Origin of the sequence: Gramella jeungdoensis (genome assembly GCF_023805255.1) — a bacterium.
Classification (GTDB): Bacteria; Bacteroidota; Bacteroidia; order Flavobacteriales; family Flavobacteriaceae; genus Christiangramia; species Christiangramia jeungdoensis.
On record NZ_JAMSCK010000005.1, the window covers coordinates 57672 to 115342 of the forward strand.

General features: G+C 36.6%; 43 protein-coding genes (2 of these 43 cut by a window edge). 14 read left to right on the plus strand and 29 right to left on the minus strand.

All coding sequences use genetic code 11. The features are described 5' to 3' along the window. Window positions 1–1261 carry the 5' portion of an ATP-binding protein gene (locus NE848_RS13715; RefSeq protein ID WP_252114576.1) on the minus strand. Its footprint begins 950 nt before the window's first position, so only the first 1261 of its 2211 coding nucleotides appear in the window; its start codon is at window positions 1259–1261; its stop codon lies beyond the left edge, outside the window. A gap of 4 nt (window positions 1262–1265) precedes the next feature. After that, window positions 1266–4928, minus strand: a complete 3663-nt coding sequence (locus NE848_RS13720; RefSeq protein WP_252114578.1) for a CheR family methyltransferase — start codon at window positions 4926–4928, stop codon at window positions 1266–1268. Between the two features lie 620 nt (window positions 4929–5548). Between NE848_RS13720 and proC the strand changes: the two genes are divergently transcribed. From proC to NE848_RS13755, 7 genes are all read left to right on the plus strand, one after another. After that, entirely contained in the window at window positions 5549–6355 is an 807-nt protein-coding gene (proC, locus tag NE848_RS13725; RefSeq protein ID WP_252114580.1) for a pyrroline-5-carboxylate reductase, read from the plus strand. Window positions 6356–6389: 34 nt separating this feature from the next. Further along, complete coding sequence (proB, locus tag NE848_RS13730; RefSeq protein WP_252114582.1) at window positions 6390–7163, plus strand: glutamate 5-kinase; 774 nt, start codon at window positions 6390–6392, stop codon at window positions 7161–7163. A gap of 40 nt (window positions 7164–7203) precedes the next feature. Continuing rightward, on the plus strand, window positions 7204–8403 hold the full coding sequence (locus NE848_RS13735; protein ID WP_252114584.1) for a glutamate-5-semialdehyde dehydrogenase: 1200 nt from the start codon (window positions 7204–7206) through the stop codon (window positions 8401–8403). Window positions 8404–8503: 100 nt separating this feature from the next. Beyond that, window positions 8504–10372 carry a M61 family metallopeptidase gene (locus tag NE848_RS13740; RefSeq protein ID WP_252114586.1) on the plus strand — a complete coding sequence of 623 codons (1869 nt, stop codon included), beginning with the start codon at window positions 8504–8506 and terminating at the stop codon, window positions 10370–10372. Window positions 10373–10485: 113 nt separating this feature from the next. Further along, complete coding sequence (locus tag NE848_RS13745; RefSeq protein ID WP_252114588.1) at window positions 10486–12489, plus strand: monovalent cation:proton antiporter family protein; 2004 nt, start codon at window positions 10486–10488, stop codon at window positions 12487–12489. A 47-nt stretch (window positions 12490–12536) separates the two neighbouring features. Further along, window positions 12537–14207: an ABC1 kinase family protein gene (locus tag NE848_RS13750; RefSeq protein ID WP_252114590.1), complete on the plus strand. Its 1671-nt coding sequence runs from the start codon at window positions 12537–12539 to the stop codon at window positions 14205–14207. A 29-nt stretch (window positions 14208–14236) separates the two neighbouring features. Then, window positions 14237–15727, plus strand: coding sequence for a S10 family peptidase (locus NE848_RS13755; protein ID WP_252114592.1), 1491 nt, complete (start codon window positions 14237–14239; stop codon window positions 15725–15727). Here NE848_RS13755 and thrC read toward each other — a convergent pair. The 5 genes from thrC to NE848_RS13780 form a co-directional block, all read right to left on the minus strand. Continuing rightward, entirely contained in the window at window positions 15724–17019 is a 1296-nt protein-coding gene (gene thrC, locus NE848_RS13760) for a threonine synthase (protein WP_252114594.1), read from the minus strand. The genes NE848_RS13755 and thrC overlap by 4 nt on opposite strands. Then, a complete protein-coding gene (locus NE848_RS13765; RefSeq protein WP_252114596.1) occupies window positions 17016–17936 on the minus strand; it encodes a homoserine kinase in 921 nt (306 codons plus the stop codon). Before NE848_RS13765 ends, thrC begins: the two co-directional genes overlap by 4 nt. 2 nt (window positions 17937–17938) lie before the next feature. Further along, a complete protein-coding gene (gene thrA / locus NE848_RS13770) occupies window positions 17939–20386 on the minus strand; it encodes a bifunctional aspartate kinase/homoserine dehydrogenase I (protein ID WP_252114598.1) in 2448 nt (815 codons plus the stop codon). Window positions 20387–20728: 342 nt separating this feature from the next. After that, complete coding sequence (locus NE848_RS13775; protein WP_252114601.1) at window positions 20729–22192, minus strand: MoxR family ATPase; 1464 nt, start codon at window positions 22190–22192, stop codon at window positions 20729–20731. A gap of 12 nt (window positions 22193–22204) precedes the next feature. Then, the gene (locus NE848_RS13780; RefSeq protein ID WP_252114603.1) at window positions 22205–23335 is read right to left on the minus strand and encodes a vWA domain-containing protein; all 1131 of its coding nucleotides are present in this window, start codon (window positions 23333–23335) and stop codon (window positions 22205–22207) included. 167 nt (window positions 23336–23502) lie between these two features. Here NE848_RS13780 and NE848_RS13785 point away from each other — a divergent pair, with 167 nt between their 5' ends. Then, the gene (locus NE848_RS13785; protein ID WP_252114605.1) at window positions 23503–24324 is read left to right on the plus strand and encodes a phosphatase PAP2 family protein; all 822 of its coding nucleotides are present in this window, start codon (window positions 23503–23505) and stop codon (window positions 24322–24324) included. A gap of 11 nt (window positions 24325–24335) precedes the next feature. After that, window positions 24336–25448: an endonuclease/exonuclease/phosphatase family protein gene (locus NE848_RS13790; RefSeq protein WP_252114607.1), complete on the plus strand. Its 1113-nt coding sequence runs from the start codon at window positions 24336–24338 to the stop codon at window positions 25446–25448. Here NE848_RS13790 and NE848_RS13795 read toward each other — a convergent pair. The 3 genes from NE848_RS13795 to NE848_RS13805 all read right to left on the minus strand — a co-directional run bounded on the left by NE848_RS13795 (window position 25417) and on the right by NE848_RS13805 (window position 30221). Continuing rightward, window positions 25417–25827, minus strand: a complete 411-nt coding sequence (locus NE848_RS13795) for a response regulator (RefSeq protein ID WP_252114609.1) — start codon at window positions 25825–25827, stop codon at window positions 25417–25419. The two genes, NE848_RS13790 and NE848_RS13795, sit on opposite strands and share 32 nt — an antisense overlap. A gap of 21 nt (window positions 25828–25848) precedes the next feature. Beyond that, complete coding sequence (locus tag NE848_RS13800; RefSeq protein ID WP_252114610.1) at window positions 25849–28800, minus strand: PAS domain S-box protein; 2952 nt, start codon at window positions 28798–28800, stop codon at window positions 25849–25851. 65 nt (window positions 28801–28865) lie between these two features. Continuing rightward, window positions 28866–30221, minus strand: coding sequence for a capsule assembly Wzi family protein (locus tag NE848_RS13805; protein ID WP_252114613.1), 1356 nt, complete (start codon window positions 30219–30221; stop codon window positions 28866–28868). A 77-nt stretch (window positions 30222–30298) separates the two neighbouring features. On the opposite strand from NE848_RS13805, the gene NE848_RS13810 reads away from it, so the two are divergent. Continuing rightward, entirely contained in the window at window positions 30299–31048 is a 750-nt protein-coding gene (locus NE848_RS13810; protein ID WP_252114615.1) for a tyrosine-protein phosphatase, read from the plus strand. Here NE848_RS13810 and NE848_RS13815 read toward each other — a convergent pair. The 8 genes from NE848_RS13815 to NE848_RS13850 all read right to left on the minus strand — a co-directional run bounded on the left by NE848_RS13815 (window position 31045) and on the right by NE848_RS13850 (window position 41089). Continuing rightward, on the minus strand, window positions 31045–33447 hold the full coding sequence (locus NE848_RS13815; protein WP_252114617.1) for a GumC family protein: 2403 nt from the start codon (window positions 33445–33447) through the stop codon (window positions 31045–31047). The two genes, NE848_RS13810 and NE848_RS13815, sit on opposite strands and share 4 nt — an antisense overlap. 3 nt (window positions 33448–33450) lie before the next feature. Beyond that, window positions 33451–34248 carry a polysaccharide biosynthesis/export family protein gene (locus NE848_RS13820; RefSeq protein ID WP_252114619.1) on the minus strand — a complete coding sequence of 266 codons (798 nt, stop codon included), beginning with the start codon at window positions 34246–34248 and terminating at the stop codon, window positions 33451–33453. Continuing rightward, on the minus strand, window positions 34238–36202 hold the full coding sequence (locus tag NE848_RS13825) for a polysaccharide biosynthesis protein (protein ID WP_252114621.1): 1965 nt from the start codon (window positions 36200–36202) through the stop codon (window positions 34238–34240). Before NE848_RS13825 ends, NE848_RS13820 begins: the two co-directional genes overlap by 11 nt. Before the next feature lie 9 nt (window positions 36203–36211). Beyond that, window positions 36212–37366: a DegT/DnrJ/EryC1/StrS family aminotransferase gene (locus NE848_RS13830; RefSeq protein ID WP_252114623.1), complete on the minus strand. Its 1155-nt coding sequence runs from the start codon at window positions 37364–37366 to the stop codon at window positions 36212–36214. Continuing rightward, window positions 37359–37973, minus strand: a complete 615-nt coding sequence (locus NE848_RS13835; RefSeq protein WP_252114624.1) for an acetyltransferase — start codon at window positions 37971–37973, stop codon at window positions 37359–37361. The genes NE848_RS13830 and NE848_RS13835 overlap by 8 nt, the downstream gene beginning before the upstream one ends. Further along, on the minus strand, window positions 37973–38578 hold the full coding sequence (locus tag NE848_RS13840; RefSeq protein WP_252114626.1) for a sugar transferase: 606 nt from the start codon (window positions 38576–38578) through the stop codon (window positions 37973–37975). The genes NE848_RS13835 and NE848_RS13840 overlap by 1 nt, the downstream gene beginning before the upstream one ends. Before the next feature lie 45 nt (window positions 38579–38623). Beyond that, entirely contained in the window at window positions 38624–39784 is a 1161-nt protein-coding gene (locus tag NE848_RS13845; protein ID WP_252114628.1) for a glycosyltransferase family 4 protein, read from the minus strand. Window positions 39785–39856: 72 nt separating this feature from the next. Further along, complete coding sequence (locus tag NE848_RS13850) at window positions 39857–41089, minus strand: hypothetical protein (protein WP_252114630.1); 1233 nt, start codon at window positions 41087–41089, stop codon at window positions 39857–39859. Window positions 41090–41377: 288 nt separating this feature from the next. Here NE848_RS13850 and NE848_RS13855 point away from each other — a divergent pair, with 288 nt between their 5' ends. Beyond that, complete coding sequence (locus NE848_RS13855; protein ID WP_252114632.1) at window positions 41378–42043, plus strand: PglD-related sugar-binding protein; 666 nt, start codon at window positions 41378–41380, stop codon at window positions 42041–42043. A gap of 40 nt (window positions 42044–42083) precedes the next feature. Next, window positions 42084–43019, plus strand: coding sequence for a glycosyltransferase family 2 protein (locus NE848_RS13860; RefSeq protein WP_252114634.1), 936 nt, complete (start codon window positions 42084–42086; stop codon window positions 43017–43019). 51 nt (window positions 43020–43070) lie between these two features. Here NE848_RS13860 and NE848_RS13865 read toward each other — a convergent pair whose 3' ends face one another. The 7 genes from NE848_RS13865 to NE848_RS13895 all read right to left on the minus strand — a co-directional run bounded on the left by NE848_RS13865 (window position 43071) and on the right by NE848_RS13895 (window position 51477). Then, on the minus strand, window positions 43071–43853 hold the full coding sequence (locus NE848_RS13865; protein WP_252114636.1) for a hypothetical protein: 783 nt from the start codon (window positions 43851–43853) through the stop codon (window positions 43071–43073). Between the two features lie 292 nt (window positions 43854–44145). Continuing rightward, entirely contained in the window at window positions 44146–46050 is a 1905-nt protein-coding gene (gene asnB, locus NE848_RS13870) for an asparagine synthase (glutamine-hydrolyzing) (RefSeq protein ID WP_252114638.1), read from the minus strand. Window positions 46051–46116: 66 nt separating this feature from the next. Beyond that, window positions 46117–47082 (minus strand): polysaccharide deacetylase family protein, encoded by a 966-nt coding sequence (locus NE848_RS13875; RefSeq protein WP_252114640.1) that lies wholly within the window; start codon window positions 47080–47082, stop codon window positions 46117–46119. Further along, complete coding sequence (locus NE848_RS13880; protein WP_252114643.1) at window positions 47079–48293, minus strand: hypothetical protein; 1215 nt, start codon at window positions 48291–48293, stop codon at window positions 47079–47081. The genes NE848_RS13875 and NE848_RS13880 overlap by 4 nt, the downstream gene beginning before the upstream one ends. Window positions 48294–48295: 2 nt before the next feature. Then, complete coding sequence (locus NE848_RS13885) at window positions 48296–49243, minus strand: GNAT family N-acetyltransferase (protein ID WP_252114645.1); 948 nt, start codon at window positions 49241–49243, stop codon at window positions 48296–48298. Beyond that, on the minus strand, window positions 49240–50352 hold the full coding sequence (locus NE848_RS13890) for a glycosyltransferase (protein ID WP_252114647.1): 1113 nt from the start codon (window positions 50350–50352) through the stop codon (window positions 49240–49242). The genes NE848_RS13885 and NE848_RS13890 overlap by 4 nt, the downstream gene beginning before the upstream one ends. 45 nt (window positions 50353–50397) lie before the next feature. Further along, window positions 50398–51477 carry a glycosyltransferase gene (locus NE848_RS13895; protein WP_252114649.1) on the minus strand — a complete coding sequence of 360 codons (1080 nt, stop codon included), beginning with the start codon at window positions 51475–51477 and terminating at the stop codon, window positions 50398–50400. A 364-nt stretch (window positions 51478–51841) separates the two neighbouring features. Between NE848_RS13895 and NE848_RS13900 the strand changes: the two genes are divergently transcribed. Beyond that, window positions 51842–52678, plus strand: a complete 837-nt coding sequence (locus NE848_RS13900) for a sulfotransferase family protein (protein WP_252114651.1) — start codon at window positions 51842–51844, stop codon at window positions 52676–52678. 48 nt (window positions 52679–52726) lie between these two features. Next, the gene (locus NE848_RS13905) at window positions 52727–53566 is read left to right on the plus strand and encodes a glycosyltransferase (protein WP_252114653.1); all 840 of its coding nucleotides are present in this window, start codon (window positions 52727–52729) and stop codon (window positions 53564–53566) included. 146 nt (window positions 53567–53712) lie between these two features. Here the strand turns inward: NE848_RS13905 and NE848_RS13910 are convergent, their stop codons facing one another. The 4 genes in view from NE848_RS13910 to NE848_RS13925 are tightly spaced (at most 8 nt apart) and all read right to left on the minus strand, a layout consistent with a single transcriptional unit that may run on beyond the window. After that, entirely contained in the window at window positions 53713–54846 is a 1134-nt protein-coding gene (locus NE848_RS13910) for a glycosyltransferase family 4 protein (protein WP_252114655.1), read from the minus strand. A gap of 4 nt (window positions 54847–54850) precedes the next feature. Further along, on the minus strand, window positions 54851–56485 hold the full coding sequence (locus NE848_RS13915; RefSeq protein ID WP_252114657.1) for a glucosamine inositolphosphorylceramide transferase family protein: 1635 nt from the start codon (window positions 56483–56485) through the stop codon (window positions 54851–54853). Between the two features lie 8 nt (window positions 56486–56493). Then, window positions 56494–57333 carry a glycosyltransferase family 2 protein gene (locus tag NE848_RS13920; RefSeq protein WP_252114659.1) on the minus strand — a complete coding sequence of 280 codons (840 nt, stop codon included), beginning with the start codon at window positions 57331–57333 and terminating at the stop codon, window positions 56494–56496. Next, on the minus strand, window positions 57323–57671 hold the 3' end of the coding sequence (locus tag NE848_RS13925) for a glycosyltransferase family 2 protein (protein ID WP_252114661.1). Its footprint extends 602 nt past the window's final position; only the last 349 of its 951 coding nucleotides appear in the window; its start codon lies beyond the right edge, outside the window; it ends in the stop codon at window positions 57323–57325. The genes NE848_RS13920 and NE848_RS13925 overlap by 11 nt, the downstream gene beginning before the upstream one ends.

Here is a 57671-nt window from a genome sequence, read left to right on the forward strand (position 1 = left end):
GTTTCACACTTAATATACCTGAAGCCACATCAAGAAATTCCCTTGCAGGTTCATGAAATTTAGTGAGGTTTTTAGTAAAGTAGACCGAATCGTCCTGTTTGGATAGAAATTCTTCAACCAATCTCTTTACCTGTTTTTTAGAAGGCGTACTTCCAACCAGGCGCATCTTCCCTCCCAGAATAATGGCTCCTCCCTCGCATTCCATTAAATCGGTAAAAAGCACCTTCTGCTCTGAGAGTCCTTTTTTGATCTTCCCTTCAGATTCTATCTGAACCACAAGGTCTCCTCTGATAGATTCCCATTCTTCAAGCTTAGCAATATATCTATTGGTTTCCTTGAGAGTAAGTTCATTGGAAAATATCTGGGTTAGGAATTCACAGGTTTGCCTGTGATAGTAATTGATATATTTTGCTGAATAGTGATGGCATGCCAAAAGGCCCCACAACTTACCGTTACTTATCAATGCCGCGGTAAGGGAAGCGCCAACCTTCATATTCTTGAGATATTCGATATGAATTGGTGACACTCCTCTAAGTTCAGACTTTGAAAGATCCAGAGGTTCTCCATTTATTGGGGAAAGTTCCGGTTCTATAGGTACGGGCTCATAATCAACGTTCGTAATGATACGAACGCGGTGTTTCATAAATAATTCACGGGATTGTTTAGGGATATCACTTGCCGGGTAATGCAAACCCAGCCAACTTTCCAAATCCTGTTCCTTTTCCTCGGCTATGACCTCTCCGTTCCACTCTTCATCAAACTTATAGACCATTACACGATCGTAACCAAATATATCCTTGGTTATCTTTGCCGCGTCTGCACAAAGATCTTCGGGTGTTTCTGAGGAACCCAGAGTATTTAGAATACTGGTAAGTTGCCTCTGATATTCATAAGGATTATAATCACTTCGGGCAGGCTCAAAATCAAGAATAAGACTATCTTCTGAAATATGAGGGATCATCACAAAATCCCTGTCATTTATTTTCACTTCTTTTACCTCAGGCCTTTCCTCTTCATTTTTCAAGGTTTCAAGCTCACTGGCTCTCTTCTCTCCTATCAAAGCCCCCAGAGGTTTAGAAAGTAGTTCGTGATAAGGCGCTCCAAAAAATTCCTCAGAATTCCTTCCTATTTGAGTAATATCAAGGCTTACTTTATCACAGGCTACAATTACACCATGGGACTGGGATTTACCAATAATGTGAATGGGTTCCTTATCACAGTTGGTCATATCTACCTTTTCAGGATAGCTTATTTGGGGCATATAATTAGTTGGCTTTTAATTTGAAATAAAAGGTGCTCCCCACTCCTTCCTGAGAGTCAACCCAGATAGTACCTTCATGTAAAAGGACGATCTTCTCCACATGGGCCAAACCAACACCGGTCCCGTTCATATCTTCATTGCCGGGAACACGATTAAAGATGGTGAATATGTTTCGCTGATCCTCTTTTGAGATACCCATCCCATTATCAACTATTGAAAATACCCAGTATTTATCTTCTTTATAAGCCGAGATACGGATCTCCGGTTTTCTTCCTTTGGGAACATATTTTATGGCATTACTTATAAGATTTTGGAAAAGTAACCTTAGTTCAACCTCATACCCTTTAAGTTTAGGAAGCGCTCCGGTATGTATCTGTGCGCCCGTATCTTTCATACTTTTACCAAGATCATATTTTACTACCTCAACAATCTCCTTGGTATCAACAAGGGTTTTCTTGCCATTCTTACCAATCCTGGAGTGTTCCAGTAAGGCGCGTATCTGTGCCGAAAGCCTGTCTGATGCGTTTTTGATATACTTGATATAATTCTCTCCCTTTTCATCCAGTTTACTGGCATACATTTTACCAAGAACATCACTACCGAATTTAATGGTAGAAAGTGGCTCCTGAAGGTCATGAGAACATATGGAAACAAACTGTTCCAGATCTCGGTTTGCCCTTTCCAGGTCATTCTTCTGCTCTCGCAGCTGTTCCTGGGCTTTCTTGAGAGCTGAAATATCCACGCAAGTATAACGTATAGTCTTAAGATGGTTCTTTTCGTCTTTTTCGGCGGTGGCATTCAGGATAACAGGAAGAACTCTTTTCTTCTTGGTAAGCATATTCTGCTCAAGATTTACAAGCTCCCCAGATTTCTTTATGTTGGACTTAAGCTTTAAAGCTGAAAGCTTGGAGTCTTCATCAAATAGTTCATATATAGGTTTGCCAATAAGCTCCTCTTTCTTCTCATATCCAAGTTTCTGAATCGCTTTCTTGTTGCATTGTACAATCTCTGAACTTTTTGGATCTACACTAATATGCAATACGGGATCGTCTTCATAGAAAGATTTGAAACGCTTCTCACTCGCCATTAATTTCTCCTTGGATTTCTGGATAGTCTCGATATCAATAAAGGAGATCACTACTCCATTTATCTTGTTATCTGAATCCATATAAGGAGATATACGTTGCAGATAGTTCTTACCTTCTCTCGAAACTATTGGTTTTTCAAGCACCTTTCCTGTATCAAGTACTTTTTCACAGCGATCAAGGAAACTCTGCTTTCGGCTTAGGCCAAAACTATTTGTGAAATTATCGATAGGCCTGCCAATATCACCATTGATCAGACTGAAATGCTTCTTAATCGCCGGAGTGAATTTTCGAATCTTCAGATTTGAATCCAGGAATATCACACCAATATCGGTACTTTTCAGAAGGTTATTCATATCAGCATTCAGGGCTGCCAGATCGTCCATCTTCTGAATATTCTCTGCATTTACGGTGTTAATTTCCTCATTTACACTTTGAAGCTCCTCATTGGTACTCTGAAGTTCCTCGTTAGAGGCCAGTAGTTCCTCGTTGGCAGCCTGTAATTCCTCGTTACTGGTTTCAATCTCTTCAAGAGAAGTTTGTAGATCTTCTTTTGTCTTCTTTAACTCCTCTTCAAGACTGGCTACATATTCTTTGGTTTGATTTGAAGGACTTACTTTTGCAATCTCCTCAACTTCTTTAAGGTTAAGTTCCTTTTCAACAAAAGTGATCACATAGTTGGTCTCCCCTTCTATACTATGATCTGTAAAAGGCTTGATGATAATATCAGCCCCGATTTTTTTGTTTTTCTGGTTTATCACCGCATCGCGGTAAACTACTTTTTCCTTGTTCTTATGAGCTCTATTGAAGGAAGACTGCACGATATACTTCAGATCGCTATCCAGCATATCCAGAAGATTGATGGAAAATCCGCTAACTGGCAGATTCGCATATTTCCTGAATTCTCCCACAGCCTGAAGTATATTATAATCTGTGTCCACAAAAAGTGAGGCTCCTCCAAACTGTTCAAGAATGGTTTCGTTCAACTCATTCTGAAGTTTTTGCCGAATTGGATTAGAGTGAGACCTGAAAATCTTTCTTTCCGGGCCTGACCTGTTCTCCAGCAATTTGGTAGTCTTTGCACCCATGGCAGAAGCATGACTAATGCCATTTTTAAGTCTCTTACTAGGTTCTATATTCTTATAGATCTTCCATCTACGGTCAATTTCAGAGAAATTGTCTTTATGACTGTGTACACTTTCACTAGTACCCAAGACCAGTACTCCATTTTTCTTCAATGCATAATGAAGCATATTAAGAGCTTTCTTCTGAATGCTGTTCTGGAAATATATAAGAAGGTTTCGGCAAACCACCATATCCATATTACTGAATGGTGGATTCTTAATAATATTATGCTGGGAGAATATTACCATTCTCCTTATTTTCTCAATGATCTGGTAGCTATTGGATTTGCTTAGAAAATACTTAAGTAGCATTTCCTTTGAAACATCTGCCACAATACTTTCAGGATATATACCTTTACTACCAATATCAAGATGTGGCTGAGATATATCGGTGGCAAATATCTTGATTTCCAGGTCCTTTTCCTGCTTCTCCATTTCTTCATGCAGACACATGGCAAAAGAATAGGCTTCTTCTCCCGTACTACAACCAACATCCCAGACTTTTAAAATATCCCCGTCCTCTTTTTCGGAAATCATTTTTGGGAAAACTTCAGTCTTAAGTACTTCCCATACCTTTTCATCACGAAAGAATTTGGTGACTCCAATAAGGAATTCCCTGTATAGGATCTCAACCTCTTCTTCCTCGCTTGTGAGATAGTTATAATATTCAGAGAGGTTCTTACACTTACAAATATTCACCCTTCTGGCAACTCTTCGTGCCAGGGTCGCATATTTGTACTCCCTGAAATCCAACCCCGCCTTCTCATCAATATAATTAAGGATCTTATTAAGCTCCTGTTCATCATACTGAACATCCCCATCTTTGAAATGAAATATTGGAGGAGTGGAAATAAATTCTTTCAACTCTGGTCCCATTTCTGAAACCGGGAGTATATAATCTACAAGTCCCGTGTTAATGGCACTATTGGGCATTCCATCAAACTTGGCTTCAGTAGGCTCTTGTACCATCACCATCCCGTCATTCTCCTTAATAGCTCGCACACCTCGCGTTCCGTCACTACCGGTGCCGCTTAAAACTATACCTATGGCCCTTTCCTTTCTCTGTTTAGCCATGGATTCAAAGAACATGTCTATAGGAAGGTTGAGGATCTGGCTTTTTGGTTTCTCTTTAAGGTGAAGAATATCATCTTCCAGTATAAGGTTATTGGCCGGGGGTATCAAATAAATATGCCCAGGTTTCACCTTCATTTGGTCAGATATCTGTACGATGGGAAGATTAGTATTCTTTTTAAGGAGTTCTCCCATCATACTTTTATAATCGGGAGATAAATGCTGAATTACCACATAAGCGTTCTTATCATCAGCCGGAATGTTCTTAAAGAATTTTTTAAGGGCCTCCAATCCCCCGGCACTTGCCCCAACGGCAATAATTCTTGCCTGATCGGCTATTTTATCTTTTGTAGTATCAGCCTTTGGCCTCTCTTTAAAATTTTTCATTAACTAGACTGTAGTAGGTTTTTGTTTATAATCAATAAAGATTATCAGGAAGCGGTAATTATAATTAAATTTTCCTTTACTCCTTATTCCATATCACATATTTATTGAGTCAAATGCTTAGTATTTCCTATCATTTCGACACAATTGCCCCATTAAGAGAAAATTCCATGCCAAATAATTTTGGGGGGCTATAAAATCATCTCTTCTCACCATTCACAAGCCTGACAGATTTGCAGGATTTTGCCAAATATGCAAATAATTATCCTTGGAAATCTAATTCAGAAATAAATAACATTTTTTTAAGAAATAAGCCTTAAAAACAATTTTCAGCATTAGCATCCTGAATTACACATTCTTAATTTAGAGAAGTTAATCCCCACTTTTTATTAATATGAATCCACAATTATTATAAAATCATCAATAAAGACGAAGTTGATTTTAAGATATTTTACAAGAATTTATGTTTTTATTAGTGCAAGCTTCAATAAAATCGAACTAAATTATTGGTTCAAAATTCGGTTCATAATCCTGAAAATGCTTTATCGCATGGTCTTTGCGCCAAGTGTGCCGAATTAGATGGCAGAAAGCCTCAAAAAAAATTTAGAACCAAAAAAGAAAAAATGAAAACATTAGTAATTGGAGCAGGTAACATGGGATTAACCTACGCAGAAGGGATGGCAAAATCTGCCATGCTTAATCGTAGAAATTTAATGGTATTCGACAAATCTGCAGATGTTATAGCAAGATTAAGAGAAATGGACCATTTTGATGTTTACGAGAAGCTCGAAGATTGCCTGCCCCAAGCCGATATGGTATTCATTGCGGTTAAGCCTTATCACTGCGATGATCTTTTTGAAGAAATGAGATCTATGGTCAATGAAGAACAGATATATGTTTCCTTGATGGCCGGAGTTACAATCGCAAAGATTCAGGCTGGTTTGGGTGTGAAGAAAGTAGTAAGATCTATGCCTAACCTTCCCGCGCAGGTTGGTAAAGGTGTTACTTCCTATACCGAATCAAAGGAGGTCTCCCGTGTAGAATTATTAATGGTACGCAATCTACTTGATACAACCGGCGAATCTATACATGTTAAAAATGAGAACTATATAGATGCCTCTACAGGAATCTCTGGTAGTGGTCCTGCTTATGTATTTTACTTTATGCAATCAATGCTTGAAGCAGCCCTTAAAATGGGATTCTCTAAAAACGATTCCAGAGTACTGGTAAGTCAAACCTTTGAAGGTGCGGTAGAACTTTTCAATCGTAACGACCTTTCACCTGATACCTGGATGGAAAGAGTAGCCTCTAAGGGAGGTACCACACGGGCAGCACTGGATTCCATGGATGATAATAATGTAAAGGAATTAATAAAAGACGCAGCCTATGCTGCCTTTGACCGTGCTGTAGAACTGGGAGAAGACAAATAACCCGAAATTTAATTTAGCTTATAAATAAACTAAAATGGAAGATAAGAGAAGAATTGTTGTAAAAGTTGGTACAAATGTAATGACCAATAAAGACAACAGAATTTTAGGTCCCGTATTAAAAAGTCTCGTAAGGCAAATAGCTACATTATATGAAGAGGATATTTTGGTAGTTCTTGTTTCTTCAGGTTCGGCTATAGCTGGAAAAGAGATCCTTGGAGAGATCAATATCGAGGACGAGAGTAAAAGAAGACAGGTATACTCTTCAGTAGGACAGCCTCGTATGATGCGCCACTATTACAGTATTTTTCACGATTACGGAATGAGATGTGCGCAGGTACTGGCTACAAAAAGGGACTTTAGCCCGGGAATCCATAGAGAGAACATGATAAACTGCTATGAGTCTTTACTTTCAGAAGGAATTATTCCTATTGCGAATGAAGATGATGCTGTTTCGGTAACCATGTCTATGTTCTCAGATAATGATGAGCTGGCCAGCCTTGTGGCTGAACTGATTGGAGCAGAAAAACTTATCATTCTTAGTGATACTGATGGACTCTATACCGGCCACCCGGAAGATGATGAGTCTGAGAAACTGAACAAAGTTCAGGTTGACGAGAATGTTGAAAAGTATGTTCAGCAATCAGATAAAGGTGAAGGTGAAGGCCGCGGAGGCATGGAATCCAAGATCAAGATAGCTAAAGGTACCGCATCAAAAAACATCACAACCTATATAGCAAATGGTAAACGAGAGGATGTGATTCTTGATATAATGGCAGGAAAACCGGTAGGTACCAAGTTTACCTCATAAAAGAAATAGATTAACGTAACTAAACTAAAGAAACGAAAAAATGAAGTTGATAAAATCTGAAACCAAGAATAAAGTCCTTCAATCCATGATGCAGATCCTGGATAAAAGGCGTAATGAAATTATTGAAGCAAATAAAAAAGATCAGGATGCTTTTAGCAGGGATGATCAGGCTTTGTACGACAGGCTCGTTGTTGACGATAAAAAAGTTGACGATATGATACGTTCAGTTCGTGAAGTGATGGAACAGGATGATCCTGTAGGACAGGTTATCGAGCATCGTAAGCTTGATACCGGACTTGATATCACGAACAAAACAGCTCCTTTCGGAAATATTTTAATCATATATGAATCAAGACCTGATGTAACTATTGAAGCAGCTGTATTGGCCTTTAAAGCTAATAATAAGATCTACCTCAAAGGAGGTAAAGAAGCCATACATAGCAATAAGATTCTTGAAGAATGCTGGCATGAAGCTCTTGAAGAAAATGGTCTGGAAAAAAGCTGGATCGAATTGCTGCACATGGATAGAACAGAAACCCAGGAATTCCTGAAGAATCCACCAGTACAGTTAGACCTTATTGTACCTCGTGGCGGTGAAAGGCTAATCGGTTTTGTGAAGGAACATGCTACAGGTGCCGTGCTGGTTAGTGGTAGAGGAAATAATTTCCTTTATGTTTCTAAAAATGCCGATTTTGAAGTAGCCAAAAAAGTGATGCTGAATGCGAAGATCGACAAAATCTCTGGATGCAATGCCCTGGATAAGGTGCTTGTAGATAAGAATATTGAAGACTATGAAGGCAAGCTAAAAGAACTTCAGGAACTTTTCAGTGACAATAAAGTAAAAGTACTGGTAGATGATGAAGTCTCAAAAGTACTTACTGATGAAGAGAAGGTACCTTCAGAAGATACCTGGTATGAAGAGTTTCTGGCGATGAAAATTGTGATTGGAGCTATAGACGGCCTGGATGAGGCCATCGAAAAGATTAACCATTATTCAGGTGGTCACTCTGCTTCAATTATCACCACTGATAAGGATGAAGCTTTAACCTTTATGGAACAGGTAGACAGCGCTGCCGTATACCACAACGCCTCAACCAGGTTTACAGATGGTGGACAAATGGGTGTTGGTGCAGAACTTGCGATCTCTACCGATAAATTACACCACAGAGGACCTCTGGGACTAAAACAGCTGGTTACCAACAAATATTATGTTTTAGGTGAAGGTCACGTTAGAGTATAAAACTGATTTTTAAATCATTTTAAAGGCGCCGATTGGCGCCTTTATTTTTTTGTAACAATTTCACTTACTTTATGTCTTATAAAATAAAGACAACTTATTTATGAAGAAATTATTAATGGGAATTGCGGCAGCCTCAATGTTATTTGCCTGTAAAACCCCGAATGTGCCTCAGGTTGATCAGCCTGTAGTGGCCACCATCGATTTAGTAGATGTTGAAAATGATAAAGTATGGGTAAGTGTAGACCCCGATCGTTTTACCACAGAAACCACAACTTTTTATATTCCTAAAACCGTTCCCGGCACTTATAGTACAGACAACTACGGAAAGTTTTCAGAAAACTTCAAGGCCCTGGATTATAAGGGCAATGAAATGGAAGTGATAAAACTTGATGATAACAGCTGGCAAATTGAAGATGCTGAAGACCTGGATAAGGTGATCTATCAGGTAAATGATTCTTTCGATTGGGAAAATGAAGGTGGGGTTTACTCGATGGCCGGAACCAATATTCTTAAAGATAAAAACTTCCTTCTGAACTTACATGGTTTTGTCGGCTATTTTAAGGATATGAAAGAAGAAGAGTACCGTTTACAAATTGAGCGACCTGCAGATCTTATTCCGGGAACTTCCCTTACTGTAGACAGAACTATGAACAGCGAGACCGGCAGTTCCAAGACCGATATTTATAACCTTGATCGATATTTTGAAGTGATAGACAACCCTATTATGTATGCACAGCCTGATACTGCAAGCTTTATGGTTCAGAATATGGAGGTTTTGCTAAGTGTATACTCACCCAACAAAGTACATTCAGCAAAAAGTCTTAAACCGGAAATGGAGAAAATGATCCGTGCCCAAAAAAGATTTCTTGGTGATATAAATAGTACTGATAAGTATGCTATCATCGTTTATTTATCGGATTCACCTGGAAAAGGAAATGCCGGAAATTTTGGAGCTCTTGAGCATCATACCTCAACAGTTGTAGTTATGCCCGAAAGTATGGAAGCGAAAGCTCTTGATAAAAGTATGACCGATATTGTCTCTCACGAATTCTTCCATATTATTACCCCACTTGGAATTCATTCCAACGAAATACATTATTTTGATTACAACGATCCAAAAATGTCCAAGCATTTATGGATGTATGAAGGGGTAACCGAGTACTTTGCCAATCTTTTCCAGGTAAACCAGGGACTCATTAGCAACCAGGAGTTCTATAACCGGATGGTTGAAAAGATCAATACCTCCAAAAGGTTCGATGATACTGTTCCTTTTACGGTTATGAGCAAAAACATCCTTACAGACGAGTATAAAGACATGTATTACAATGTTTATCAGAAGGGAGCTTTAATAGGTATGGCCCTGGACATCCGTTTGAGAGAGCTTAGTGGCGGAAGAATGGGAATTCTTGATCTTATGAAAAAGCTGAATGAAAAATATGGAAAAGATAAACCATTTGAAGATGACAATTTAATTCCGGTTATCGTAGAGCTCACTTACCCGGAGATCCAGGATTTCTTTGATACCTATGTAACTGGCAGTACCCCGATTCCCTATGACGAATTCTTTGCAAAAGCCGGGTTGGAAGAAAAAGAGGTTATGAAAGAAGTTGATTACTTCATCAACGGACAAAGTCCTTACATCACCGCTAACCAGCAAACCAAGGAAATAGTATTCCGTTCAGATATCGAAATGAATACATTTCTTAAAGACCTTGGAATTGAGGGTGGAGATACGCTCAAGTCTATAAACGGAACTGAATATAATATCGAAAATGTATACGACCTTATCATGGCCAGCCAGTCCTGGAGTGAAGGTGACGATATTACTGTCACTATAAAAAGAGGCGGAGAAGAGATCGAACTTGAAGGAAAGATCACTACACCAAAGGATATGGAGAAAACCTATGCAGAGATCCAGAATGCCGATGGTGACCAGATTGAACTTCGCAATGCGTGGTTAAAAGGTTAATAGAATTTTAAGCAGTAAAGAAAGCGGCAGGAAAAACCTGCCGCTTTTTTTGTTTAATATTAAGATCCTATGAGCGTTATCTTCTTATATTTAAAATTCAATTAAACCAACCTATGGAAATTCCTATTCTTCAGGATATTGTGATTATTCTGGGATTATCAATTTTGATCATCCTCATCTTTCAGCGGTTAAAACTACCGGCCATACTTGGTTTTCTGATAGCCGGGATCATTGCAGGACCACATGCATTCAATTTGATAAGCTCCCAGCACGAAGTGGAACTGCTTTCTGAAATAGGGATCATCTTCCTGCTATTCGTGATTGGGATAGAATTATCCCTGAAAGGTCTGGCATCGATAAAAAGGATCATATTTCTAGGAGGTGGATTACAGGTTGGAGGCACTATTCTTATAACAGCAGCGATCTCGCATTTCATAGGTCTGCCATGGACCACTTCTATTTTCCTCGGATTCCTTTTTAGTTTAAGTAGTACCGCTATCGTTTTAAAGCTGCTACAGGAAAAAGGCGAGATAGCCTCTCCTCATGGACGAATTGGTTTGGGGATCCTTATTTTTCAGGATATCATCGTAGTTCCCATGATGCTTTTCACTCCGCTGCTTGCGGGAGAGACTCCGAATATCCTTTATACCGTTTCGATCATGGCAATTAAAATATTGATCGTTCTTATTCTGGTATATATACTCGCCAGGTTCGTAGCACCAAAAATATTTGGATGGGTGGTAAAAACTAAGAATCAGGAACTTTTTGTACTTACAGTTGTAGTTTTCTGTTTTGGTATTGCCTGGTTAACCTCAACCGTAGGTCTTTCTCTTGCATTAGGAGCTTTTTTCGCCGGTCTCATAATTTCAGAATCAGATTACAGCCACCAGGCCACCGCAAATGTGCTTCCCTTTCGGGAGATCTTTATAAGTTTCTTCTTTATATCGGTAGGCACACTCTTGAACCTTGATTTCTTTTTTAGCAATATTATCAACATTATTTTGCTGGTAATGGGAGTGATACTATTAAAAATGCTGGTAATGGGACTTACCGTGGTTATATTAAAATACCCCGCCAGGACAATTTTCCTGGTGATTTTCAGTCTTTTCCAGGTGGGTGAATTCTCATTATTGCTATCGGGCGTGGGGAAAGAAAGTGGAATAATTCCTGAAAATATTTACCAGTATTTCCTTGCAATTTCAATTATCACCATGGGTATCACTCCATTTCTTATTGAAAATGCACCGCGTATCACCTATTCCATTCTGAAAGCCCCTATACCTTCAGCCGTGAGAAAACGTCTTGAAAACATTAAAAGAAGTACTAAGGCTGAAGAGGAATTTTCAGAAGAAAACCTGCATGACCACCTTGTGATCATCGGGTACGGAATCAATGGTGAAAATATATCCAAAGCTGCCCGTAAGGCCGAAATTCCTTATGTGATACTGGATACGAATCCTGAAACATTTGAAAAAGCCAAAGCCAAAAAAGAGCCTATAATTTTTGGGGATGCTACAAATACTACCATTCTTAAACATGCTCATGTTCAGGAAGCAAGAGTCATCGTGATCGCTATTTCTGATCCCGGAGCCACCAGAAAAATGCTCTCGAGTATCCGTCAGTTCACACAAACTGCAACTATAATTGTAAGAACTAAATATGTTAGAGAAATCAAAGATGCCATCAGGCTTGGTGCCGATGAAGTAGTTCCCGAAGAATTTGAAACCTCTATCGAGATCTTTACCAGAGTACTGAAAAAATACCTGGTTCCTTTCGATGAGATCCAGGAATTCATCAACCAGATACGATCTTCAGATTATGAGATGCTTACTTCTATGAAGAAAACTGCCCACTCCCCTGCTTTGCAACATTTGAACATCCCTAACAAAGAGATTGTCACTATTAAAGTACAAAGGGATAATCATAAGATCGTAGGCAAGAGCATTGAAGAGTCCGGAATCGGAAAGAACTATCGTGTAACACTGTTGGCAATTCAGAGAGATAAACGTTACCTCACCGAGATCTCTCCAGAGACGACCATACATCAGGGTGATCTGCTTTATCTTTTTGGGCATCCCAATAATATTAACCATTTAAACAAAATGCTTTCTTTCTGATACTGCTTAATTTCATAAATTTAGAACCCTAACCATTTTTATTACCAATGAGCACCACGCCAGATAAGATCAAAAGATATTATAAATTCATACGATTTATGCTGAAATACTGGAATAGTGACCTGTTCCGGCAGACGACCTCAGCAGCGATGAATGAGGCCCTTCAGGATGAAGATGAAGAACATCAGTTTGACCAAACGCCAGAAGAATTGGTTGAGGATCTTAAGGCTATGGGGCCTACCTATATAAAACTTGGCCAGCTACTTTCTACAAGACCCGATCTATTACCGGACGAATATCTCCAGGCTTTAGCTAAGCTTCAGGACAATGTTTCACCGGTTCCCTTTGAAGAAGTGAAAAAAATTATCGAGGAAGAACTGGGAACCAAAATATCCAAAGCCTTCAATTTATTTGAAGAAAAACCCCTTGCCAGTGCATCGATTGGTCAGGTACACAGGGCAGAACTAAATTCGGGTAAGCCCGTTGCAGTTAAGATCCAGAGACCGGGAATTAGAAAACAATTCATGGAGGATCTGGAGACCCTGGATGAACTTACCCAGATGGCCGTAAAACATCTTGAGAGTGCTAAAACCTATGCGATAGATGAAGTCTTTGCCGAATTAAGAAGAATATTAATCAACGAGCTCGATTATAATAAAGAAGCTCAAAACCTCAAGACATTAAAGGAAAACCTTCAGAGCTATGATCACTTGATAATTCCTGCATCTGTAGATGATTATAGCTCTTCCAAGGTCTTGACCATGGAATTCGTTAGTGGAAAAAAGATCACATCCCTTTCTCCACTAAGACAAATGGAGAATGATTTTTCAGACCTGGTGGAAGAACTCGTAGAGGCATATTTACAACAGATCATTAACGATGGTTTCGCTCATGCCGACCCCCATCCCGGCAACATCAAATTTACAGATGATAACCGAATAGCTCTTATAGATCTTGGTATGGTGGCCCGTTTCACGCCTCAATTACAGGAGAATCTTATCGAGTTATTACTAGCCATAAGCAGGAGCAATGGTGAAAAAACCGCTCATATTCTTCTTAAGATGAGCGAAATGGAAGAAGACTCCCAGCCAAAACAGTTTGCCAAGACAGTGAGTGATGTAATCATGGAAAGTGAGAACAGCAGGGCCAAAGATCTACAAACGGGACGAATTCTCATTCAGCTTAACAGACTTGCGCTTAATACTCATATAAAATTACCGGTGGAGATCAACATCCTGGGAAAGATACTTCTTAATCTGGATCAGATCGTAGCTATGCTTGATCCTGAATTCGATCTTAGAGCGGCCATTCAGAGAAATGTGCATGAGATCATGCGCAAGAAGATGGTCAATGAACTAAAGCCTGAAAATTTCTTTAGTACGCTCATTGAATCAAAACATTTCCTGGAGAAGATGCCCGAAAGGATGAACCGTATTTCAGAAAACCTGGCCAATAATGAAATGAAGATCAAAATAGACGCGATAGACGAAAAACGCGTTACCGATGGTTTTCAAAAGGTGGCAAACCGAATCACCCTTGGTCTCATTATAGCCGCCATGATCGTAGGAGCTTCCATGCTTATGCAAATCCCTTCAGACTTTACCATTTTTGGCTATCCCGGCCTTGCCATGTTATTCTTTATCCTGGCGGCTGTTGGAGCGATAGTACTCAGCTATGTGATAGTCTTCAGGGATGAAAATCTAAATAACAAGAATTAAATTTTAAACCTTAGAACATAGAACTTCAAATGAGAAAAATTTCTTTTTTAATTGTCTTTAGCCTTTTTTCATTCCTTACCATTTATGCCCAGAAAGTTGAGGTCCCCCTGGACACTTCTGTGGTTACCAGGCATTCGGTAAATATTAATGGAGAAAGAATCGATTATACAGCCGAAACTGGAACCCTCCCTTTATGGAATGAAGACAGGGAGCCAATTGCAAGTTTATTTTATACATATTACACCAGAAACGGAGTTAAAAATACCGAAAACCGCCCTTTAGTGATCTCCTTTAATGGTGGCCCCGGTTCAGCCTCTGTTTGGATGCATATCGCCTATACGGGGCCTCGTGTGCTGAAAATAGATGATGAGGGTTTTCCTGTTCAACCCTACGGAATAAAAGAAAATCCGCATTCAATACTTGATGTGGCCGATATAGTTTATGTGAATCCTGTAAATACTGGATACTCCCGTCCGATCCCTGATAAGGAAGGGAAAGTTGACCGCGAAAAATTCTTTGGAGTTCAGGCTGACATAGAATACCTGGCAGAATGGCTGAATACTTTTGTGACCAGGAAGAATCGCTGGTTATCTCCTAAATACCTGATCGGAGAAAGTTATGGTACTACAAGGGTTTCAGGTCTGGCCCTCGAATTACAAAACAGCCAGTGGATGTATCTGAATGGAGTTATCCTGGTCTCACCTACCGAAATAGGTCTGGACCGTGAAGGTCCCGTAGAGATTGCGAACCGCCTGCCCTATTTTGCCGCAGCGGCATGGTACCATGATGCCTTACCGCAGGAACTTCAGAGTAAAGACCTGCACGAGTTGCTTCCGGAAGTGGAAGAATATGCCATCAATGAATTATTACCAGTACTGGTGAAAGGCGGTTTCATGGAAGATTCAAAAAAGCAGGAAGTAGCTGAAAGAATGGCTTATTATTCAGGGATCTCAGAAAAAGTAATTCTGCAAAATAATCTCGAAGTACCATTCAGATATTTCTGGAAGGAATTACTACGTGAAGATGAAGGTTTTTCCGTTGGGCGTCTTGACTCAAGATACCGTGGCCTGGATGCCAAAGAATCTGGAGATAGCCCTGACTATAATTCTGAGCTCACTTCATGGTTGCATTCCTTTACCCCGGCAATCAACTATTATTTACGTGAAGAACTTAAATTTAAGACCGATCTTAAGTATTTCATGTTCGGGCCGGTTCATCCATGGGACCGAAGTGGAAATAACACCGGAGAAAATCTTAGACAGGCCATGGCCCAGAATGCGAATCTGGATGTAATGATCCAGTCCGGATATTTTGACGGAGCTACCACTTATTTCAATGCAAAATATTCCATGTGGCAACTCGATCCAAGCGGAAAAATGAAAGACCGCCTCAGCTTTAAGGGATACCGAAGCGGCCATATGATGTATCTGCGAAGCGAGGACCTTGAAAAGGCAAACAATGATCTGAGAGAATTTATTCAGAACACTTTGCCTGGCGAAGGTGAGCCTGCAAAATATTAACTCATTAAATATCCCTTCAGATCTTCATAATTGCTGATCTGGAGGGATTTTTTCTCTTTGTGCATTATTCTTTCTATTGAATCTGGTATTGATACCTTCTCGCCTATCACTTCTTCCACAGTATCCAAAAATTTCACCGGGTGGGCAGTTTCCAGAAAAGTGCCATAATATCCGCTCTTATCTTTCAGAAATTCCTGTAGACCTAAATAGCCAACGGCTCCGTGCGGATCCATTACATAACCGGTCTCTTCAAAGACTTCTTTAATAGCTTTTTTAGTCAACTCATCATCAAAACTATAAGCTGAAAGATTCTTTTTTAGAGACAGATATTCATTATTGAAAAGCTGAAGTATACGCACAAAATTGCTCGGATCACCTACATCCATAGCATTAGATATAGTTTGAACGCTTGGTTTTGGCTTATAGACTTCGGTTTCCAAGTAATTTGTCACCGTATCATTTGCGTTGTTTGATGCTACAAAATGATCGATAGGTAGTCCCATTTCCCGTGCAAGCATCCCGGCACAAATATTCCCGAAATTCCCACTGGGGACTGAAAACACCAGTTTTTCATCCTTTTCCTGTAATTGTTTATATGCAAGAAAATAATAGAACATTTGCGGTAACCATCTTGCAAGGTTGATAGAATTAGCAGAGGTAAGTTTCCGATTTTTGGTGATCTCCTCATCAAGAAAAGCCTGTTTTACCATCGCCTGACATTCATCAAAGGCACCATCTACTTCCAGAGCTGTGATATTTTGTCCCAGTGTTGTGAGTTGCTTTTCCTGGATCTCGCTTACTTTTCCTTTTGGATAGAGGATTACCACATCTATTCCCTCAACTCCCAGAAAACCATTGGCCACAGCACCACCGGTATCACCTGAAGTGGCCACAAGTACGGTCACATTACCGATATTCCCTTTTTTTATAAAATATCCCAGGCTACCTGCCATAAATCTGGCACCAACATCTTTAAACGCCAGTGTAGGTCCATGAAAAAGTTCCAGGCTTCCTATACCTTCCTTTACTCTGGCCACAGGAAAGTCAAAATCAAGAGTAGTGTTTATGATCTCTTCGAGCTCAGCATCAGGGATTTCGCCACCTACATAATCTTTTATAGCCTCAAAGGCAATTTCAGTTTTACCAAGCTCAGGTAGTTTCTTTATAAATGACTCAGAAAGCTTCACGATTTCCTCAGGGAAATAAAGACCCTTATCGGGAGCCAGTCCCCTTATAACCGCATTTTCGAAATTGCTTATATGTTCTCTATTGTTTAAACTAAAATATTTCATAGTATTTTAACTCCCTGTTGATTAATTCCTGAAAGGTGCAGGTCAAATTCGATCCCTTTCTTCTCATAAAATTCCCTGATAGCATTCCTTACATTTTCAGCATTTTCATCTCCCTTACATAAAGCATACACTGATGGCCCGGAACCCGAAATTCCAAAACCTAAAGCTCCCTTTGCTATTGTAAGCTCATCCAATTCCTGAAAATAGGGAATAAGAATGGAGCGAATAGGCTCCACAATCTCATCTTCCAGACTTCTGCCAAGCAGATCATAATCTTCGGTATAAAGGGCGCTTACGAGAGCCCCAAGATTCCCCCACTGATTTATAGCCGATTTCAGGCTTACATTCTGTTTAATTATAGAACGTGAATCTTTAGTTTTTATCTCGATCAATGGATGTAAGACCACCATTCTCAATTCTGAAGGTACCGGAAGACTAAGGACTTCCAGAGGACAGTAACTCCTTACCAGACTAAATCCTCCTAGCAGGGCTGGTGCTACATTATCGGCATGTTCATTCCCACTGGCGATAAGCTCTCCCTGCATTGCAAAAGAAATCAGGTCTTTAGCAGTATAAGGTTCCCCTAGGAGCTTATTCACAGCGAACACGGCTCCAGCAGAGCTGGCCGCACTACTCCCTATGCCACTGCCAGGTTTTATTTTCTTACTGATCTCTATATCGAATCCCTGATCTGAATCCAGATCTTTTAGTAAGGCTTTCACGGCAACACCTGCAACATTCTCGTCGGCCTCCAAAGGTAGATCCTGCCCGGTAACCTTAGTAATCCTTACCTCATTTAGATCATTTTTCCTAACCAACATTTCATCACCTACTGAATCCAGGCAACAGCCAAGAACATCAAATCCACAGGAGAGATTGGCCACGGTAGCCGGCGCAAAAACTTTTATCTCTTCCATATTTATTTTTTTCCTACCCTTATAATATCTGCAAATATTCCCGAAGCGGTCACTTCAGCCCCGGCTCCGGCTCCTTTTACAATTAATGGTTGTTCAGGGTACCTTTCAGTGAAAAATAACACAATATTGTCACTTCCGCTAAGACCCGAAAAAGGATGGCCGACTCCTACTTCCTGAAGCCCCACTTTGGCTTTTCCATCTTCAAGCTGAGCCACATATTTTAATTCAGCATTATTATCAGCCGCATGATTATACATTTTCTTGAATTCAGGTTCATCCTTTTGAAGCAATTCGAAGAATTTTTCATTAGTTTCAGAATTCAGGCTTTCCTGTGAAAGGAAGTCATCTCTTTCAATATCTTCCAGCTCTAACTGATGTCCGCTTTCACGGGCAAGGATCAGTATCTTTCGGGCTACATCTACCCCGCTGAGATCGATCTTTGGATCAGGCTCCGTATATCCTTCTTTCATGGCCGTTTCCACAACCTTATAAAATGGTTCTGAAGCATCATAGTTATTGAACACAAAATTAAGACTTCCTGAAAGGACCGCCTGGATCTTGGTGATCCTGTCACCTGAAGCCACAAGGTTCTGCAACGTATCGATAATTGGAAGTCCAGCACCTACATTGGTTTCGTAAAGGAATGATGCCCCATATTCCCTGGCCAGATCCTGAAGATTTTGATAGTTCTCAAAAGCATCGGCACAGGCGATCTTATTACAGGTCACCACTGAAATTGAGTTAGCGAGATAATGTTTATACCAGCCGGAAATTTCAGGACTGGCCGTATTATCCACAAACACACTATTCCTAAGGTTTAATTCCTTAACGCGGTTAAAGAAGCCTTCCCTGTCAGCTTTTTCAGCATTTTCCAGTTCTTCTTTCCAGTTATCCAGGTCTATTCCATCCTCATTGAATAACATCTTCCTGGAATTGGAAAGCCCCAGAACTCTGACTTTTAACCTGAGCTTTTCAAGAAGGTACTGCTCCTGTTTCCTTAGCTGATCTATTAGTTTACTTCCTACATTTCCTACACCGGTTATGAAAAGGTTCATCTCTTTTGAAGGAACTTCAAAGAACTGCTCATGAAGCGTATTCAAAGCCTTCGTGACATCTTTCTTAGCGATAACCGCCGAAATATTCCTTTCGGAAGAGCCCTGAGCAATCGCCCTGATGTTGATATTGTTATTACCCAGCGCACTGAACATTTTTCCACTAAGTCCGTGATGACTTCTCATCCTGTCTCCAACTAGTGCGATAACAGCCACATTATCCTCGATCTCTACAGGCTTAATCTTCTTATAGTTTATCTCTGCTTCAAAGGCTTCATCAATAGCTTCTTTGGCCTGTTCGGCTTCATCAGCTTTCACCGCGATGCAGATACTATGTTCAGAAGAAGCCTGGGTAATAAGCACTACATTAATATTTTCCTGAAAGAGAACTTCAAAGAAACGTTTTGAGAATCCGGGAATTCCTACCATACCACTACCTTCTATATTCAGAAGTTTAATAGAATCTATATGGGTTATCCCTGTCACCCAACGGAAATTCTTCTTACTGGATTTTGAAATCACTGTGCCCGGATGATCGGGTTCGAATGTATTCTTAATATGTATCTCTATATTCTTATCCAGTAACGGCTGAAGTGTTGGCGGGTAAAGCACCTTGGCGCCAAAATGTGAAAGTTCCATCGCTTCTTCGTAAGAGATATCCTTTAAAGAATATGCCTGAGGCACCAGATTTGGATTCGCAGTGAACATTCCGTTCACATCAGTATAGATAAGCACTTTGTCGAGATCAAGGGCCCCGGCGATTATCGCAGCTGTAAAATCTGAACCTCCCCTGCCTAAAGTACTTGGAACACCTTGTTCATTTTTGGACACAAAGCCAGGAACTATATAAAGTTCGGCCTCATTTTTTTTGAAGAAATCACTAATGTTGACGTTGGTTTTCTCATAATTCACCTGAACTTTTTCACTGAGATTCTTACAAACAATAAGATCTCTTGAATCGGCAAATAGACTTTTTATATTGAGGCTCTTGAAAAATTCTGCAATGATCATCGAACTAAGAATTTCCCCAAAACCCGAAATAACATGACGGGTCTTATCGGAAAGTTCATTCAATAAAAAAACTCCTTCATAAAGAGTTTCAAGTCGATTAAATTGATTTTTCACCTTGCTGAGTATGCCACTCTGGGCTGTTACCGGGATCAATTCCCGCACTGCTTCCAGGTGTCGTTTCTCATTCTTTTCGAGGATCTCCTTATATTTAAGGTCTTCTCTGGCGGCCAGTTCGGCCATCAATAAAAGATCGTTGGTTACACCCCCAAAGGCTGATACAACCGTGATTACAGAGTCTTCTTTAAGATGTTCTTGAATGGTTTTAGAAACCAGTTTTATTCTTTCTGGTGAAGCGAGGGATGAGCCTCCAAATTTCAGGATATACATAACTGAAACCGTTTAAAAAATTAATAAGATTAAATAAGAGATTAAAATATACAGGTACGGACGGAAATTATATAGCAAGAACCCCAAAAGGGGTAATAACTGTAATCATAATAGCAATAGTACGCATTCGGAAAGCAACTTTTCCGTTAATAATATTGATATTTTTTTGAAGATTTCTCACAGTTTTTCCTTGAAAACTTGAATAAAGGTATTCAAATAAAATTAGCGGCAAAACTTTTTATTTAAATCCTTTTCAGAATTATCAGATTAATAATTTTTCCAAATAAAAAACCCGATAATAGAATTTACCGGGCTGTTTTTTAATAATTTGCAAATGAAATTCTAGAGTCCGCTAATATAACTTCCATAAAGATCCTTAAACTGAAGACCTTTTGAAAATCTGTGCTTACTCAGTTTTTTAAACTCAACTAAAGCCCACAGTAAAAACTCTTTTATAAAGTATTTATCCTTATCATCTATATCCGGCTGATATTTCTCTATTAGTTTATTAAGCGGCTTGATAGAGTCAAGTTTTTCCCTGTACTCAGTTTCCGGAAGATCATCGGGCAGTTCAAATCCTGAACCTTCAAAGAACCATTCAACCAGGTCGTCATAAGGTGTTGTTTCATCAGGTCTTTTCAGCTTTTCGATCTTGGGGAAATAGTTTGGGAAAAGTGTTTTTACCGCCTCCCCTATTAACTGAAGGGCAACAAAAGCAGCTCCCTCCTGTTCCCCTTCATAAACCAATTCAACCTTTCCCGTAATAGATGGAATTACTCCCAGAAAATCACCAAACCTCAGCATGGTGTGATCCTCTCCATTTTTAATAGCTCTTCTTTCTGCGGTACTCAAAAGATTTTCAAAAGCGGTGATACTCATTCTGGCACTAACACCACTCTTGTGGTCAATGAATTCACTATCACGAGCTTCAAAACTTATTTGCTCAAGGAGATCCTTGGCGACTTCTGGTAGGTGTACCATTTCCTTTTGCCTTTCATCCAGCTGGGCTTCCTGTTCTGTAATAATTTTAGCTACATCTATACTTTCAGGGTAATGCGTGAGTATCTGTGAACCGATACGGTCTTTGAGTGGTGTAACGATGCTCCCACGATTGGTATAGTCTTCAGGATTGGCTGTGAACACAAACTGCATATCTAAAGGAAGTCTTAGTTTAAAGCCTCGAATTTGCACATCTCCTTCCTGAAGTATATTAAAAAGAGCCACCTGAATTCGTGCCTGCAGATCGGGAAGTTCATTGATCACAAAAATACTGCGATTCGCGCGTGGGATCATCCCGAAATGTATAACGCGCTCATCGGCATAGCTCAGACGTAAATTGGCCGCTTTAATAGGGTCTACATCCCCGATAAGGTCGGCCACGGTAACGTCAGGAGTTGCCAGCTTTTCAAAGAACCTTTCTTCCCTATGGATCCAGGAAACGGGAGTTTCGTCTCCTTTAGTATTGATAAGGTCTTTCGCATATCTGCTTATAGGCCTTAGTGGATCATCATTGATCTCTGAACCTTCCACTATCGGCATCCATTCATCAAGAAGATTCACCATAAGTCTTGCAAGTCGGGTTTTTGCCTGGCCACGAAGCCCAAGAAAGTTAATATTATGCTTTGACAGGATCGCTCTTTCAAGTTCGGGAATCACGCTATACTCATACCCATGAATTCCCTCAAAGGCATTTTCATTATTCCTGATCTTTTCCTTGAGATTTTCCCTTAGTTCCTCCTTAATACTTCTAGTTTGGTATCCTGCCTTTTTTAAAGCACCAAGTGTTTTAATATTTTCCTTATTCATATAATCTTTTTCTTAGCCTCTTATTCTTTTTTTTCTGTTTATTTCATAATCCTCGAATATCATCTCACCCAAACCTTTCAAGCCTGTATAGAAAGCCTTTCCCTGATTGGCCAGTGTGAATTCCTGTACAAACCGGGTAAGATAAGGGTCCTGTGCAATCATAAACGTAGTGATGGGGATATGAAGTTTTCTGGCCTGCCGGGCCATATTATAACATTTATCAACTATATAGGGATCCAGTCCCATACTATTCTTATAATAGCTTCCATCCCTTTCTCTCACACAACTGGGTTTTCCATCGGTGATCATAAAGATCTGCTTGTTGGTATTCCTTTTTCGACGAAGAAGGTCCATAGCCAGTTGTAAACCATCCACAGTATTGGTATGATAAGGTCCAACCTTAAGGTAAGGCAATTCTGAAATTGAAATAGGCCACGCGTCATTTCCGAAAACAAGAATATCCAGAGTATCTTTCGGATATCTGGTAGTGATAAGTTCAGAAAGAGCCATCGCTACCTTTTTGGCAGGAGTAATTCGGTCTTCACCATACAATATCATACTATGGCTGATATCTATCATCAGGACCGTGCTCATCTGAGATTTATAATGAGTCTCTTCAACCACCAGATCGTCTTCGGACATCTTGAAATCCCCAATCCCATGATTTATCTGGGCATTTCGAAGACTTTCGGTCATCGAAATGCGGGACAGAGAATCTCCAAACTGATATTCCCGGAAGTCCCCGGTATGCTCATCACCTTGTCCTATATGACTGGTTCTGTGACTCCCAGATGAACCTTTTTTCAATTTACCAAATATCTGCTCAAGGGCTTGCTGCCTTATAGCTCTTTCAGTTTTAGCGGTGATGGCCATTTTTCCACCTCCGTTTTGATCTATTTCCTCTCGTATATATCCTTTCTTCTTAAGATCCTCTACAAAATCATCCAGGCTATAATCGTCATCGGTAAGCTGGTATTCTTCATCAAGCTGCTTCATCCAATCGAGAGCTTCATCAAGGTCACCCGAGGTATGTGTGATAATCTCCTTAAAGATCTCGAACAATTTATCGAAAGGAGATTTCTCGGGTTCATCATACTTTTCAAAAATGAAACCTCTTAACGGCTTTTCCATATTCCTTTTCATATCCTTAAAAATAACTTATTTTATACAGAAACTGAAAACATGGCGTATAAACACGAACTAAACTTTTGTTAATTGAAATCTTCAGAACGAAATTCCCTGATTGTTATTCTTTTCTTAATTACTCTTCATTTTTCTTTGGAAAAAAAGAGATTTGAAAAAAAGATTAGATGAAAAACAATTTCTGCCTCCTACTTGTGTGCCTGATATCACTGAATTTTAAAGCACAAGAGAAAAGTTCACCCTACGAAACATATTTCTGGCAGGATGCTACCTGGATCGCCGGAGGAGTTGGACTTAACGTTCTGGGAGTTTACACAATTCAAAATAAACCAAACCTAAGCGAGGCTGATCTGGCCAGCCTGGACAGAAACGATATCTGGAAGATAGACCGCAGGGCTGCCGGAAATTATTCTGAAGAGGCCGATCAACTGAGCTACCTGCCATTCTTTGGTTCTTTTGCCACGCCGTTGCTTTTCTTGGTAGGTGAGGATGAAAGGAAGAATTTTGGACAAATATCTGTGTTATTTATTGAAACCATGGCTACCACTGGAGCAGCTTTTTCTATAACCGCAGGAGCTGTGGAAAAAAGTCGTCCGCTGGTATATAATGAAGATCTTCCCATAGAAGAGCGTCTGGATAGCGATGCACAGCGTTCCTTTTTTGCGGGACATACGGCGGCTACAGCAGCAGCAACTTTCTTTACCGCCAAGGTTTTTCATGATTTCAATCCTAATTCTCCCGCCGTTCCGTTCGTGTGGATGGGCGCAGCGGCAGTTCCGGCATATGTTGGCTACCTTAGAACGAAAGCAGGAAAACACTTTTTAACAGATAATATTATTGGCTTTGGAATTGGAGCTGCATGCGGTATCTTAGTTCCTGAAATCCATAAAACGGATAATAAGGATGTTGATGTATACCCTACGGTAAGTTATAATTTTATGGGAACCGGTATACATACTAAAGGTATAGGAATGACTTATACTTTTTAAATTTTTAAAATATGGACGTTGGAGAAATAATAATCCTGTTCTTTTCTATCTTAATGTGTATCCCTACCCTGGCATCTATTACAAGATTTGACCACTGGTGGGTACGTGGTTTTGACTTTCCCCGAATACAAATTAGCTGTTTGATAATAGCTGTAATCATAGCTTCGGTACTATATTATGATTTATCGGAATCCTGGCATTTTATCGCAATTATTATACTCTCGTTAAGTTTAACTTATCAGGTTGTAAAGATCTTTCCCTACACCTATATTTCCAAAAAACAAGTTTTAAGGTTTAAGGGAAGTGATCCTGGCGCTACCATCTCTGTACTGGTGAGTAATGTTCTAACTTCCAATAAAAGAAGTGATAAGCTTATTTCTTTAGTAAGAGATCGGCAGCCTGACATTCTGTTAACTCTTGAAACAGATAAAAGGTGGGAAGAAGAACTGGCCGTTCTAGAGGATGAATACAAGTATAATGTAAAGATCCCAAAGGATAATTTATATGGCATGCATCTTTACTCCAAATTAAAGCTGGAGGATATTAAGGTTCGTTATATTGTTCAGCAAGGTATTCCAAGCATTCATGGCTATGTAGTTCTTAGAAGTGGAAAAAAGGTTAAGCTTCATTGCCTTCACCCTATGCCCCCCAGCCCCACAGAGAGTGAAACTTCTACCAATCGCGACGCAGAATTACTGATGCTGGGAAGAGATGTAGATGCCGAAACACAAACCACCCTTGTAATAGGGGATCTTAATGATGTAGCCTGGTCGCGCACTACCAAATTGTTTTTAAAGATGAGTGGCATGATGGACCCGCGGATTGGACGCGGATTTTTCAACACCTTCCATGCTGATTATTTTTTGCTGAGATGGCCTCTGGATCATGTATTTCATACGAAGGATTTCACCCTTATTGAGATTGCGAGGGAAAGAAATATAGGCTCAGACCATTTTCCCATGTATATAAAGTTAAACTATGAGCCTACTGCTGAAGTGATTAACGAAGACACGGAAAAACCAGAACCCGAGGAAGAAGATTGGGCTGAAGAGAAAATTCAAAATGCCGATCCGCTTCAACAAAGGATAGACCTCAATTTTCCTCGAAATATACTGACAAAGTAGAAATTCCTTTAAGCTTGTTACAATGTTTGGCCGAAACAGGTTTTTCTATAAAGTCGACCACATGGGAATCGTTAGCGGCATTTCTTTTATCCTTGCGATCTATGGATGAAGTTACCATCACCACATGACACTGTTCATTATTTGGAATTTCTTTTAATAGATCCAAAAACTCCCATCCACTCATTGCCGGCATATTTATATCTAACATGACCAGATAATGAACGGATGCATCTTCTCTTAAATTCATTTTCAAAAAATCCAAGGCCTCCTGGGGTTCTTTAAAAACAGTAGGTTCTTCATCCAGGCCAGTCTTACTCACAATTTTGCTTTGCAAGAAATTTACAATGGGGTCATCATCAACAATAATTGTTTTTAGCATCTGTAGGGTCGTTTTGGGTTTTTATAATTGTTCTTCTGTCTGCACCGCTATCTTCCTTATAATTTCATCCAATTCATTTGCTGAATTTAAGATATTTTCAAGTAATTCATCCACATTTCCAAGATCATCTTTATAATTAATAAGGAGATCAACCAGTCCCATGACTTTGGCTAAGGGGGCACGAACAACATGTGATTGCGTCCACGCAATCTCTTTAAGTCTTTTATTGTGATTCTCTATTTCTATAAGATACTTTTTACGTTCGGTAATATCCTGCATGGAACCGATTATTCTTTTCGGAATATTATTTTTATCTGTTAGCAGATAACTTCGATCAAGAATATGTTTATAGGAACCATCCTTACATCTAAACCGGTATTCAATCGTGAGGTTTTTTATTCTCTCCTCAATCATTTTTTGGGAGAGTTCTTTTACATATTTATAATCAGCAGGGTGGATCTTCTCATCCCACCATGCCCCATTTTTTCCAATTTCTTCAGCCGTAAAACCAAGCATTTTAGATGCGGCTTCATTTATTGTAACTTTATCTTTTTCAATATCGTAGTCGGTAATAATATCGGTTGTGGCCTTGGCAACAATATCATAGCGTTTTACACTATCGATAAGCTTTCTCTCTTGCTCCACAAATTCAGTAATATCTCTGGAATTCATCACAATACCACCTACAGCTTCTTCATCCTTTAAATTTGTCACAATGGTCTCTATCCATCGCCATTCACCATCCACATTTTTAATTCGGTATGAAGGCAACTGAACCCTTTTGCTGGTCTTCAGGTAAGCCATGAATTCATCTACCCTCCCTATATCATCTTTATGAATATAATCTCTAAAATTTGTTCCTTTAATCTTTAAAGGAACTAAACCAAATACCCATTGCGAGGCGGGACTGTTATAAATATAATTGTACTGGCAGTCTACTATAGAAATAAGATCTGAGCCCTCCTGTACCAGTGCTTTGAACCTCTTTTCACTATTTTGAAGCTTTTCCTCAGCCTTCACCATAGCCGTTACATCATTCACCAGGGAGACCCGGGCTTTTATTCCATCAAAGGTCAAAGGATTACTTTTCACAATTACATATAGAAAATTACCAGCTTTAGTTATATGTTTTACTTTTACTTTGAAAAAATCGTCATGATTCTCCTCCACGATTTTGTTGATCCTTTTTTCCTGATTTGGAGCCCAGAGGTCCTGAACCTTCATCTTCAGAAATTCTTCACGGGAATATCCGTACAAATCTACAGCAGCCTGATTAACACTAAGAAACCTAAGTTGCTCTCTGTCCAAAACCCACATCGGTAAAGAGCTTACATCAAAAAGGCTTCTGTATTTTTCTTCCGATAATTGTAGTTTATCCTGTACTTTTTCTTTCTCGAAGATCTGAGCTGATAATTCATCGTAGGCTTTTTTCAGAGGAGTAATATCTGTTCCAAATACATACACGACATTTTCATCTTCAAAGAAACGTGAAAAACGCCATGAAATCCATAAATAACTTCCATCTTTTTTTCTACACCTAATCTCAAATTTTGATTTGGGCACTTCCAATTCATTCATGGCCTGAAGTACTTTTTCAAGATCATCGGGGTGAATAAATTCTATAAACGGAAGGCTTAATAATTCATCTTTTGAATACCCAAATTTATATTCAAAAGAAGGATTCACCATTTTTATAAATCCGTCAAGTCCTACTACAGCAATAAGGTTTAGAGAATAGTGAAAAAAATCACTGAGCTGATCCTGACTTTTCTTACTTTCAATAACAGAAGCAATCTGAATTGAAACTTCTTTTAAAAATTGTGTTTCAATTTCTTTGTTTTCTTCAATCGCTCCAAAACAAAGAATTGAAACAATCTTATTTTTATATACAACAGGAAAACCAACTGCCGACTTCAATGGTTTTTCACCATCAAATAGCATATTTTTCAGCAAGCCAGTTCGATGATTAATGGCTTTTAGCTCTTTCTCTTCCCATACCTGACCGGGAAGACCATCGCCCATCTCATAAGTACAATAATCATCTTTTCCTGAAAGATCCTGATCCAAAGGCCAGAAAGCTGTTCGAATGAGATTATTCTTATTCATACTTATTTTATAAGCTTCGGCATAATCAAATCCCAATTCAGTACACAGTAATCTGAGAGTTTCTTCCATTGCCTCCCTGAGCGTAGAGGAATCTCCAAATGACTTAATAATCTTAAGAATTAATTCCTTTTTCTTTTCCTGCTTATAGTTTGTTGTAACATCTCTGGCAATTCCCACCAGGCCGGTAATTTCATTCTCTTCATTCTTAAGAGGTACTTTTGTAAGAAGGACTCTTTCCTCTTCTCCCTTTTTATTAATAACAATATCTGGCCGGTTAATTACAGGCTTTCCTGTTCTCATTACCTTTTCATTATCAGCAATGATGGCCTTTCCCTTCTCATCTTCAAAATAGTCCAAAGGTGTAAGTCCATAACCTGCTTCCCTTTTATCTTCTTTTAAAATATTCTCACGAAATTTTCTATTAGAAAGAACGCTCTTATGTTCTCTATTTTTCACGAAAATATAATCAGGGAGATTGTCGATAATCGCGCGGAGCATCGGCTCTTGCTGACTGGAAAAATCATCTGCCGTGACTAAAGAAACAATTGAAACCGAAAGTTTAGAAAAACTATCATTTTCTTCAATCACAGGGGATATTGTAATTCGGAATGGCTCGTACAAAAATTCTTCACTGGAAATATCATACATTTCCATATTTCCTTTAAAAGCTTTTTCAAGCTTTTCTTTAATCGGCAGGCTGTGGACCTTAAAAAGATCAGGAAAATATAAATCTATCTCAAAATCTACATTAAGAGAATTTAAAAAGAAACTCTTTGCAGCATCATTATAGGCAAGAACCTTCAAACTTTTATTCAAGCTAATAAAAGCCTGAACCTTGTTCACTGAGGCATTGGTCTTAGGTTTCAAGAATTATAGGTTAAGTTATAGATTTTTTGGGACGGCTGTAAAATACAAAAAATATACTTTATCCTTTAAAAAATTGTTTTCGTGAAGTTTAGACCTACGCCGAAATTTGAATCCTGATAAGAACTGATATCTGCTCCTACTTGAGCCTTCAACTTGTAATCAGAATCGATTAAATCAAGTTCCAAAAAAGTAGATAATATTTCCCTTTTTTCAGGAAAGAAAGAATCCTTAACTCCATAGTTTTGACGGTAACTGAGTAAAAGACGGTAAGGAAACTCATTGAATACTTTTCCCTTTACACCGAGGTGATGAACAGCAATAATATTAGTACCTATTCTAAAACGATCTTCATTGAGTAAAATAAATGGTACACCAATCACCTGGTTTTTATAAACCCATCCCGTACGGTACAGATTATTATTAAAATAATTATCGGCCCCATCCCTTTTCGAACTTACTCTGTCCCTGCTTTGGTTTTTGGTATAATAGAATTCGTACATAAACGTCTTTAACCAGGGGGTCCCCCAAAATGGATCTCGATTATCTTCGATAAAAATGGCATATCTTCCATCAGGAAAATTTCCCATTTTCATTCCGGAAGCATCCTCAAAAATATGATTGTATAAAAACTGAAGATCAAATCCCTTTACTTTAGTCTTTAATTTTACTTCATAGCTTCCTATCTGGTTTCCAAGAGCGTTTACTTCTTCTCCCCCTACCGGGTCTCCGGAGGTTCCCGTAACAACTTTTATATAATCTTCAAAGGAATTGGGCAGTTTACCATATTCTGGTGAAATACCCGCCCATTGCACAAAATGTTGTACTCCTAATGCGATTCTAAAATCAGAATGACCTTGATAAATTATATGAAAGCTTTTATGATGAAGCCGTGTTTTCTCAACATATCTATCATCATCCAACAAATATTCCTCCAGAGCAGCCATAAAACCTATTCCATGATTTTTACGCAAAAAAAGGGGAGACCTTGTAAATACTTTTATACCGGGAATGGCAGATGAGTTTAAAGACCAGAGGATATTTTCATTACTTGCGCTAAGCCCCTGAAATAAGTCTTCTTTATGTTTTTTCCCCATGACTACACCAAGTTTGGGGGAGGTATACTCAAAATAAGCTTCGTCGAGTTTTACTCCATCTTCATATCCGTCTTTATATAAGACACCTGCTCCTAATCTAAAATAAGTAGAATCAGTAATCTGAATATCGCCCACACCAGACAAAAGACTAAACAGATGGCTTTTTTCATCCAGTCTCCCCTTTTTATTGGCATGCATCCAGAAAGGAGATCGATCTCCCGTATATAATTGACCAGTCCCTTCGAAATCAAAATTATAATCAATTATCTGAGCTGAAAGTTCAGAGCTCAGGAAAAGTAAAAAGATTGCCAGGATTTTTATTCTCATGTAACAGATCTAGGAACCCTGCAAATATTACTAATAAGAATTTAAATTATGTAATTTTGAAGCGTAAAATAGATTTAATGCTTTCAATATTTCAAAAAAGAACCTACTTAATCGATCTATTAGATGGATTAACCGATTTTCATAATCATATATTACCGGGTATAGACGATGGAGCAAAGACAGTATCAGAATCCCTGCAGCTTATAAACGCGTTCGAAGAAATTGGGATCACTAAATTTGTAGCTACTCCACATGTGATAGGAGAATATTACCCGAATACGCCACAAAGTATTCATACAGCACTTAATGAAGTAAAAGATGAGCTACAACCTCATTTTAAAATTAAAGCTGCAGCTGAGTATATGATGGATCAGCATTTTGTTGAGATTATCGAAAAAAAAAATATCCTTACGGTTTCAGATAGAAATGTCCTCGTAGAGATGTCTTATTTTCAGCCACCTCTTAACTTGAATGAAATATTGTTCAAACTACAAAACAATTCCTTCTCACCCATCTTGGCACATCCGGAGAGATATGCCTACCTACAATCCAGATCCCTTGAAAAATTCAGGGACCTGAAATCAAGGGGATGTAGTTTTCAATTGAATATGTTATCCCTGTCTGGTCATTATGGGGAATCCATAAAAAAAACTGCATTTCAATTACTGGAAGAAGATTTACTAGATTTTATTTGCAGTGATGTACATCGAATTGAGCATATTGACAAGATCAGAAAGATCAGAATACCTAAAAAATACCATGATCAGGTCAAGGAATTAGCAGATAACAATAAGAAACTATTCTCTACTGAAAATTTAAACTATTAACTGAAAAGCCTCCTTTTTAATCTTTTCCAGCGACTTTCTTTATCTACACCATAGCCATAGCCATAGCCATAGGAATAACCATACTGAGCTCCATAGGAGAACTTAGAATAATCCACATCATTGAGAATAACTGCAAGCCCCTTTAGTTTGCCCTGTTTCTTTAGATCCTTCGGAAACTCCAGAAGATTTTTCTCAGTAAAGTCAGCCCGTGTTACATAGAGGGTATAATCCGCCAACTGACTTATTAGTAGTGTGTCTGTCACTATCATAGTTGGAGCGGTATCCACTATAATGTAGTCATAGCTACTCCTAGAACTATCAATAAGCTGTTCCATCCTATCGTTCATAAGAAGTTCGGCAGGATTAGGAGGTATTGGTCCTGAAAGTATTACATCTACAGCGATACTATCATCATTAGTTTTTGAGATTATGTTGCTGGTAGTAACATCATAATCATACAAATAATCTGAAAGTCCCTTTTCCTTCGCACCTTCTGTATTTGGCGTATAGCGATGTAATTTAGGGTTTCGAATATCTGCTCCTATCAACAAAACTTTTTTATTCGTACTCGCCAACGTACGGGATAAATTATATGAAATAAAGGTTTTCCCTTCTCCCTTAATAGTGGAAGTAACAAAAATAACATCACCAATATTTTTGTTTTTATTTTGAATAAGATATGCTAAGTTGGTTCTTAATATTCTGAATGATTCTGCCAAAGGCGACCTATCGTTCAAGTGTATAATATCATGTTGTTCTACACCTATTCTTGGAATCTCACCAATAAAAGGCACTATCTCGATCAGAGAATCCAAGTCTCCCTTATGGTGGACCTTGGTGTCAAGGAGATTTTTAACAAAAATTATTAATATTGGAAGAATTAGTCCAATAATAAACCCTCCTAATAATATTAGCCACGGTTTGGGATCAACAGGCTCATTAAGGGTAAACGCTGAATCGATAACCCTTGCTACTGAAGCAGTCGCAGCAAAAGAGATAGCCGCTTCCTCTCTCCTTTGAAGCAAAAATAAATATAGTTGCTCTTTAATTTGTTGTTGGCGTTCTATATTACGCATTCCTTTTTCTAATCCTGGAAAATTACTGAAATGATTTTGAGCAATATTTTCTCTTTGATTTAATTCTCTTAGTTTAACATTAATGGCCCTACGTGTACTCTGAATATTATCAAAAAGATTCTTCCTTAAACTATCTAATTGTTGAGACAAATTTTCAACTATCGGATTCTTGAGAGTGGAACCTTTAAGGTACATATTACGTTCCATTACAATAGAATTATAAGAACTAATAAGTCCAGCAATACCAGAATCTTCTATTCCTACTTCCGGAAGAAAATCATATTCTCCTTGTTGCTTTAGAAGATCTTCAATAGATTTAATAAGTTCCAGTTGTGTTTCAAGATCGAATATTTGTTGCTCAGCCTCTGAAAATTTACTTTGAAATTCCGAAGCCCCAGATTCTACAGTCATTAATCGATTCTTTTTTTTAAATTCAGCTATTCCTACTTCAACCGAATCTAATTCTGTAGTGATCATCTCCAACCTATCCTGAATAAAATTAGTTGTGTTTTCTGCAACTTCCTGTTTATCATCTACCCCCTCTTCATTAAATCTTTCCATTAGTTTATTTAGAAAGTCTTCGGACTTGTTACTGGAATGATTTACAATACTTAATGAAAGAATATCCTTTGCCTGTCCTTTTTGAACTATTATTAAATCTTGGATAAAATTGGTAGCTACTTCACGTGTTGGAAGTAATTTAATATGAACAGTACTAGTGCGTTTAAAACTTCCTTCTTCTCCTCCTGATCTTGGCAAAATGGTAAATTTTAATCCATTCAGTTCAATAACCTCACCAATCTCATGCACTTGAGAATAATTTAAACTTTCCTCTTCTAATCGGAATGCGGTATCCGAAACTGGTGTTACAAAGATATTCGCGTTAAGATTATTTACTATAGAATCGTTGGTAATAAATTCTATAAGGATAGGACTGGTTTTATAGGCCTCTACCGTTATTACATTTCCTTCTATATAATAAGAAACATTTAAGTTTAACTCATCAACTACACTTTCAACTAACTGTTTTGATTTTAATTTTTCAATATGATTCTGGATACCATCACTTTCGAGAGATAAAATGGCAGCACCTCCTGATGGTAAGGCACTCATTGCATTCTTTTCCTGATCGTTCACAATAATCATTGTGGATTCAGTCCTGTATTTAGGAATAGTATACCGGTTAAATAAATACGCTAGTATGATACCAGTTAAACAACTTAACAGAAACCATTTCCAGTATATGAGATATTTATAAATCTCCGCCTTTAGATCAAAATTGGATTCATTTTTTTCCTCAGAAAAATCTGTGATCTCTTCCATAAATTAGAGGCTATTTATAAGCAAATATAGACTTATTATTGTTGTACCAAGGGAAATTATACCCTGATAGCTGGTAAAAAATCCAGCAGATTTAATAGCCCTGTAGCTAGGTTCCACATATACAATATCATTTTGTTTCAAATAAAAATAGGGACTATAAAATAAATCAGTTTCAGTCATATCAATAGTTCCAACACTTTTCACTCCATTTTTCTCTCGTATAATCGTAATATTTTCCCTTTTCCCATCATATGATATGTCCCCAACCATAGCTATCAATTCGGGCATACTTACTCTACCATCAGAGATCTGAACCCTGCCCGGACTATTAACTTCACCAAGTACAGTGACACTGAAATTCATCAGTCTGACATCAACAATCGGATCATTAACATAGGCTTTTATTTCTGACTCCAATTTTTCCTGTATTTGAGTTCTTGTAAGCCCCTTTACTTTTATTTCACCTAAAACAGGAAATTGAATAGTCCCATCTGGACTTACAAGGTATCCTGATAAGGAAGCACTCTGATTACCTCCGCCAGAATTTCCTTGCTGGTTCTCATTTCTCATTTGAAATGGCTTAACTATCTCTTCATTTATAGATGATGAAGATACTCTAACGCTAAGTACATCGTTAGGTTCAATAATTGGTTCATAATTAAGAAGATTCTCCTTTCCTTCTAAACTCTTTACATTTTCAAAATATACTATCTCATCTTTTGTTGCGCAGCTAATAAAAAAAATACTGCACGAAAGCAGAATTAAGATTTCCCTCATAATTTTTAGCTTATTATCTTTCAAGTTCCGGAGTATTATCTAATCGTTCGTAAAGGGAGTTATTACTTTTAAATTCCGGAATTAAATCTTTCAATTTTGCTACCACCTTATCATTCCTGAGTTTATTGGCAGATTTGATGATCTTAACTATCTTTTCATTTATCATTTCGTAATCGCGCACCACATCCTGACCTATCATTATTTTCTTATGGTGAGTTGGCAAAGTTTTACATTCATCATTAAGTAATTCCTCATATAATTTTTCTCCTGGCCTTAGGCCTGTAATTCTCACCTTAATATGTTTATTTGGTTGGTACCCGGCAAGTTTAATCATTTTAATGGCCAAATCCATAATTTTCACAGGTTCTCCCATATCAAATACAAATATCTCTCCCCCTTTTCCCATAGCACCAGCTTCTAAAACAAGTTGACAGGCTTCAGGAATGGTCATAAAATATCTTATAATATCGGGATGGGTTATAGTTACCGGACCTCCTTTCTCTATTTGTTTTTTAAATAATGGTACAACAGAACCGTTAGAACCTAACACATTTCCGAATCGAGTGGTAATAAATTTAGTGCCACCGGTCCCAAGTTTAATTTGTTCGTGGTAAAGTGACTGAACATACATCTCAGCCGCTCTTTTGGAGGCTCCCATCACATTACTTGGGTTGACCGCCTTATCTGTGGAAACCATTACAAAATGCCCCACCTGGTATTTTACGGCAAGATCTGCAAGATTCTTAGTCCCGTGAATATTTACCGATATAGCTTCATGAGGATTGCTTTCCATTAGCGGCACGTGCTTATATGCTGCAGCATGGTAGACAACATCAATATTTTGATTTTGGAACATTAGTTCGAGCCTCTTTTGATTCCCAACATCACATACTATTACCTTAAAATTAAGATCGGGGAATTTAGATTCTATCTCTATTTGCAAATTGTGTAAAGGAGTCTCTGCCTGATCGAGAATGACCAATTTTTTTGGATCGTATTCAGCTACCTGTCTTACAATTTCACTACCTATTGAACCTGCAGCTCCCGTAACCAGAATTGTTTTACCCGTTAACTGCTCTATTTTATTCTGTACCTCCAGTTGAATAGGCTCCCTCTCTAATAAATCTTCAATTTGTAAGGTCTTAATTTTCTGAGCTATTGGTTGGCTTTCATCCCAGGATGAAACTAATGGAGCATTATAAACAGCTATTTTATGTTCTAAACATTCCTCAACTAATTGAAATTTTTCTTCTGAGGTAAAAGTATTTTCAGAAAAAATAATAGCATCAGCTCCCAGGGATCTTACTTCTTCATGTATCTTTTGAGTATGCCGTAAAACGGGCTTATCCAAAATCCTTAAACTCTTATGAGCTCCCTGTGTTAAAAAACCAACAATTTTAAATCGTTTGGGATGCTCAATATCCAAGGCCCCTGCAATGGAAATAGCATTTTCATCTATTCCTAAAATAACAGCTTTTATCAGAGATTCATTCTTTTGTAATACTTTAAAATATTCATACACCTGTTTAACACCAAGCCTGAATAAAAATAAAAGTGAGAAGGATATCCACAGATTAATTAATAATCCCCCAACAAGAAAGATCTTTTCTCCAATTGAAAAATATGTAATATAATTAATGGCCAGTAAACATATAAATGAACTGATAGTAGCCAGCAATAATTTTAAGGCATCAATATTCGAGGAATAACGAATTATCCCTGCATAGGTCTTAAAAATATAGAAAAAAAATATATTAACAGCTACAATTAAAATCGTTTTATCGAAATAACTTAATAATGTATAGGAATTTGGAGCTAAATCTAGTAAGATAAGGATGGTGAGCACCGTAGAAACGCTTACAAGACCAATATCAATTAATAGCACTGCCCAGCGCGGAAGATATTTAATATTTCTAATATCTAATGCATTGTCGGGACCAGAAAGTATATTATTCAGGGCTCTGTTAATTTTACCCATAATTTAATTCTATTTTGTCAAACAATTTAAGATTGCCTTTTCGATCCTAAGCCTGTCATTATCAGTTAAATTCGATCCGCTAGGCAAACATAAACCATTCCTGAACATCTTTTCGGCAATTCCCGTGCCGTAATATGGATAATCTTTAAAAACTGGCTGCATATGCATTGGTTTCCAAAGAGGGCGACTTTCAATATTTTCAGTCCCTAAACACTTCCTGAGTTCTTCACGGCCTATTCCATCGGTTTTTAATTCATCAACTTCTATGACCGTTAACCAATGATTGCTAAAATAATCAACCGATGGTTCTTCAAAAACTCTGACTCCCTCAATCTTACGGAATAAATTTACATAAAATTGAAACATATCCCGCCTGGCCTCTACTCTTTTATCCAAAACCTGCATTTGACCGCGTCCTATTCCGGCACAAATATTACTTAATCTATAATTATACCCTACTTCACTATGCTGGTAATGAGGTGCATCATCCCTTGCCTGAGTGGCAAGAAAAATAGCCTTCCTTTTAGCCTGGATATCCTTTGTGATCAAAGCCCCGCCTCCAGAGGTGGTAATTATCTTATTTCCGTTGAAAGATAGAATGGAGTAATCTCCCAAAGTACCACAATGAACATTCTTATATTTACTACCCAATGCCTCGGCACTATCCTCAATTACCGGAATTCCATATTTCCTGGAAATTTTATTGATCTCTTCTACCTGGTAAGGCATTCCATAAAGATGCACCGCTATAATTGCTTTTGGTTTATTGCCTTTAGAAATCCTTTCTTTAATGGCAATTTCCAATTGGTGCGGACAAATATTCAGTGTATCTTCCTCACTGTCCACAAAAATTGGGATTGCCCCTAAATACATTATTGGGTTTGCAGACGCTGCAAATGTCATACTCTGACAAATTACTTCATCTCCCCTTTTAACACCTAACAGAATTAAGGCCAAATGAAGAGCAGCAGTTCCGGAACTTAAAGCTGCCACCTCAATATCTGAAGAGCCATTTTGAGTGAGATACTCCTTAATGTCATTTTCAAAACCAGTTACATTTGGACCCAGTGGCGCAATCCAGTTATCTTCGAATGCACCATTAACGTATTTTAATTCCTCACCTCCCATATGTGGGGAAGAAAGCCATATTTTCTCCTTATTCATTTTCAATTCTGTTGAATTTAATGATTTTCGCGGGGTTCCCTACCACTACAGCAAAATCCGGAATATCTTCAATTACAATTGCACCAGCTCCAACGGTAACCCATTTCCCGATTTGAACACCAGGAATGACAGTTGCACCGGCTCCTATCTGTGAGCCTTCTCCTATTACTACATTACCAGTGACTGTGGCATTTGGGGAAATATGAACGAAATCCTCCAACTTAACATCATGTTCAACTATTGCTCCCGAATTGATAATACAATGTTTACCAATTACCGTCGAAGAGTTTATAACGGCATTAGCCATTACCACACTGCCTTCCCTGATATCTATGTCCTCAGAAATTACGGCCGATTTGTGTATTAAAGCTGAACAATAGCTCTGCTGAAGTTTACTGGCCAGTTTATACCTAGTTTGATTGTTTCCGATAGCGAGCACTAACTTTTGATCCTTCATTTCGTCAGTTAGCTGATGCTTTACTTCAAAGCCTACAAGTTCTTTTACTTCTGGGTCATCATCCAGAACAAAATCCACGGAATAGCTATCCATAGATTTTATAATATCTACTATTACTTTAGCATGACCGCTTGCACCGTATATGATCATTAATTACTTCCGTTAAATGGTTCGGTTGTTGCCATATTCTTAGTATTGATGCCTTCAGAAACCAATACCTTTTTTATCGTTTTGAAAAGTATCTTCATATCCAGCAAGAAGGATATATTTTCCACATACCAGACATCATACTCAAATTTTTGAGTCCAGCTTATTGCATTTCGACCATTAACCTGGGCCCAGCCGGTAATTCCCGGTTTTACATTGTGACGCTTCTTCTGTCTTTCAGTGTAAAGTTCTAAATATTCAGGCAATAAAGGCCGTGGTCCTATAATGCTCATGTCTCCTTTAACCACGTTAATTAGCTGAGGAAGTTCATCTATAGAGGTTTTCCTCACCAGTTTCCCAATACCTGTCAATCTGGAAGCATCGGGCAATAGATTGCCCTCTACATCCCTGGCATCGGTCATGGTCCTAAATTTAATTATTTTAAAATTTTTACCATGTTTACCCGGTCTTTTCTGAAAAAAGAAAGGTTTACCTCTATTAGCAAGGCTCAACAATATAATTACCAAAATCAATAAAGGACTTATAACCACAAGGCTAATAAAAGCGACCAGGAAGTCCATTACTGGTTTTATGGTTTTTCTATACATCCTTAACTGTTATAAAAGAACATGCACTCATATCGTGCGGCGAATTTAATCATGTTTATGAAAGGCTTCTAAATCTTTGTATTCTTTTAACAGAATTTCCCAAAATGCCTTTCTTTCGTATTTCTTTTGAATCAATTTACGGGCGTTTTGAGCTAAAAGCGAACATAATTCAGGTTCAGTTAGCATTCTTTCCATTACTCTTTCAAGTGCGTTTTGATCCTTAACAGGTATAATAATTCCGTTTTCACCTTCTCTTACAATCTCGTTACACCCATTGATATTGGTCACTATTGCCGGAAGATTCATTGCATTGGCCTGCATCACAACATTCGGAAAACCTTCCCTATAACTGGGAAAGGCCAGTACATTAGCAATAGCAAAAAAAGGTCTTACATCTTTCTGATAACCTGTTGTAATTATCTTTTGATGAGAATGAATGAAGTCAAACACTTCATCATCCAGTGGATCCAGATCCTGCTCAAACGGACCTACAAGTAATAGAGAAATATTTGGATGGGCATTCTCCAAATTTATAAAAGCTCTTACCAGCTCATTTATACCTTTTTCCTTAACCAGTCGCCCAATAAAAATAAAAATAAAGTCTTCCTTAGAAATACCAAGTTTTTCTCTTGTTGCTGAACCGTCCTTTTTATAAAGGCCCGGATCAAAATAAGCGGTATCAATCCCATTAGAACTTCCTTCTCCAAGCACCTTCAATTTACTTTCGGTGGCATACCCAAGTTGAAGTATTAGTTCCTTTAATTCGAAGGAATTAGGATATACACGGGTGGCCATACTATATGTGAGTTTTTCAACTACATCCAGAAGTTTACGTTTAAACCCATATGTCTCCAATAATGGTAAGCCAGCCACTGTATGCAATCTTATGGGGACTCCAGCCAGCTTAGCCGCCAGCATTCCAATTATACCAGCTTTAGGAGTATGTGTATGAACGATTAAAGGTTTTTCCTCTCTGAGGAAAACGTACAATCTCCATAAACTCTGCAGATCCTTTAAAGGGGTAATAGCCCTTGTCATTTCTACCCAAAAAGTACGCACCCCATTATTTCGACCATATTTTTCAAGTCTGGTTTTTTCTGCAGATACAGCTATAACTTCATAATGTTTATTCATAAAGCTTAGCTGACCTTCCAGTAATTTTTCCAGGGAAAGGGGAACGGTAGTTATTCGAACAAGTTTTTGCACTAATTAAAGATATTTATGCTACAAATCTATTGTTTTTAAATTTGAGCAACTATGGAGGAGTTTATAATAAAATTAATTAGAACTATACGAAAGCTGGTTTCCAGGCATCCCAATTCTTTCCAGCTTTAACTTTAAAGCCTCTGACTTCTCGTAGGCCAGGAAGTAGTATATCACAAAAAACATAAAATACATGATCATAGTTTTTTGACGAATCATGATCCCTAAATTGGACATTATAAAGGTCATTGCCAAAGAAGTAAGCACAAAAATCATTAAACAGGACTTCACATGTGAAGGTGCATTCTTCCAGAATTTAAAAAAATTGAGTCTAAACAATTTTCCAAAAAGTAGTAAATATATCAGGTTCTCAATTGAAACAATTATCCCTAAAAATCCAGGGGCATCGAGAAATAAAGGTCTGAACCAGAAGGTGAAGATCCGTTCCGGAAGGCTATAACCAGCCATGTTGACTCCCGAGGTAGCCGTACTTAAATCTTCTGACCTTTGTGAGGTAAAGGAAAGAAAATCTTCGATTAAATTAGAAGAACCATTCAAATTGACCACCCCCAAAATTTGTTCATGTAAAATGATTAACCCCACTAATATTGTAATTCCCCCAATTATCTTATTCTTCCTTGTAATAAGGTTTTTTCCAAAATAAAGTCCGTAAAGCCCTCCAATACATAATAGCAAGAACATATGTGGTCTAATGGCAAATACAAGTAAAGAAGAAATAATTAAACCCAGTTTCCGTTCTTTTATTTTTCCAATTGAATAAGCGAATAACATAAGTCCAAAAAAGATTGGAGCTCCTTTACCCAGCGAAGCTGACCAAAAATGCATATTGGGAAAAAATAAGATAAGGCTTAATAAGTCTATTCTTTTGAAAACTTTTACCTTTTGAGGGATATTCTCCTTAAAGAATAAAAACCCAAATACAAATCCCCAGAAACCAATCCAGGTAAACAGTAACATCATCATTTCATAACTGAAGCCAAGTCCATGAATGAAAGGATAGGATACAAAATCAATGAAAGTTGTTTCCGTTCCAAAATATTCAAACCAAGTCTTTTTTGAATTAAGAGGTATTTCATAATACCTCCTTGAATCTGAAGGATTATATAAAGCATAGATATAATATACAATTCCAAAGAAAATGTGATATACAAAAAGCCTGTTCATAAGCTTCCTTGAGAAAAATTTATGTTCATTCTCCAGCTTTCCGAAAATAACCTGGTTCAGACTAAATAAAAGTCTTACTATTAAAAGGGCGTCAACAATATTTAAAATTTCTCCGTTAAACATATTTATTATCTCTAATTCGACACGCCTTAAATCAATATCCCCACCATATTTGAATTATATAATTCAACCAAAGTATCTTTAATAGAAATATTGCTGTACAGCAGCGGAATCAAAGAGTTAGGCCTATTTCAAAGATCAATACCAGAAATAATATATTTGTAGAACATTCAAAATAAGTGTGGACCACTTCTACACTTTGAGCTTAGTAAGCCATTAATTGATTTAACCTTTTACAGAAGTATTATACTATATTTGTCTTTAGGTCTTATGTTATTTAAAGGATTAAAGATGAAAAATAAGAAGTTAATAATTTATGGTATAGGCAAATTTGCTGAATACATCGCTTTTCTTTTTAATTCAGATAGCGATTATCATGTAGAAGCATTTTGTGTTGAAAAAAATTTTATTACTAAAAATAATAATAATCCAAATAAAATTCCCTTAATACCATTAGAAAAAATATCAGAATCATGCCCACCAAATCAATATGAAATGTTTGTTGCGGTTGGAAATGATCGAGTTAGAGAAAGAATTTATGGGAAAATCAAATCTAAAGGATATAAATTTGCGAGTTATATTTCCACTAAAGCAACTGTTTTTGACAACTTAAAAGTTGGAGAAAATACTTTTATATCAGAAGATACCGCTATTCAACCTTTTGTTAGTATAGATGACAATACAATTTTAATAGGAGCAAAAATTGGTCACCATTCAAAAATAGGTCGAAATGTTCTGTTAAGCCTAACATCCATAGGAGCAAATGTTATTATTGGAAATAATTCTTTTCTAGGAATTAACTCCACTGTTAAATCAAATATTTCAATTGGGAATAATAATATAATTGGAATGGGTTGTATTATATCTCACAACACAAACGACTGTGAAGTTTTTACTGCTGCAAAATCCATTAAAAGAAAACTAACATCTGAAGATATCAGCGATAAATATTTATAATCTTTTAAAAAAACAAACTAAATTTCTTCATAATTAATTAATGCATTTTTCAGACTTCTTAAAAAAATTCGAAAAAATTAAAGTTAAAGAATATCCGAATCAGGTATCGAGCTTCCCAAAAGTCTCTATTTTAATCCAAACTTTTGAACATGTGGATTTTATCGATAAATGTGTTCATAGTATTTTAAATCAAAAAACTGACTTTGAATATGAAATAATACTTGGAGAAGATCTTTCTTCGGATGGAACCAGGGAAAAATGCATTTCTTTAGCTGAAAAACACCCCAATCATATAAGGCTTTTTTTACATCATGCCGGTAATAAAATAAAAGTTGATAATTTCGTTACGGGAAATTTCAATATATTCTATAACTTAATTCAGGCAAAAGGTAAATATATAGCTTTGTGCGATGGAGATGATTACTGGGATGATCCCCAAAAACTTTATAATCAGGTCAATTTTTTAGAAAACAATCCTTCTTATATATTGTGCTTTCATGACTACAATATTATATCGTCAAATAAAAAAGATGCAATAAAACTTATGAAACCCATAAATAAGGATATTTCTAGTCAAGAATTACAAAAATGTCAGGTTTATCCTTTAACAAATACAATATGTTTTAGGAATATTCACAGAGATATTCCTGAAGAAATTCTCGAAGTTTTTAATATAGATTCGTTCTGGTTTAGTATTCTTGGGGGTTACGGAGGTGGGAAATATTTAAAAAGTATAAGACCATCCTATTACAGAGTTCATGAAGGAGGTACATGGACTAATAAAAATAAAGCCCAAAATTTCATGCTTAAAATATTATTTTTTGAAAAGCTTTCAGCGTTTTATAAGAAAAAAAAATATTTGGAATTGAGCAATTATCATAATAGTCAAATGCTGATGTACCGAAAAATGTTGACTTACTACTACCTAAAGCGCCTTAAAATCTCCATGGCCATAAAATCTTTATATTTAAAATAATAATATAGCCCTTAAAATTTAAGGGCTATATTATTATTTTAAATTAAGAAATTAATCCGGAATAACTATTATAGTAAATTCAGCTGAATCGGTACAATCACCATCCCCCACAGTGTAAATTGTTGAATATTCTCCGGGTCCATTATAATGATTTACCAAATAATTAATAGTTGGATTAAACGAACCCCTATAAGAGACACCTTCATCAAATAAGGCACGATACCAATCAAGAACAGTTTGGTGATCCGGTGCAGCTTCAACTTCAGACTGTGTTTTATAACCTGTTCTCCCCTCACCTGCACTAATAATACAATCATCTAAAGGTTCACAACCAGTTATTTCATAATTAAAATAGGACCAACTACCATATTTTATATCTATATCTCCAGCCCAGTAAGAATTAGATCCTTCCTCACCTCTAAATGTGGAAAAAGAAGCTATAGATAAGTTTTGATCATAATCGGCAAGATCAATTTCGAAGGTATAATGGTCAACTCCCGAATCAAAGCTTTTTACCCATTCCATTCTTGAAGGTGGTAAATTTCCCTGACCAACGGTAGGAAAGCCATTTTCCTGATTAACTACATGTACTCTTGTTTTATCAAGATCGAAACCTTCATTTGCCATAATCGTTACAAATAATATTCCCACATTATTATTTGTCACTTCAATAATTCCTGCATCGCCAAAATCATAAGTTATCGTTTCACAACCTTCAACCTCAACATGTGCATTCGCTTCCAGGATCTGTTCATTACTTAAACCCAATTCATCCCGCTCTGTAGAGCATGAAAAAGCCCCCAAGATCGCCAATAGTAGACATATCTTTCTCATATTCAAATCAATAAAGTTAATAATAGGAAAGGTACTAAATGAAGGATCTTGGACTAAGAAAAATCCTACCTTTTCGATTTAATAAAGATTAAAACGATTAGAGGTATACATTTGATATAATTTACTGATAATTAATTTTTTATATGAAAGAAATTACGTGTTAAAACGATTCTATTTGTAGGTCTTAACTTTCTAAAATCCACCTCAAAAAGTCAATCTTCCTACTAAAAGGAAGAAATTTAAAGCAGTTTTCATCCCCTTCAGAAATATAACGGTAGAGTTTAAAATAACATCAGGTCTGAGGGAGGTAAGTATTTTTATACCATTTTTGAAAACAGTAAAAAGTCCAGACCCTAAAGGTATTATCTATTTTTCCTGACAGATGGTTTTTGACTAGACTGGTAATTTCCTCAACATTGAATATATTCTGTTGATTCAGAAAGTCTTTTTCGATATATGATTTCAATTCAGCAGAAAAATCATCTCTCAACCAATCACCTACCGGAACTCCAAAACCTTTTTTAGATTTATCAAGAAAACCCTTAGGAAAATATTGTTTAAAGGATTCTTTAAGCAAATACTTCTTATCCCATCCTTTCATTAAATAATCCTCAGGAAGTTGCATAGTGAAATTCCATAATTCTTTATTGAGAAATGGCGCCCTGCTTTCCAACGATGTTAACATACTGGTCCTATCAACCTTAACTAGCATATCCCCTTCAAGGCTCATTATCTTATCAATATTTCTGAAATCGGTAAGAGAGTTGGCCTTATGTCCTACACTATCTTTATAATAATTAAATACTCCAGGACTTTGCATAGATGGTTTTAACAACGCTTTCATCTCTTCCTCTTGATAAGCCAGTGATATGATATTGTAATAAAAGTCACCTTCATAATTAATAGCATTGAGAAGTCTCTTAATTTTAAACCTGATACCTCTTTTATCATCTTTTGTGGAAAATAAAGAATTAGAAAGACTTCTAAATCTATAATGCATACCTCTTGGGACCACTGAAGAATATCGCTGATTCAGTTTACTTATATAGTATTTATTATATCCGCCAAAAACTTCATCTCCGCCGTCCCCGGTAAGGGCTACTTTTACGTTTTGCCTGGTCTTATGTGCTACCAGGTAAGTAGGTAATGAAGAAGAATCAGCAAAAGGTTCATCAAAATTCAGCAGAATATTATCGATATTCTGTTTCAAATCTTTAACCGAAATAACAAATTCATGGTGATTGCTATTTATAAGTTTGGCTACAGTGCGCGACTTGTCAGTCTCGTCAAAAGATTTCTTTTCGAAACCCACTGAAAATGTATCAATTTTGCCACCTTTCTCCCTGGCCAAGGCCAAAGAAACAATAGAAGAATCTACGCCTCCGGAAAGAAAGGTACCCAATGGAACATCTGCCATAGATCTGGAGAGAACACTTTTATTTACCAGCTCATGAGTTTTTTTTACAGCTTCCTTAAAAGATAAGCTGGGATCGACTTCATTTTTGAATTCCTGAACGATCTCATGATCATTCACAGTATGAGTTTTACAGTCTATTTCCAGATAATGATTCGCTTCAAGCTTATTTATATCTTCATAAATGGTGAATGGAGCCGGGATATAAGTTAGCCGAAAATAAAGATTGAGACCATGCACAGATATGCTGGGCTTTTCCGAAATAATTTTAGTAATAGATTTTAATTCTGAGGCCCAAATAAAATTATCTTTCTTATGAAAATAATATAAAGGCTTTTCTCCAAAAAAATCTCTGGCGATGAAAAGCTTTTCTATATTCGAATCATATATACTAAAGGCAAACATTCCATCCAACTTTGGAAAAGCATCCGTTCCATACCTTTCGTATAAGCGAAGTATCACCTCAGTATCTGAAGTTGTGCTGAATTTAACCCCCTGTTCGGTAAGATTATTTTTTAAAACCTTATAGTTATATATTTCACCATTGAAAACTATGCATACAGAACCATCATCAGAATATATAGGTTGTTTCCCCGTATTAAGATCTATGATCGACAGCCTTCTCATTGCCATTCCTATCTGATAGTCCTCTGTTTCATGGATAAAGAATCCATCCTCATCGGGTCCACGATGAAAGATTTCCATATTCATTTTAGAAAGGTGTTTGGAAAGATCTGTTCGCTTCTCCCGTCTAAATTGAATTATTCCATTGATTCCGCACATAAATGGTATTTAATGTAAAATCCGCAAATATAAAGAAACACTTACGGAGGTAACTGTAATTAAATTTTATTTAAGAATCATATCACCTAATTCAGCCATATTAAGAGACTGGAAATTATAATCCTTATGCAAACTCACAAAATGTGAAAGAATTTCGTTCAGATCTCTCATACTTCTTTCTGGATGATCCCCAAAATTATGTGGATGCCACCATAAATGGTAAATTTTATTCTTCTTTGCCGCTGTTTCCATTTCCCGTTTAACTCTATTCAACTTTAATCTTCGAAGAAGATCGGTTTCTTCTGAAGGTCTTAAAAATCTACTTGCCATCTGCTCAATGGGCTTTTTGTCTTTTAGTTCATTTAACCTGTATGTTTTTTCCCCTAAAGGAATATATGCATCACCAGTTCTCCCCAATCTTGTAACTATGCTATCTGATCTTACATCTTCCCAGTACCATGAATAAGGATTAGACCTTACATTAACAATTCCCAGGTCCCTACAAATCTCTAAGTAATCTTCAGAAATCTGATTTCTTGGAAAAACAAGGGATTTGAGTTGTATATTAAATTTACTGGCAAGGCTCACAGCTTTAGATATATCAGCTCTAAAATTTTCCAAGTCCTGACCAGGTTCCATACAGTAATAATGAGAATAGGTGTGTGTACCTATTTCCTGCCCTGGAATTTCAGAAATATGTCTTACCAATTCAGGTGCGAAGCATAATTCCTCGATTCCGTCATTATAATGATTCATACCAAAATCATAAGCTGAAAGTGCCCTATTATGATAAGCCGGTATTGATTCAGGAATATTGCTTTTCCATTCATCCCAGTTTTCATTAAATAGCATTCCTACGGTAGCCCAGGTGGAATGTATTCCTTTATCTTCAAAGGATTTTAGAATTTCAGGAATTACCTGCCTTGTATTTATGAAATATCTTTTTTTACTAGAATAATCTATAACATCAAATACCCCCCAAAGCAGTTCAAAGTCTAACGATATTATCAAATATCCATTATTATTTTTCATTCTAATACTAATTCTTCAGATTTTCTATTTTCTTCCTGGCTTTTTCTAATTTTCCTGATTCTTATAATTTTCCTATATTTCTTTTCAGCCAGATAATAATATATCACAAAGAAGAGGTAATACATCACCATCGTCTTTTGCCTCATAATAATACCTAAATTAGACATCACAAACGTCATAGCCAGCGATCCAGTAAGGAATATTACTAAGCCCATTTTAACAAACGAAGGGGATCTTTTTAAAAATTTTATAAAATCTTTTTTCAGGATCTTGAAAAAAAGAAGTAGATAAATAAAATTTTCGACTGAGGTAATAAGCCCCAAAATATTAGGTGCATCGAAAAACAGGGGTCTGAACCAAAAAGTAAATAATTTTAAAGGTAGGGGATAAGAAGACATATCCACCCCTGAACCCGCAGTACTTAAATCTTCTGAATTCTTTTCGGCTGCCGCTTGAAAATCCTCAATCAAATTATCTGAGTTCTGAAGATTCATTACTGCCAGAATCTTATCTTGCAATAAGATTAATGCTCCAATAAGAGTTATATATACCAATAATTTCTTTCGGAAAGAAACCTTTTCTTTCCCACTCATATAGCCCAAAACTGCTCCTACTGCCACAAACATAAATACATGAGGTCTTATATAGAAAATGATGATAGAAGAAAAAATAAGAAGAAAAATACGGCCCTTAGGATTAATAATAGCATAACTAAACATCATCAACCCTAAAAATATAGGAGCTCCCTTTCCAAGAGAGGCCGTCCAGAAATGCATATTGGGAAAGAACAAGATCAGAGTAAAAAGATCTATATTTTTAAATACCTTAACCTTTATAGGAATTTGCTCACGAAAGAATAAATATCCATACAAAAATCCTAAGTACCCGAACCAGGCAAAAAGGAGCATTAACATATCATATGAAAAGCCCAGTTTGTAGAAAGGATAGGCAATAAAATCAATAAATTTAGTGTCTGTGCCAAAAAGATCTAACCAAGAACCATCATGAACCTGTACATCATCAAAGTACCGATGCGAATCTGAAGGATTATTATAGGCATACCAGGAATAAACTCCAAAGAAAAGAAGATGATACAAATAGACCAGATTCATCTTCTTAGTATCAAAAAAAGGATGTTTCTTCTTATAAGCTCCAAAAATGGTTTGGTTCAATCCAAATAGCAGAATAATAAGAAGAATAACTCCTACCATAATTAAAATAATTCTAGGTCGCCAATACTGTTATTCCAATTCCTTATTTCTAATAGACAGGAAAATTCGGGCTCCATTAGGTTTAATTCGCGTACTGTAAGAATCGGTCCATAGCCACCCTTTATCAACAAACCATCTAAAGGAAGAATTTCCGGTGCAAAACTTATTACATGAGCTCCCAGCCTTTGAGCCAGTCTCTTTAAGACCTTATTTAAATCAGAGTGTACTAACGTTTCGTTCCTATATATACACTCAGAGATCCTAAATTCCCTAATAGCTTTTCTTTTTTTGATATACGAAGCAATATAGAAATCATCAGTTGCTAGAACATCATATTTGCGCAAAGGGTTTTTTTCATACCTCCATTCCAAAAACTCCCTACTTTTAGGGGTAAACAATTTGTCTTCTCCCTCCCATTTCTCATTCCATTTATCACAAAGTTCTTTGATACTTTCTTCAGAATGAATATTAATTTTATAATCATCGGTTTTGTTTACAGAGGAAAAAAAAGATGAAATTGATGGTTTTAAGGCAACATTCACTTTCCCAACAACTTTCCATCCCATTTTAAGGTAACCAGGCCTGCTTTGTTCATTTGGAGTATTAAAGATAAAATTATTTCCATGAACTTTGGCTACCTCTACCGCCTTTAATGTCAATTTCTTAAAAATACCACGCCCCTGATATTCTGGAAGAGTAGCTGTATCAACAGCTCTTAAAGCTTTGTAAACTTTATTGTTCTTTTTCCACTCCCACCTCATAAAGGCTCTAACCCCAACAATTCTTTTGTCCTCTTCAGCTACCAACACAAGAGAAGCTCCAAACGGGTTGACGATATGCTTAAAGCTCCAGATTTTTTCAGAAAGTGGCAGATCATCTACTCCCAGGCTGGCTTTAAGCACCTTAACAATTTCAGGAATATCATTTGAATTGGCTTCTCTTATTATCATTTTTTTAGAACACTTAAGTAGGTCGACTCTAATTCGTTTACCATATTTCTCATACTAAAGTTATCCACAACCCTGGATCTGGCACCTTTTTTAAGATTATTTAGAAGGGCCCGGTTATTAATTAACTTAAGACAATGTTCAGCTAACTTATTATGATTATTTATTTGACAAAGCATTCCAGATTCACCATCAAACACTGCTTCTTTTACTCCCCCGGCAGAGGTAGAGATTATTGCACACTCCATACTCATTGCCTCCAGTAAAGCAACAGGTAAACCCTCAAAAGATGAACTCATCATAAAAATATCCATTGCAGAAAAGAAAGAAACAGTATCAGTTTGCAATCCCGGGAAAACAAGTCTAGATTCCAGTCCATACTGTTGAGACAGGCTTTTTATTTTATCCTCTTCGGGGCCTGCACCTACTAAAATACCATAAACATCAGGGTTTTGCTCTACAATTAATTTAAAAGCCTTCAACCAGGCTGGAAGATTTTTCTGTTCCCGAAAAACAGCAATATTTCCAATTACAATCGCATTGACAGGAATATTATATTTTTCGCGAATATTGATACCTTTTTGTATATCTCTCTTAAATTTTTCAGTATTAACACCATTCAATAAGGTTCTAACCGGGATTTTGGGATTAATATTCTTTTTTATAGAATCTGAAGCATCGTTCGAAACACCCAAAGCCATACTTTGCCAGTTAAAACTTAGTTTGTTCAGGTTCTTTGTTGCAATATGATATCTTTCCTGTATATTATGTTCAGTATATACAACAGGTATAGCCGTCTTTTTAAAAATGAGCCTTGCCAAAAATCCAGACCAGGGTAAATGAGCATGAATTAACCTAATATCATTATCCTTACAATATTTGATAACTTTGGAATGCTTCAGAATAAGTTCAACGTTATTTTTTGCCGAAAAGCAAGTAACTTTCCCTCCTTTTGCTTTAATTTCATTAACCATCTGATCCTTCCACGGAAGGAAATATATATAATGAAATTCAAACTTTTCAGAATGAAGGCAAAGGGTTTCGGGAAGTAACATCTCTGCCCCTCCTCTACCGAGCGATTTTATTATATGAAGGATTTTAATTTTCCTCATGCAGTAGATTGAAGCTAGAATTCAAAAATAATCGGTAAAATTAAGCTATTGAGATTGCTCAACAAGCTTTTGATAGGAATTAACGAATTTTAACGCAATTTGGTCATTCATATAATGGTTTCGTACCAGATTAAATGCTTCTTCAACCTTATTAAAATCATTTTTTATTAAAATATCAAGAACCGACCCTGCAAAAGATGATTCATCATTTTTTAAAATCAAGATTCCAGTATCATCATTTAAAACTTCAGATACACCTCCTACATTATAAGCCACTACCGGAGTTTTACAATACATAGCTTCAAGAATCACACCTGGAAGTCCTTCAATTATACTTGGCAATACCAAAATATCTGCAGAATTAATGTAAGACAAAGGATCATTGACGAAACCATAAAAAGTTATGTGATCTTCCAGTTTAAATTCTTCTACTTTTCTTTCAATATTCACCCTCTCAGGCCCATCCCCCACCAAATGAAGATGAACATTCGGCATCTTTTCCTGAACTTTTTTAAATATCCGAAGCAACCCTTCATGATTTTTTTCGAAAGTAAAACCTCCAACATGAAGGATATGTTTAATTCCAGTTGGTTCTAAAACTTTTACCTTTATCTTAGCGTTTTCTAGTCCAACCTGAATAACTTCTATCTTACCTCTTAAAAAAGGAAAATGCTCCAGCAAATCCTTCTTAGAGGCATGAGAAACAGAAATCACTTTAGAAATGCTTTTGTAGAATAAGACGTTTATACTTTTTTGAATCCTGGAATTAAGATATCTTCCTACCTCGCTAGCATTTCTAACTACGATAGGCTGTGTCCATTTAAAAACATTTTTGGAGAGCACAGCATACTTAAGGCTATCACCAGCATTTACCTGCACTAAACAAGGTTTAAAACTCTTTATTATAATGGCGAGTTTTTTCCATGCCTTAAAATCAATAAATCTACTTTTCGAATTAGCACTCAAAGACTCTATAGGATCAGGCCAGGGCAGATTAGCCTCACCATCATAAACAGATATTATTTTTACTTTGTGACCAATTTTTGTGAGCTGACCAGAAAGCTGACAGGTGAATATCTCGGCGCCCCTGCTTTGAGGTTTATGAATTATTTGGAGAATTTTCAATACTTGTTTATTTAATAATATTTCTGAATATCCTTTTCCCTAACAGAAATAAGAATATTCTCTGAGCAAAAATAACTTTTACGATCATATAACGTAGATATTTTTGGAATTTGGCTTTCTTAATGTATAAAACAATTTAGTAAATAATTCCAATAAATACTTACAATAAGAATTGGTAACCTAATTAAAATCTATTTTAATTCAATAAAAAATTGATAATTTCCATTATTAAATTAACACTAACACGTTTGAGCATGTTAACTAAATTATAATCTCCGATCATCCTCGCAAAAAATAATATATTTGCAATCCGTTATTAAGTTACTTTAAACCAGTATTTACCTAATCCGAAAAATCTAAAAATATGAACGGCCTCTTTATCGTGGGAAATAAGAGAAGTGGATCCACTCATCTCATGCATTTGCTAAATCTTCATGATGAAGTTTTTGTTTCCAACGAATCAGATATTGTATGGATTCTTTATAATTACCATAATAATAAGGAAATAGAACCTTACCCTTACGGATCTCCGGCAGGTATGAACCAATCTTTGGAGATCGCAGGCCATATTTTGGACAAAAATGCTTCGGTGAGAGAGAATTTTGAAAAATATCAGAGACATTTAATGGAGAAAGGATTTCTTTCTGAAAAAGCCTCACATAAGAAAAGTCTGAAGTACATCGGAGATCAAAAACCATATCAAAATATCGATCCTACTATGATGCCGTTTATTATTAAAAACTTTCCTAATGCAAAGTTCATCCATCTTGTAAGGCATCCTTTCGAAGTTGTAAGAAGTTCCATGAAGTTTGCAAATGGAACGGGTGGTTTTATATGGAAAAATATGAGCCCAGAGCAAATCATGGAAAAATGGGAGATGCATGAAAACTGGGTGAAAGATGCAAGAAAAAAATATGACCTGGATATTATAGACCTACGATATGATCGATTAATTTCCAACCCGAAAAAGGAAATGGCTAGGATATTTAAGTTTCTAGGAGTTAATTTCGATTCGAACCTACTTAATAATTGCAAAGAGATTACGAAGCCTAATTTCAAGCCAATTACAACTTATAATCTCACTAAGAGCCAAAAACAACTACTTAAGGAATATAATATGAAAACTTCTTTTTCCTGGCTTGATTTAAAAGTTTTTCCAAAAATTTCCAGGTATTACTATAGAGCTTTCAAGAATAGATAATTTAAAAAAGTAATTCCAAAACTTGATGAAGCATTTATACCTTAAAAAATGAAACATTTTTTAATTACCCGATTCAATCTAAGAGCGGCTCACTGGCAGACCTCAAAGACCGGAAATCCTGTACTCACTGAAGATTGGCTTAAAAAAAGGTTTTTTCTGTTTGAAACTTATTGTTTACCTTCCGTTGTAAATCAGACCCAGCAGAACTTTACTTGGCTAGTTTTCTTTGACACCCATACTCCTACTGAATATAGAAGGAGAGCTATTCAGATTTCAAAGGAATATCCTAATTTCTTTCCTGTATTTATAGATGGGATAGAATCTTTAAAAGATTCTTCAATAGAAGAAATCAAAAAAGAGATTACACCTTCAGATGATTACATTATTACTTCTCGATTAGATAATGATGATATTATTCATAAGAATTATATCAAAACTATACAATGTTTATTCCAACCATTAGACAAAACCGTTATTGACCTGAGAATTGGATATCAGGCTACCCTTGGAGAACCCTATAGCCAAATAAGGAATGTTTACAATATTTTTAACCCTTATATAAGCCTTATCGAAAGTGTTGATAACTTTAAAACGGTTTTTCATAGGCAGCATAAGGATTGGAAAAACTCAAACTCAGTTATTATTTATGAGGACCAGAGGTTGTGGTGTGAAGTAGTTCATCATGAAAATGTATTAAATTCTACCAGAAAATTTGCAGTTAGAACCTATTCCTTAAATGCAGAAGATTTTGGTCAGAAAAAGGGATTTGAACTAACTGATTCTCCTATTAATGTATTCATTTCAAATAATCAGTTATATATTAGGCGATTTTTGTCTAAAATTAAAAATGGCATAGTATTGAAAATTCCCACCGTTTTCAAATATTAAAAAATTTCATATTCTTCTAAATTTCTTAGATTTAGGAATAGTATCCGTAAACTTTAGCACTTAACTTAAATTTCTTTATATCCAGAAATACGGCTTTTATTAATAAATCTCTCATAAATTAGAATTAGTTGTGATGCTGAGGAATATCATTTATTTAGTAGATCTTCGATCATAGTTAGCATTTTTTCATGGACTTTTTCAATATCAAATTTATTTCTGTAAATCTCAAGGCTTCTTTCCCCCATTTTTTCCCTTTGATTTCTATCGGTAATCAGCTGCTTTAACTGCTGTGATAATGTTTTGATATCATCCACCGGAAATACCAATGCATTTTTATTTTCTTCAACAACTTCTAAGTTGTTCGGAATATTAGAACAAATAATAGGTAGGCCAGCCGCTTCAGCCTCAATTAAAGCTCCTGATAAACCTTCATATCTGGATGGAAAAACAAAGACGTCTGAAGCAGCCAATAATTTTGGCACATCATTTCTATGTCCTAATAATTTCACCTTGCCATTCAAATTATAAAGCTCAATCTTTTCCTTAATTTCTTGCGTAGAATACCCTTCTCTTCCTACGATTAAGAGGATAAAATCTTCGTCTAGGTTTTTTAAAGCTTCCAACAATATTGTTTGAGCCTTGGTATATTCATGTCTTCCAACATTAATAAGAACAATTTTATTTTTAACATTTAATTTTTCTTTTATGAGATTAAAATTATGCCTATCACCTAAAAACGAATTGGGATATCTACCTCTGGGGATATTGGTTATCCGGATACAATCAATGAATAATTTTTTTTGATAATGTTTTGCAACTGTAGTACCATTAGAATGAAAATGATCTACTCCAAAGATTTGTGTAGTAAAATCCAGACATCTGTATAATTCCAATTTCAACCTGCTTACATTGGGGTCCTTTAGGCGATATGGAGAATAAGTTTGACTTACTAAACTTTCAATGTGCTTAAACTTCTTTTTGAACATTCGGCTAACTCTAGCAACTAAGTTACTATCAAATAAAACTGAATGAACAATATCTGGCTTAAATTCCTCTACGATCAGATTAAAGCTTTTCAACTGGGATAAAAAAGAGTCTTCGTTTAAATACGTTATACTCTCAAATCCAAACTCCCTAAAATCATACTCAGGGTCCGCCTTTTTTAAACATACAATCTTTACTTCATTGTTTGTAGAACTTTTCACCCAACTATAAAATGTAAGTGTAGAAAATTCAGCGCCTCCCGTATACAGAGAATTTATAAGTAAGATAATTTTCATTCAATTATATTTTAGTTCCCTGTTTATCGATTACCGAAAAGCCTTTTTCAAAATTTACGGTATGTACTGCCTTAATATTATCTGTCCATTCAGGCACAAGTACATCTACAGGTCGCTCCTCAAATTCGGTTTTTGAAAGTCTTATGATCTCATGGAACTGAACTCCATAACCATAATTAGGAGCTCCAATCTGGCCCGGCCTGATCAATTTATCTTTCCAGTTAAAAATTTTACCGGCCGGCCTAGCCCCTCTTACATCTCTTGTTACGGGATTAAGAGGATGTGGCATCCATTTACCACTGAATAAATCTTCTGAATAATAAAGACATAAAAACTGATCGCTAGAACTGCCTATATTGGTTTTTTCAGTACCAAATAAATACCAGGTATTATCGTGATAGTATAGGGATGGATCAAATAACTGCTTATCCTCAAAAAGTAAATGGAATTTTTCCCATTTATTGGGGAATTTAGTTGCCTTATATATCCACACTTCATGAGATTGGGCCATTTCTGGTATCATATAATATTGACCACCTTCCTTGAAGATAAATGGATATGACAAATGAAAATCTTCCTCAATCACTTTCATAGCATTTGGAGTTAACAGCTGACCTTTATTATCAAACTTCAGATAACTTAAATGAGCATTTTTTCTCTTCTTCTCTAATTCCTCAATAAATACATAATAATGCTGATCCTCAAAAACTACAAATGGGTCAGCCCATTCATAACCTTTAGGTGGAAGTAAGTTTTTATATCTAAAAATGGAGGATTCAACTCTATTTTTAAGAGAGTATTTATAGGCCAAAGACCATTGGGGGGGTGCATATTTTTCATTAAAGGCTTCTTTTAACCTTCTTACCCAAAAAGAACAAAATATCCCAAATGACCTAAGATTACCAGGATCTTTATATAAGGGATAAGAATAGAACATGGATTCTCCAAAATTTTCATCTTTTGATAAAGATAATTGCTCATCTCTTAGGTCCTTGAGTGAGGAGCACATCAATTCAACCCCTGCCCAGAAAGCGGCATTTTGGTTCCTGTAGAAGGAAGTAGCATCTGTTTTTACAAAAGATTTTCTTAATACCTTTCCTCCATCCAGATCGGCTGAAATTTTTTGAAGGGTTATCCCTGTAATTGACTCAGATTTGACAACTTCCCAAAATCCGGGTGGCCCTCCCCTGTTCACCATATTATCCCCGTGGTGTAAGGACCACACACCAAATCTGGCAGCATTTAAAATATCTCCTTTTATGATCCCGAAACCAAACCTTATTAAAATATCCAAACCATATGACTCTACCTTAGCGACATCTTCTGAAGAAAATTTCACTCCAAAATTTAAAGGCTTAGGTTGTACCCTAATTACAGAAACATCTTTAAGGGCCTTTTTCATATCTTTTATCTGGAAGGCATCGTGCTGTACTTTAAAGAACTTTCTGTCAATATAAGTCAAAGCTCTGTAACCTAATTTATTAATGGATGGTTTGGAAGCTTTTTGATCATTTAAAATTATAAGAGAGAGTTCTAAACCAGATATAAGAAAAATTTGTTCAATTATTTCCTGCTGCCAAAGTTTAAAATTAAAATTATCACATAAAATTCCTATCTTCAACTCCATCGGTTTTCTCATTTTATCAATCATTTATTGAGGCTGAGCAGAATGAACTTTATAAATGGTTTAGGTTTCCAGGGCGCAACTTTCCAGGATGCAAAATAAAATCTTTTTGCCAATTTATTTTTGTGAGATTTTTCCAATAAATATCCAAAAAAGTAATATATTTTTGACTTTTCATGCTTACTACTATTAAATAAGACTTTATGTTTTTTATACTGATGAATTAAAGAAGGTAATTTGTTGGTAATGGAATTACTCGTTCTATTTAATGTATCAACATAATAGGTTCCTAATACTTTTTTAATAGTTAGGGTTCTGAGATTATTAACCTGACAAACCCGTATTCCAAGTTCGTAATTCTCTCCAAAAGTCATTTTTGGATCATATCCCCCTACGGTCTTGAACAGGCTTTTTTTATAACATACACTTCCTGCTAAAAACTGAATGACCCTATTTTTGTATAAAAACCCCATATTCTTAGGACTAGATATTTTGGTCTCACCATTTACCTCCCTTTTAATACTCCAGAAAATTACATCGTACTCAGAATAGTTATTTTTTTTTAGAAGTTCTATTAAATTTGGCTCAATAGTATCATCGGAGTCTAAAAAAATTAAATAATCCCCCTTGGCCCTTCCAGCTCCATAATTACGGGCAACAGCAACTCCCTGATTTGCTTGGTATAAATAATTAACACGATGATCCCTTAAATAAGGACTAATAATTTCTTTTGTATTATCCGAGGAACCATCATCAACAAGAATTAACTCCCATTCATTGTTGGTCTGTTCAACCACACTATTTATCGCCTTATTTATGGTCTTAGCTCTGTTATATGTTGGAATTATAAAACTAATCATCATTAAATTTTTTAATGAATTGTTTTAAATAAGACTCTGAAAATGGTTTATTAATAGTATAAGTGAAATAGTAAAAAATCCTGCGCCGTAAACTGGAATCAAATTTTTCACTTTCTAACCTTATAATTTTCTTTAATAAATACGAACGTTCAAAATCATAAAGGTTTTTCATTCCTACATTCTCAATAAAATATGCAAACATCTTTAAAGTGGATTTCGTTGTTCGAGAAGTTATTCTATTTTGGTCATGTCTTCTTACCACTGCTACAGGCTTAAACACTTCGGAAGCATAAAAGTTCCCTCTCCTTATAAGCCTATACCACAATTCGGTATCTTGATGT

What these genes read in the sequence shown, in the direction of transcription:
- NE848_RS13910 (WP_252114655.1), bottom strand. Translation starts at nt 54,846, where the DNA reads ATGAAAATTATCTTACTTATAAATTCTCTGTATACGGGAGGCGCTGAA.
- NE848_RS13900 (WP_252114651.1), top strand. Translation starts at nt 51,842, where the DNA reads ATGAACGGCCTCTTTATCGTGGGAAATAAGAGAAGTGGATCCACTCAT.
- NE848_RS13790 (WP_252114607.1), top strand. Translation starts at nt 24,336, where the DNA reads ATGGACGTTGGAGAAATAATAATCCTGTTCTTTTCTATCTTAATGTGT.
- NE848_RS13920 (WP_252114659.1), bottom strand. Translation starts at nt 57,333, where the DNA reads ATGATGATTAGTTTTATAATTCCAACATATAACAGAGCTAAGACCATA.
- NE848_RS13840 (WP_252114626.1), bottom strand. Translation starts at nt 38,578, where the DNA reads ATGTATAGAAAAACCATAAAACCAGTAATGGACTTCCTGGTCGCTTTT.
- NE848_RS13805 (WP_252114613.1), bottom strand. Translation starts at nt 30,221, where the DNA reads ATGAGAATAAAAATCCTGGCAATCTTTTTACTTTTCCTGAGCTCTGAA.
- NE848_RS13735 (WP_252114584.1), top strand. Translation starts at nt 7,204, where the DNA reads ATGAAGTTGATAAAATCTGAAACCAAGAATAAAGTCCTTCAATCCATG.
- NE848_RS13745 (WP_252114588.1), top strand. Translation starts at nt 10,486, where the DNA reads ATGGAAATTCCTATTCTTCAGGATATTGTGATTATTCTGGGATTATCA.
- NE848_RS13785 (WP_252114605.1), top strand. Translation starts at nt 23,503, where the DNA reads ATGAAAAACAATTTCTGCCTCCTACTTGTGTGCCTGATATCACTGAAT.
- NE848_RS13885 (WP_252114645.1), bottom strand. Translation starts at nt 49,243, where the DNA reads ATGATAATAAGAGAAGCCAATTCAAATGATATTCCTGAAATTGTTAAG.
- NE848_RS13810 (WP_252114615.1), top strand. Translation starts at nt 30,299, where the DNA reads ATGCTTTCAATATTTCAAAAAAGAACCTACTTAATCGATCTATTAGAT.
- NE848_RS13750 (WP_252114590.1), top strand. Translation starts at nt 12,537, where the DNA reads ATGAGCACCACGCCAGATAAGATCAAAAGATATTATAAATTCATACGA.
- NE848_RS13775 (WP_252114601.1), bottom strand. Translation starts at nt 22,192, where the DNA reads ATGAATAAGGAAAATATTAAAACACTTGGTGCTTTAAAAAAGGCAGGA.
- NE848_RS13720 (WP_252114578.1), bottom strand. Translation starts at nt 4,928, where the DNA reads ATGAAAAATTTTAAAGAGAGGCCAAAGGCTGATACTACAAAAGATAAA.
- NE848_RS13850 (WP_252114630.1), bottom strand. Translation starts at nt 41,089, where the DNA reads ATGTTTAACGGAGAAATTTTAAATATTGTTGACGCCCTTTTAATAGTA.
- NE848_RS13830 (WP_252114623.1), bottom strand. Translation starts at nt 37,366, where the DNA reads ATGAATAAGGAGAAAATATGGCTTTCTTCCCCACATATGGGAGGTGAG.
- proC (WP_252114580.1), top strand. Translation starts at nt 5,549, where the DNA reads ATGAAAACATTAGTAATTGGAGCAGGTAACATGGGATTAACCTACGCA.
- NE848_RS13765 (WP_252114596.1), bottom strand. Translation starts at nt 17,936, where the DNA reads ATGGAAGAGATAAAAGTTTTTGCGCCGGCTACCGTGGCCAATCTCTCC.
- thrA (WP_252114598.1), bottom strand. Translation starts at nt 20,386, where the DNA reads ATGTATATCCTGAAATTTGGAGGCTCATCCCTCGCTTCACCAGAAAGA.
- NE848_RS13855 (WP_252114632.1), top strand. Translation starts at nt 41,378, where the DNA reads ATGAAAAATAAGAAGTTAATAATTTATGGTATAGGCAAATTTGCTGAA.
- NE848_RS13880 (WP_252114643.1), bottom strand. Translation starts at nt 48,293, where the DNA reads ATGGTAGGAGTTATTCTTCTTATTATTCTGCTATTTGGATTGAACCAA.
- NE848_RS13890 (WP_252114647.1), bottom strand. Translation starts at nt 50,352, where the DNA reads ATGAGGAAAATTAAAATCCTTCATATAATAAAATCGCTCGGTAGAGGA.
- NE848_RS13835 (WP_252114624.1), bottom strand. Translation starts at nt 37,973, where the DNA reads ATGATCATATACGGTGCAAGCGGTCATGCTAAAGTAATAGTAGATATT.
- NE848_RS13795 (WP_252114609.1), bottom strand. Translation starts at nt 25,827, where the DNA reads ATGCTAAAAACAATTATTGTTGATGATGACCCCATTGTAAATTTCTTG.
- NE848_RS13915 (WP_252114657.1), bottom strand. Translation starts at nt 56,485, where the DNA reads ATGAGAAAACCGATGGAGTTGAAGATAGGAATTTTATGTGATAATTTT.
- NE848_RS13755 (WP_252114592.1), top strand. Translation starts at nt 14,237, where the DNA reads ATGAGAAAAATTTCTTTTTTAATTGTCTTTAGCCTTTTTTCATTCCTT.
- NE848_RS13865 (WP_252114636.1), bottom strand. Translation starts at nt 43,853, where the DNA reads ATGAGAAAGATATGTCTACTATTGGCGATCTTGGGGGCTTTTTCATGC.
- NE848_RS13740 (WP_252114586.1), top strand. Translation starts at nt 8,504, where the DNA reads ATGAAGAAATTATTAATGGGAATTGCGGCAGCCTCAATGTTATTTGCC.
- asnB (WP_252114638.1), bottom strand. Translation starts at nt 46,050, where the DNA reads ATGTGCGGAATCAATGGAATAATTCAATTTAGACGGGAGAAGCGAACA.
- thrC (WP_252114594.1), bottom strand. Translation starts at nt 17,019, where the DNA reads ATGAAATATTTTAGTTTAAACAATAGAGAACATATAAGCAATTTCGAA.
- NE848_RS13875 (WP_252114640.1), bottom strand. Translation starts at nt 47,082, where the DNA reads ATGAAAAATAATAATGGATATTTGATAATATCGTTAGACTTTGAACTG.
- NE848_RS13825 (WP_252114621.1), bottom strand. Translation starts at nt 36,202, where the DNA reads ATGGGTAAAATTAACAGAGCCCTGAATAATATACTTTCTGGTCCCGAC.
- NE848_RS13860 (WP_252114634.1), top strand. Translation starts at nt 42,084, where the DNA reads ATGCATTTTTCAGACTTCTTAAAAAAATTCGAAAAAATTAAAGTTAAA.
- proB (WP_252114582.1), top strand. Translation starts at nt 6,390, where the DNA reads ATGGAAGATAAGAGAAGAATTGTTGTAAAAGTTGGTACAAATGTAATG.
- NE848_RS13905 (WP_252114653.1), top strand. Translation starts at nt 52,727, where the DNA reads ATGAAACATTTTTTAATTACCCGATTCAATCTAAGAGCGGCTCACTGG.
- NE848_RS13815 (WP_252114617.1), bottom strand. Translation starts at nt 33,447, where the DNA reads ATGGAAGAGATCACAGATTTTTCTGAGGAAAAAAATGAATCCAATTTT.
- NE848_RS13780 (WP_252114603.1), bottom strand. Translation starts at nt 23,335, where the DNA reads ATGAAAAGGAATATGGAAAAGCCGTTAAGAGGTTTCATTTTTGAAAAG.